This window comes from Spirosoma gilvum, from assembly GCF_054776815.1.
In genome coordinates this window covers 230,087-287,757 of sequence record NZ_BAAHBH010000002.1, presented here as the reverse complement: position 1 = coordinate 287,757, position 57,671 = coordinate 230,087, and the positions used below count along the sequence as shown (strand labels likewise).

At 48.1% G+C, this 57,671-nt stretch carries 45 protein-coding genes; 33 read left to right on the top strand and 12 right to left on the bottom strand.

What is annotated here, in order from left to right; translation table 11 throughout:
• Positions 1-655 precede the first annotated feature (655 nt).
• Positions 656-1,939: a Gfo/Idh/MocA family protein gene (locus tag ACYVFD_RS06010; protein ID WP_461088870.1), complete on the top strand. Its 1,284-nt coding sequence runs from the start codon at positions 656-658 to the stop codon at positions 1,937-1,939.
• Positions 1,940-2,002: 63 nt separating this feature from the next.
• Here the strand turns inward: ACYVFD_RS06010 and ACYVFD_RS06005 are convergent, their stop codons facing one another.
• On the bottom strand, positions 2,003-4,864 hold the full coding sequence (locus ACYVFD_RS06005; RefSeq protein WP_461088869.1) for a ligand-binding sensor domain-containing protein: 2,862 nt from the start codon (positions 4,862-4,864) through the stop codon (positions 2,003-2,005).
• Between the two features lie 234 nt (positions 4,865-5,098).
• Here ACYVFD_RS06005 and ACYVFD_RS06000 point away from each other — a divergent pair, with 234 nt between their 5' ends.
• The 5 genes from ACYVFD_RS06000 to ACYVFD_RS05980 all read left to right on the top strand — a co-directional run bounded on the left by ACYVFD_RS06000 (position 5,099) and on the right by ACYVFD_RS05980 (position 14,018).
• Positions 5,099-8,128 carry a SusC/RagA family TonB-linked outer membrane protein gene (locus ACYVFD_RS06000; protein WP_461088868.1) on the top strand — a complete coding sequence of 1,010 codons (3,030 nt, stop codon included), beginning with the start codon at positions 5,099-5,101 and terminating at the stop codon, positions 8,126-8,128.
• Positions 8,129-8,143: 15 nt separating this feature from the next.
• Positions 8,144-9,679: a RagB/SusD family nutrient uptake outer membrane protein gene (locus tag ACYVFD_RS05995; protein ID WP_461088867.1), complete on the top strand. Its 1,536-nt coding sequence runs from the start codon at positions 8,144-8,146 to the stop codon at positions 9,677-9,679.
• 171 nt (positions 9,680-9,850) lie between these two features.
• Positions 9,851-10,771 carry a LamG-like jellyroll fold domain-containing protein gene (locus ACYVFD_RS05990; protein ID WP_461088866.1) on the top strand — a complete coding sequence of 307 codons (921 nt, stop codon included), beginning with the start codon at positions 9,851-9,853 and terminating at the stop codon, positions 10,769-10,771.
• A 101-nt stretch (positions 10,772-10,872) separates the two neighbouring features.
• Positions 10,873-12,543, top strand: a complete 1,671-nt coding sequence (locus ACYVFD_RS05985) for a glucoamylase family protein (protein ID WP_461088865.1) — start codon at positions 10,873-10,875, stop codon at positions 12,541-12,543.
• A gap of 104 nt (positions 12,544-12,647) precedes the next feature.
• Entirely contained in the window at positions 12,648-14,018 is a 1,371-nt protein-coding gene (locus ACYVFD_RS05980; protein WP_461088864.1) for a glucoamylase family protein, read from the top strand.
• Between the two features lie 126 nt (positions 14,019-14,144).
• Here the strand turns inward: ACYVFD_RS05980 and ACYVFD_RS05975 are convergent, their stop codons facing one another.
• The 4 genes from ACYVFD_RS05975 to ACYVFD_RS05960 form a co-directional block, all read right to left on the bottom strand.
• A complete protein-coding gene (locus ACYVFD_RS05975) occupies positions 14,145-15,686 on the bottom strand; it encodes an FG-GAP repeat domain-containing protein (RefSeq protein ID WP_461088863.1) in 1,542 nt (513 codons plus the stop codon).
• 102 nt (positions 15,687-15,788) lie between these two features.
• Positions 15,789-16,925, bottom strand: a complete 1,137-nt coding sequence (locus ACYVFD_RS05970; RefSeq protein ID WP_461088862.1) for a hypothetical protein — start codon at positions 16,923-16,925, stop codon at positions 15,789-15,791.
• A 276-nt stretch (positions 16,926-17,201) separates the two neighbouring features.
• Positions 17,202-18,302, bottom strand: coding sequence for a Fic family protein (locus ACYVFD_RS05965; protein ID WP_461088861.1), 1,101 nt, complete (start codon positions 18,300-18,302; stop codon positions 17,202-17,204).
• Positions 18,303-18,421: 119 nt separating this feature from the next.
• Complete coding sequence (locus tag ACYVFD_RS05960; protein ID WP_461089455.1) at positions 18,422-20,491, bottom strand: S9 family peptidase; 2,070 nt, start codon at positions 20,489-20,491, stop codon at positions 18,422-18,424.
• 152 nt (positions 20,492-20,643) lie between these two features.
• Here ACYVFD_RS05960 and ACYVFD_RS05955 point away from each other — a divergent pair, with 152 nt between their 5' ends.
• The 26 genes from ACYVFD_RS05955 to ACYVFD_RS05830 all read left to right on the top strand — a co-directional run bounded on the left by ACYVFD_RS05955 (position 20,644) and on the right by ACYVFD_RS05830 (position 50,374).
• Positions 20,644-21,336: a DUF3431 domain-containing protein gene (locus tag ACYVFD_RS05955; protein WP_461088860.1), complete on the top strand. Its 693-nt coding sequence runs from the start codon at positions 20,644-20,646 to the stop codon at positions 21,334-21,336.
• A 184-nt stretch (positions 21,337-21,520) separates the two neighbouring features.
• Positions 21,521-23,014: a M20/M25/M40 family metallo-hydrolase gene (locus ACYVFD_RS05950; RefSeq protein ID WP_461088859.1), complete on the top strand. Its 1,494-nt coding sequence runs from the start codon at positions 21,521-21,523 to the stop codon at positions 23,012-23,014.
• Between the two features lie 86 nt (positions 23,015-23,100).
• Positions 23,101-23,502, top strand: coding sequence for an FtsL-like putative cell division protein (locus ACYVFD_RS05945; RefSeq protein WP_461088858.1), 402 nt, complete (start codon positions 23,101-23,103; stop codon positions 23,500-23,502).
• Entirely contained in the window at positions 23,492-25,603 is a 2,112-nt protein-coding gene (locus tag ACYVFD_RS05940; protein ID WP_461088856.1) for a penicillin-binding protein, read from the top strand. Before ACYVFD_RS05945 ends, ACYVFD_RS05940 begins: the two co-directional genes overlap by 11 nt.
• Before the next feature lie 114 nt (positions 25,604-25,717).
• A complete protein-coding gene (locus tag ACYVFD_RS05935; RefSeq protein WP_461088855.1) occupies positions 25,718-27,196 on the top strand; it encodes a UDP-N-acetylmuramoyl-L-alanyl-D-glutamate--2,6-diaminopimelate ligase in 1,479 nt (492 codons plus the stop codon).
• Between the two features lie 121 nt (positions 27,197-27,317).
• Positions 27,318-28,526, top strand: coding sequence for a phospho-N-acetylmuramoyl-pentapeptide-transferase (gene mraY, locus ACYVFD_RS05930; RefSeq protein WP_461088854.1), 1,209 nt, complete (start codon positions 27,318-27,320; stop codon positions 28,524-28,526).
• Between the two features lie 124 nt (positions 28,527-28,650).
• Positions 28,651-29,094 carry a 50S ribosomal protein L13 gene (gene rplM, locus ACYVFD_RS05925; protein WP_461088853.1) on the top strand — a complete coding sequence of 148 codons (444 nt, stop codon included), beginning with the start codon at positions 28,651-28,653 and terminating at the stop codon, positions 29,092-29,094.
• Between the two features lie 6 nt (positions 29,095-29,100).
• Positions 29,101-29,487: a 30S ribosomal protein S9 gene (gene rpsI / locus ACYVFD_RS05920; RefSeq protein ID WP_293682523.1), complete on the top strand. Its 387-nt coding sequence runs from the start codon at positions 29,101-29,103 to the stop codon at positions 29,485-29,487.
• Between the two features lie 154 nt (positions 29,488-29,641).
• Positions 29,642-30,475, top strand: a complete 834-nt coding sequence (rpsB, locus tag ACYVFD_RS05915; RefSeq protein WP_461088852.1) for a 30S ribosomal protein S2 — start codon at positions 29,642-29,644, stop codon at positions 30,473-30,475.
• Positions 30,476-30,669: 194 nt separating this feature from the next.
• Entirely contained in the window at positions 30,670-31,503 is an 834-nt protein-coding gene (gene tsf, locus ACYVFD_RS05910; protein ID WP_461088851.1) for a translation elongation factor Ts, read from the top strand.
• A gap of 300 nt (positions 31,504-31,803) precedes the next feature.
• Positions 31,804-32,361 (top strand): RNA polymerase sigma factor, encoded by a 558-nt coding sequence (locus ACYVFD_RS05905; protein WP_461088850.1) that lies wholly within the window; start codon positions 31,804-31,806, stop codon positions 32,359-32,361.
• Between the two features lie 185 nt (positions 32,362-32,546).
• Entirely contained in the window at positions 32,547-33,152 is a 606-nt protein-coding gene (locus ACYVFD_RS05900) for an RNA polymerase sigma factor (RefSeq protein ID WP_461088849.1), read from the top strand.
• A gap of 209 nt (positions 33,153-33,361) precedes the next feature.
• Positions 33,362-34,216, top strand: coding sequence for a mechanosensitive ion channel family protein (locus ACYVFD_RS05895; RefSeq protein ID WP_461088848.1), 855 nt, complete (start codon positions 33,362-33,364; stop codon positions 34,214-34,216).
• A gap of 26 nt (positions 34,217-34,242) precedes the next feature.
• The gene (locus ACYVFD_RS05890) at positions 34,243-35,265 is read left to right on the top strand and encodes a DUF3078 domain-containing protein (protein ID WP_461088846.1); all 1,023 of its coding nucleotides are present in this window, start codon (positions 34,243-34,245) and stop codon (positions 35,263-35,265) included.
• Positions 35,266-35,337: 72 nt separating this feature from the next.
• Entirely contained in the window at positions 35,338-35,667 is a 330-nt protein-coding gene (gene mscL, locus ACYVFD_RS05885; protein ID WP_461088845.1) for a large-conductance mechanosensitive channel protein MscL, read from the top strand.
• A 92-nt stretch (positions 35,668-35,759) separates the two neighbouring features.
• A complete protein-coding gene (gene murD, locus ACYVFD_RS05880; RefSeq protein WP_461088844.1) occupies positions 35,760-37,115 on the top strand; it encodes a UDP-N-acetylmuramoyl-L-alanine--D-glutamate ligase in 1,356 nt (451 codons plus the stop codon).
• 59 nt (positions 37,116-37,174) lie between these two features.
• The gene (locus ACYVFD_RS05875; protein WP_461088843.1) at positions 37,175-38,296 is read left to right on the top strand and encodes an FtsW/RodA/SpoVE family cell cycle protein; all 1,122 of its coding nucleotides are present in this window, start codon (positions 37,175-37,177) and stop codon (positions 38,294-38,296) included.
• A 104-nt stretch (positions 38,297-38,400) separates the two neighbouring features.
• Complete coding sequence (gene murG / locus ACYVFD_RS05870) at positions 38,401-39,492, top strand: undecaprenyldiphospho-muramoylpentapeptide beta-N-acetylglucosaminyltransferase (protein WP_461088841.1); 1,092 nt, start codon at positions 38,401-38,403, stop codon at positions 39,490-39,492.
• A 56-nt stretch (positions 39,493-39,548) separates the two neighbouring features.
• The gene (murC, locus tag ACYVFD_RS05865; RefSeq protein WP_461088840.1) at positions 39,549-40,934 is read left to right on the top strand and encodes a UDP-N-acetylmuramate--L-alanine ligase; all 1,386 of its coding nucleotides are present in this window, start codon (positions 39,549-39,551) and stop codon (positions 40,932-40,934) included.
• A 37-nt stretch (positions 40,935-40,971) separates the two neighbouring features.
• The gene (locus tag ACYVFD_RS05860) at positions 40,972-41,745 is read left to right on the top strand and encodes a cell division protein FtsQ/DivIB (RefSeq protein ID WP_461088839.1); all 774 of its coding nucleotides are present in this window, start codon (positions 40,972-40,974) and stop codon (positions 41,743-41,745) included.
• On the top strand, positions 41,742-43,205 hold the full coding sequence (ftsA, locus tag ACYVFD_RS05855; protein ID WP_461088838.1) for a cell division protein FtsA: 1,464 nt from the start codon (positions 41,742-41,744) through the stop codon (positions 43,203-43,205). Before ACYVFD_RS05860 ends, ftsA begins: the two co-directional genes overlap by 4 nt.
• Before the next feature lie 78 nt (positions 43,206-43,283).
• The gene (gene ftsZ, locus ACYVFD_RS05850) at positions 43,284-44,777 is read left to right on the top strand and encodes a cell division protein FtsZ (RefSeq protein WP_461088837.1); all 1,494 of its coding nucleotides are present in this window, start codon (positions 43,284-43,286) and stop codon (positions 44,775-44,777) included.
• A gap of 61 nt (positions 44,778-44,838) precedes the next feature.
• Positions 44,839-45,543, top strand: coding sequence for a DNA alkylation repair protein (locus tag ACYVFD_RS05845; protein ID WP_461088836.1), 705 nt, complete (start codon positions 44,839-44,841; stop codon positions 45,541-45,543).
• Between the two features lie 133 nt (positions 45,544-45,676).
• The gene (locus ACYVFD_RS05840) at positions 45,677-47,056 is read left to right on the top strand and encodes a DUF418 domain-containing protein (protein WP_461088835.1); all 1,380 of its coding nucleotides are present in this window, start codon (positions 45,677-45,679) and stop codon (positions 47,054-47,056) included.
• A 27-nt stretch (positions 47,057-47,083) separates the two neighbouring features.
• The gene (locus ACYVFD_RS05835) at positions 47,084-48,487 is read left to right on the top strand and encodes a DUF418 domain-containing protein (protein ID WP_461088834.1); all 1,404 of its coding nucleotides are present in this window, start codon (positions 47,084-47,086) and stop codon (positions 48,485-48,487) included.
• 216 nt (positions 48,488-48,703) lie between these two features.
• Positions 48,704-50,374: an AMP-binding protein gene (locus ACYVFD_RS05830; protein ID WP_461088833.1), complete on the top strand. Its 1,671-nt coding sequence runs from the start codon at positions 48,704-48,706 to the stop codon at positions 50,372-50,374.
• A 13-nt stretch (positions 50,375-50,387) separates the two neighbouring features.
• Here ACYVFD_RS05830 and ffh read toward each other — a convergent pair whose 3' ends face one another.
• Genes ffh through ACYVFD_RS05815 form a run of 3 tightly spaced genes read right to left on the bottom strand, consistent with a single transcriptional unit; the run spans position 50,388 to position 52,173 of the window.
• Complete coding sequence (gene ffh / locus ACYVFD_RS05825; RefSeq protein ID WP_461088832.1) at positions 50,388-51,707, bottom strand: signal recognition particle protein; 1,320 nt, start codon at positions 51,705-51,707, stop codon at positions 50,388-50,390.
• A gap of 4 nt (positions 51,708-51,711) precedes the next feature.
• On the bottom strand, positions 51,712-51,915 hold the full coding sequence (locus ACYVFD_RS05820; protein ID WP_461088831.1) for a type II toxin-antitoxin system HicA family toxin: 204 nt from the start codon (positions 51,913-51,915) through the stop codon (positions 51,712-51,714).
• A gap of 6 nt (positions 51,916-51,921) precedes the next feature.
• Positions 51,922-52,173, bottom strand: a complete 252-nt coding sequence (locus ACYVFD_RS05815) for a type II toxin-antitoxin system HicB family antitoxin (RefSeq protein WP_461088830.1) — start codon at positions 52,171-52,173, stop codon at positions 51,922-51,924.
• A 239-nt stretch (positions 52,174-52,412) separates the two neighbouring features.
• On the opposite strand from ACYVFD_RS05815, the gene ACYVFD_RS05810 reads away from it, so the two are divergent.
• On the top strand, positions 52,413-52,721 hold the full coding sequence (locus tag ACYVFD_RS05810) for a hypothetical protein (protein ID WP_461088829.1): 309 nt from the start codon (positions 52,413-52,415) through the stop codon (positions 52,719-52,721).
• Here ACYVFD_RS05810 and ACYVFD_RS05805 read toward each other — a convergent pair whose 3' ends face one another.
• The 4 genes from ACYVFD_RS05805 to treF form a co-directional block, all read right to left on the bottom strand.
• Positions 52,722-54,377, bottom strand: a complete 1,656-nt coding sequence (locus ACYVFD_RS05805) for a glycerol-3-phosphate dehydrogenase/oxidase (protein WP_461088828.1) — start codon at positions 54,375-54,377, stop codon at positions 52,722-52,724.
• A 122-nt stretch (positions 54,378-54,499) separates the two neighbouring features.
• The gene (locus tag ACYVFD_RS05800; RefSeq protein WP_461088827.1) at positions 54,500-55,108 is read right to left on the bottom strand and encodes a hypothetical protein; all 609 of its coding nucleotides are present in this window, start codon (positions 55,106-55,108) and stop codon (positions 54,500-54,502) included.
• A 98-nt stretch (positions 55,109-55,206) separates the two neighbouring features.
• Positions 55,207-55,962: a hypothetical protein gene (locus tag ACYVFD_RS05795; RefSeq protein WP_461088826.1), complete on the bottom strand. Its 756-nt coding sequence runs from the start codon at positions 55,960-55,962 to the stop codon at positions 55,207-55,209.
• Between the two features lie 159 nt (positions 55,963-56,121).
• Positions 56,122-57,654, bottom strand: coding sequence for an alpha,alpha-trehalase TreF (treF, locus tag ACYVFD_RS05790; RefSeq protein ID WP_461088824.1), 1,533 nt, complete (start codon positions 57,652-57,654; stop codon positions 56,122-56,124).
• Positions 57,655-57,671: the final 17 nt, after the last annotated feature.

The following is a 57,671-nucleotide window of genomic DNA, read 5'->3' as shown; positions in this document are numbered from 1 at the left end:
GGATTATTGTCACCAACTGTAAAAGAGCCTGCACCAGAAATAGCAATTCCTAACTCATCATAATCAGTAAGTGTAGAATTAGTAACATTAGCAGGGTCCCCACCTGCAAGGCATAAGGCATCTCCTCCCCAACAGGATAAACCTGGGCTCGCATGAGCTGTAGTTAGTGAGAAAGTCGGACTAACCCAAGGGGTTGATGTAAGTGAATTAGGCGTACCTAAACTGCTTTGCTGGGCATTTACTTGAGTACAAACAGAGGCCAACAGCAGAAAGGTGGCCCAAACGACAACACTTGCCCATCTAGGGAAGGGTGTAAAAAAGTGCTTCATATACGTGAGGTATTTGGATTGTGTTAAAAGAAAAAGGATCCAATAACGCATTGATGACTAATGATGTATTCTGTTAATTATGAAACTTTCATGTTAACTTCATCATCTATAATCGAGGTAAAGCTATGTTTGTGTTTACGAGCATAAAAAAAAATATATTATTCGGTATTGTTATATTAATAAATTTAACATTAAGTAAACATTGTACTTATAGGATAAAAACACGCATAACAAGCCTATACTATAGTACTATCATTAGTAGATTTTGTACATAATCAGTATTGTATCTTTTTAGTAATCGGTCTCACCAGTTATTGTCCGTTCTTATGAGTCATCCTCTCAATCGCCGTGATTTCTTAAAACAAGGCAGTGCAGCTGCCCTTAGTCTGGCCTACTTTCCTTCCCAGAAACGTAAAGTTGCTCCCAGCGACCGGGTTCGTGTTGCCCACATTGGCCTGAATGGCATGGGTACGAATCACCTGAACTGGTTCGCTAAACTACCCGAGGTCGAAGTGGTAGGCTTATGCGATGTCGATGAAACGCATCTGGCAAAAGCGCTGTCTACTTTACAGACCTTACAACCCGGTACATCTGCCAAAACCTACCCCGACTTCCGCTACCTGCTCGACCGTAAGGATATTGACGCGATCACCTGCGCTACTCCCGACCATTGGCATGCCCAAATTGCGATCATGGCATTTCAGGCGGGTAAAGATGTCTATGGCGAGAAACCATTATCGTACAGTGTACGCGAAGGGCAGAAGATGCTCAAAGCACTTAACCGATACGATCGAATTTTCCAGCTTGGCACGCAAATTCATGCGGGCGATAATTACCACCGGGTCGTTGAACTCATTAAAGCGGGTGCAATCGGCAAAGTACATACCGTCCGACTCTGGAAGACCGGGTTTCCACCCGTGCTTGGTCCAGCCAATTACCAAACGCCACCTTCTACGCTGAACTGGGATATGTGGCAAGGCCCCGCTCCCGTCTCACTTTATACGCCCGAACGGTGTCATTTTACGTACCGATATTTTCTGGATTATTCGGGGGGCGTGTTTCAGGATTTCTGGTGCCACATTGCCGATGTGGTCTGGTGGTCGATCAACCCCACGGGTCTAAAACGTATCCAGGCAAAAGGGGAAGCTCCCGAAGGCATTGGTGATGCGCCTAAGTGGATCGATATCGATTATGAGTTCGACGGATTGAATCTGCACTGGACGAGTACACCACCGAATGTACCAGGAGCAGAAAAGAAAGGGATTGGCGCTTACTTTGAGGGCGATAAGGGAACGCTTCTTTGTGACTATAATACTCGTGAAATCACCATCAATGGTGTAACGATGTCGGATGTTGCCGAAATTCCCATCACGATTGAGCGGTCGCCGGGACATCAGCAAAATTTTATAGATTCCGTCAAATCCCGAAAGCAGCCTGAATCCAATTTGGCTTACGCACGTCAGATGACGCTTCCAATGCACCTGGGGTTAATCTCCTACCGACTCGGCCAGCCGCTGGAATGGAATGCCCGAAAGGAGAAATTCAGGCATAATGCAGCTGCCAACGCTTTGCTGTCAAGAGACTATCGAAAAGGATGGGATTTGATTTAAGGTTTACGGTGGGCTGATGCAAACGGTTATTCCTGCGTCAGCCCACTATGAACCGTATAAACCTTAATATTTCATCATAAACTCACTCAGATTCGTATCCCCTTCCAAACCAAGCTTTTTGCGAAGCCGGTAACGTTTTAGCTCCACACTCCGATGGGTGATGTTCAGCAGTTGAGCGATCTCTTTTGTCGATAGATTCATCCGCAGATAAGCCGCGAGTTTCAGATCGCCCTGACCCAAATCAGGGTATTTTTCCAGCAATTGCTTCAGAAATTGTTCGTGGACTTTATTGAAGTTTGTTTCAAACAATTGCCAGTCCTGTTCGCTCGAAATGTTGTTATCAATTAGAGTGGTTATCCGCTGAAACTCATCGCCTGGCAATCGTGTTCCTGCCCGAACTTTCGCCCGATTCAGTTCCTCCTTTAAATGAATGAGCAGTTCGTTTTTCTGGATCAGCGCCATGGTCGAATTGGCCAGTTCTTCCGATTTCTGAATCAGGCCCTGTTCAAGCTGTTCCTTCTGAAGCAGGATAATCTCACGTTGATTTTGTTCTTCCTGCTGACGAAGCTTCGTTTCCATCCGTTTTCGCATTCGATTCTGTTGAATGGCTATCCGCCGGAGGTGCAGGAGATAAGCCATCCAACATAGTCCAATTAACAAAGCCAGATAAATTAGTTTGGCCCAAATATTCCAATACCAGGGTGGGCGAATTTCGAATTTCAGGACACTTTCGGTTGGATTCAGGCTCGATTTTAAATGGAAAACATACTGTCCGGGGGGTAGATTGTTAAATTCTTTCTGGTGAATAGCCGCATAGGCCGACCAGCCCTGCTTACTATTTTCAAGCCAATAACTATACTTTATCGGTTGTGCGTAGTAAGGTGTCGAAAACGTAAAGAGCAGGTTGGATTGACTATGAGAAAATGTCAGGCTTACGGTTGGTTGATTTTCATTCAGTATATACCGCCTGGAGGGATCTTCAACCGGCATTATCGTCCGGATAACAGGAGGAGGTATTGCATTAACCAGGCGGTTTATTACGAAACGAGGCAAAATAGCAAACCCATTTTCCCGACAGAAAGCAATGTTTGCTGAATCAAGCGGGACAATTTTTTCGAAATCCTCCACCCATTGGTTAGTTTGTATGGGCATGTCGGCCGACACTCGGCCGTGCGGCTGAGTCCAGCCAACCGTACCATCCTGCCGAAGGAGAAACAAACTCGAATCGGGCATCGGGAAAATTTTTCGGATGGTATTATCGGCCCATGGATACGCAGTTGAAGCGGGCACAAAACGGTCGTTGGTAGCATCATATACCCGAAGACCTTCTGTTGATGTCACGACAACCCGATTTTGCACCCGACACAGATTCAGAACAGGGCTGTGAAACTCATCATCCGCATACTCTTTGCTAAACGCTATTCGTCGTAAATCAGTTGAAAGTCGCAACCGTTGTAGGCCCAGATTTGACGCTTTGTTAACCCATATGTTTCCTTCTCCATCTTCATCAAGCTGGCGAACAGGTGCCGAAAAGCCATCGACGGTATGCGAAAAGACCCACTTGCCCTGATTATCTTTCTGATAAATACACAGGTTTGTGTACGTTCCCTGAATTAACTTGTCCGGGTATTTTTTTAATCGTCCTAAAACCCATCCTCCCGTAATTGTGGAAATCAGTTGGGCCTGTGCCCCTTCAATCCGGAATGTACCTTTATTATGACCACATAATAACTGGTTATCGACGACGGCTAAATCCCATACCTGCCCTTGCGTGCCGGGAATCAACCTGAATGGTGCATTGAGCTGATTCAACGGCCGATGATATACCCCCCGATTGGTTCCCAGATACAGATTTGACCCATAGCGGGCCATATCGTAGGGCGTTCCTAAATCCCCTTCATTATCGGCAAAATACCGGACTGGCGAGCTTAAATTTATCCGGTCGATGCCCTTATCCAGCCCGAGCCATAAGTCACCATCTTTATCCCGACACATCGACAGAACCGTATTGTTCTGGAGTCCATTACGTTGACTAAAGTGGTCGCGTATCTGCCCTTCTGCTGTGGTAATCACCACGCCATCCAACAAGGTCCCAAACGCGTAGAGATCTGGCGTTAACTGTACACCCCGATTAAGCCGATTTTGCTGAAAAAAGGCATTAAGTGGATTATTGAACGGAGTAAACTGACGTCCATCGTAACGATAAATACTTCGCTCGGTACCTACTAAAATATCCTGATTACCAATGGGCAGAATCGTGTTAACGGTTTCACGGCCCAAAAATTCGCTACCCTGCACGAAATGATACTGATCGCCCTGTATTTCATAAAGCCCCCTGCCCAGTACTTCCAGCAAGAACCGGTTATGAACCTGATGAATAAAAAGGATCGTTGCTGGGGGTGGCAAAAATTTGACATGACCATGCCTATATATATATACGTAAGCAAATGACTGAAACAAGACGCCATCATCTGTAACCTGAATATTCCAGATTTCCTCCCGTAAAAAACCTTTTTCCTGAATCAATGGCACTAATGAATGATACGTCAACTCGCCATTTTTTCCAGGAAACCAGTATCCGAACTCCCCTAAAGCACCCGTATAAATCCGCCCTTCCTGATCGATAGCAACCGAACGTACCTGCTGCTTTCGGGGCAATTCATAAACGCGCCAGTTACTTCCGTCAAATTCAAGCAGTCCCTTTGAATTAGCAAAGTACATAAGTCGGGTTCGCTCATTCTGGGCTACGCCCCAGTTCTGGTTATAAGCTCCATACTGTTGCCGGGTGTATTGCATAAGTTCAGGCTGACAAAAGCCATACGGAGACTGAGCCAATCCTGGCAATGCATAACCTATAAACAGCCAAAAAATGTATAAAATCTGACGAAAATGGTCAGATAGGTAAACACCCATATCTTTTTGCATAGAAACAGCGCATTACGCACCGTGATGTATTAAAAACCATTGATTACAGGCTAAAGAAGCCTGAATGATGTGGTAATGATGTACCACGATTTTATAGGCCAATTTAACGATTACCTACTTTTGTGCAAATAAATATTAGAAAGTTATTGCGCTTTTTCGTTATGTACTGTAGCAGGTCCTCAGTACAACTAACTCACTTGAAAAGCTTCAGTAGCCATCTTAACCGGATAAACTATGGATTATACGTCTCTTCGTTGGAAAACGAAATGGATAGTCAGCCTGCTACTGAGCCTGGTTTTCTATTCATTTATCAATCTGGCCTGGGCTCATACGGCTCCAATACGCATTACAGGTAAAGTCACCGATGGCCCCACGGGTACCGGATTACCCGGAGTAACCGTACAGGTAAAAGGCACAACAACTGGTACAGTGACCGACCCCAACGGTACTTTTAGCATCCAGGCCGACGACAATGCCACGCTGATTTTTTCGAGCATTGGCTACCAGAAACAGGAAATTGCCATTGAGGGCCGTACGACGATCAACATTGCCTTGCAGGAAGACACTAAATCGCTTAACGAAGTAGTTGTGGTCGGTTATGGAACACAGCGGAGAGCTGATGTAACAGGAGCCACTGTGACGATTAAAGGGGAAGAACTGGTCAAGCAACCCGTTCTGACAGCCACACAAGCCCTACAAGGTAAAGCGGCCGGGGTACAAATTATTAGTAGCGGTCAGCCAGGAACGTCCCCAATTATACGTATTCGGGGAACCAGCACGGCGTTGGCTGGTACAGCAGCCTTGTTCGTTGTTGATGGGGTATTGACCGATGATATTTCCAACATCAACACGGCCGACATTACCAACATCGACGTACTAAAAGACGCTTCTGCTACAGCAATCTACGGCGCTCGGGGAGCCAATGGGGTTGTCATTATCACGACAAAACGGGGCACTACTGGCAAAATGACCGTCAATTATTCGGGTAATGCCGGTTTCCGAATGCCAGCCAATTTGGTTAAAATGGCCAATGCAGCTGAATATGCCAACTATGTCAGTGCCGCAACGGGTAATATTGTTAATCCAGGCACAACGTCAACCGACTGGTACAGCCAGATTCTACGTACTGGTTTTCAACAGAATCACGGTCTGTCAGTCAATGGCGGTACTGATAAAAGCACCTATTTTCTGAGTGCTGGGTATTATACCGACCAGGGGATTGTGATCGACAACATCTACAAGCGGTTTACGCTTCGCGCTAATAACGATTTCACCTTTAATAAATACGTCAAAGCTGGGATTTCCGCGTCATATTCCAATGGCGACAACCAGATTGCGAACCTGAATACGGCTTATAATGATGCCTATCGGGCTGCTCCTATTATCCAGTCGAAAGTAGGCAGTAAGTACGGGAATACGTCTGTCTATCAGAACGTTGGTAATCCGATCATGGATATTGAGAAGAATAACAACAAGGCGACCGACAACCGACTTTTGGGTTCTGCCTATCTGGACATTAAGCCGATCGAATGGCTGACCTTACGCAGCGAAATGGGGGGCGACTGGCTGAATCAGAACAGCCGGGTGTATAACTATCAGTTCAATAACGACACTACGTCGTTTATCAACGCGGGTGGTAATCAGCGGAACCCTAACAGCAATCTCTCCTTTGGGAATACGCGCATATTCCACTGGACCTGGAACAACCTGGCCACCTTCAGCAAGAAGTTCGATAAGCATAACCTGACGGTTCTGGTCGGTACTACCGCCGAACAATATACGCTGGCCAGCTTTACGGCTTTTCGAAAAGATGTACCGGCAGCCCAAAACCTGTGGTATATCGGTACGGGTAACGCCAACACCTCTACCAACGATGGAACCGGCGACAAATACACCCGGAATTCGTACATCGGGCGTGTCAATTACAACTTCAACGACAAATATTTATTCACAGCCACCATCCGGGCCGATGGTTCCTCTCGCTTCCCAACGCAAAATCGGTGGGGCTACTTTCCATCGGTGGGCGCAGGCTGGTTGATTACCAGCGAACCGTTCATGCAAAGTCAGCAGATTTTCGACATTCTGAAACTGCGGGCCAGCTGGGGACGCGTAGGTAACGACCGCATTCCCTCGGATTCCTACACGGTTACGGTACAGCCCAATCTGGCCTATCCCTTTGGCGGGGGAATTGCCACACCAGGCAGTGCGATTACCCAAATCAAAGACCCTAACCTGAAATGGGAAACCACCGAAGAAGCCGATTTGGGCGTCGAGTTTTCGGCCCTCAATGGTCGGCTGTCGGGCGAGGTTAACTATTACAACAAGAAAGCCCGTGATCTGCTGATTAACGTAAAAGTACCATCGGTAACGGGCGATGCCGATGGAGTTGTACTGACCAATGCCGCTTCGATTCAGAATCAGGGACTAGAAGTTACCCTCAACTGGCGTGGTAAGATTACCAACGATATCTCCTATCGGATCGGCGGTAACGCTACGCTCAATCAAAACAAGGTCATTGGTTTGAATGGCGGTCAACCTATTCTGGATGGTGGCGTTGGCGCGAATCAGCAGTACACCACCCGCACGGATAACGGTCAGCCAGTAGGAAGTTTTTACATACTACAGGTGCTGGGCATATTCCAGACGGCCGACGAAGTATCAAATTACAAAAGTGCTACCGGTCAGGTTATTCAGCCTTCGGCCAACGCTGGGGATTTTAAATACCAGGACACCAATGGCGACGGGAAAATCGATGATAACGACCGTGTGTTTGCCGGTTCGTACCAACCCAAAGCCTACTTCGGTCTGAACGCCGGGCTAACCTGGAAAGGACTGGACTTCAGCGTTGATTTCTACGGTAACGTGGGTAATCAGGTCTATAACGGCAAACGCGGATTCCGCCAGAACCAACTGGACAATATAGAACGGTCGATGGCCTATGGACGCTGGTCGCCGGGCAGTGGCATTCAGACCGAACCGGCTGCCAACAGTGGTAACCTGCCCGCTTCTACCTACTTCGTCGAATCGGGTTCGTTTGTACGGATCAATAATGCAACGCTGGGCTACAAACTACCCAATACTCTGCTCGACAAAATCAAAGTGAGCAGTATCCGGGTATTCGTAACCGCACAGAATATTCTGACAATGAAAAAATATAGCGGTTTTACAGCCGAACTACCTGGCAATCCAACCAGTCAGGGTATCGAATTGAATGCGTATCCGACAACGCAAACGTACGCACTGGGTCTGAACGTTGGCTTTTAACCTGACTCAACATCAATGAAACGCAATACATATATTTCGCTCAGTATCGGCTTTGTAGCCGTTTTACTGACTGCTTCCTGCCAGAAAAGCTTTCTGGATGTTCCTGTACAAGGCCAGGCTACTACGGCCACTGATCCGAATCTGGCGGTTAATCTGGTGACGGGTGTCTATAACAGTCTCTATAATAGCGAAGCCTTTGGTGGAGCTGGGGGCGACATTCACGGCATCAGCTTTATTGCCGGTACCAATATCATCTCCGACGATGCCGACAAGGGCAGTTTTGATGGTGATCAGCCTAACCTGAAAGACATCGACAACTTTGCCACAACACCCACAAACAATTTCGTAGCAGCGCTTTGGAATGGGTATTACAGCGGTATCTCTCGTACCAATCAGGCCTTAGCCGCCCTGGAAACGGCGTCTATTGATGCCAGTACGAAAAGTCGGTTGACGGGTGAAGTCCGCTTCATCCGGGGGTATTACTACTTCAATCTGGTACGTTTTTTTGGGAAAGTCCCCAAAGTAGTTCGCGTGCCCAAAGATGCACAGGATGCCAATACCGACCCTGCTTTCCAGACGAGAGCTCCAGTCGATACCATCTACAATGTGATTACCCAAGACCTTCAATACGCTATCAGCAACCTGCCTTTACGGGCACAAGCGGGTGCAGGTCATGTCAATAAGGGAGCCGCTCAGGCACTGTTGGCCAAAACCTACCTGTATCGTAAAAACTGGCAGCAGGTACAGGCGCTGACGCAGGAGGTAATCAACTCAGGGCAGTATTCGTTATTACCTGATTACACACTCCTTTGGCGGTATGTCAGCAACAATAGTGTAGAATCCATCTTCGAAACACAGAGCGGTACGTTCAATAACGGTGATATAGCCGTCGGCGGGTATTGCACCTGGCAGGGGCCACGTGTGGGCGGTAAAGGTGGTTGGACCGATCTTGGTTTTGGTTTCGACACTCCTTCTGCAGACTTAGCAAACGCTTACGAACCCGGCGACAAGCGCAAGGCCGCTACGATTATCTTCATCGACACCAGTCCGCAACATAAAGGGACGGTATTGTACGACGGATTCCGTATTCCCAGTGCCGATTCGGTCCAGAACCTCTATTACAATTACAAAGCCTACGCCAGCGAAAACCCGAATATCGAACCCTACCTGGGCAATCGCGACAGAAAGCAGAAAAACGTACGGCTGTTGCGCTATGCCGATGTGTTGCTGATGGCTGCTGAAGCCGCAAATGAGTTAGGACAGTCGGCACAGGCCATTACGTATCTGAATATGATCCGTACCCGTGCCGGGCTAGCCGCTACGAAGGCTACTTCACAGACGGATGTACGACAAGCCATCTGGAAAGAGCGCCGGGTCGAACTGGCCATGGAGCACGACCGCTTCTTCGATCTGGTACGAACAGGTCGGGCAGCCCAGGTGATGCAGGCAGCGGGTAAGAATTTCGTAGCGGGCAAAAACGAGTTGCTTCCCGTGCCGAGCCTACAAATCCAGCTCAGTGGGGGGCAATTGGACCAAAATCCTGGGTATTAAAACGCCCCTTATTTGTCATGCTGACGAAGGAAGCATCTTAACGTTTCCTAGCCAGAAGGTTCAGACGCATTAAGATGCTTCGTTCCTCAGCATGACAAAAAACACGAAAATTCAGGCAAGCATTTTTCGATTACAAGTCAAATAAATCCAATTCAATTAAAACAACTAAACATGAAAACGACGAAAATCACAGCGTGGGTAATGGCTGGTGTAGTAATGAGCACTGTGTTTACCTCCTGCAAAAAAGATGATGGCGGAACTACGTTACCACCAATTGGTGGATATAATACATCAAACGATGTGGCGTCTACTAACTTGCTGGCACACTGGACATTTGACGGAACGAATAATGAAGACAAATCGGGAACCGCTCCATCAAACAGTAGCAATGCATCGTTCACAACTGGCCCTAAAGGACAGGCGCTTCAATTGAACGCAGGCTATGTGCTTTATCCAACTATTTCCTCTTTAAGCAGTACCAGTGCTATCCCTAGCGTAACAGTTAGTGCCTGGATAAACACGGCTAATAATGGAAAAACGGCCTCTTCTGTATTTGCGCTTACGCAGGCATTGGCAACTCAGGGTGACTGGAACCAAGGACCGATAAATATGTACCTGGAGACTGGTCGCCCGACAACCAAAGGCGACACATTAGCATTGCACAGCGCATTCCATACGTATTCTGGCGGGAACTATAGTCTGGGTGGCGACAACATCAATGACTACGGAACCGCTGGTACAGACTTCCAGATCCTGAAAACGAAAAACACTTGGGTTCATTATGTAATGGTCTATGATGGAGCAGGCTCAAATATCGATCTGTATGCCAATGGCGTGTTAGTATCGAACAAAAACTTCCGTAACAGAACAACGGGCACTCCTGCGGTAGGCATTGGCCCTATCACCTTGTCAACTCCTACCCAAGTACTTATTGGTGGCTGGCCCAATGCTGCTACAGGCTATACCAAATCGACAACCCAGACTTGGCAGGGGCTATATACAGGTGGAATTGACGAAGTTCGGGTCTACAACAAAGCATTGTCAGGAACAGACATTGGGTACCTGTACCAGCTTGAATCAGCAGGTCGCTAGTAATCGAATATTAGGTATAGGGGCTGTTGACCATTTGGGATACAGCCCCTCTTTACTGGCTCCTCAAAAAGCTGTCAGCTTATCCAACTAGTACAATACTAATGAACTCAACGTCTTATTTTCTGAGCCTATTCTCTTTACTTCTGTGCCTGAGTTGCAAGAAGGAACAGGATACCCAACCAGCCGAACAATTCTATTACAAGACGGTGCAGGTGGCCGGGCAAGCGTCGCCCAGTATGAGCTTTCAAAATGTGGGAGCAAACCCAGTGATAACGGTATCGTTCTCGGCTCCAGTCAACAAAGAGTCGGCTTCAACCGCCATCCAGCTTATCCAGAAATCTAGTTCAGCGTCTGTACCGCTCAACTTCACCGTTTCAAGTGGGGATACACTCATAACCCTAACCCCTAAAAGTGCGCTGAGTTCACTAACGGCTTATCAGTTGGTCATCCAGCCAACCCTAACGTCGCAACGGAATACACCCCTCAATTCGACGGTAAGCGTCAACCTGACTACCTCACTCGATAATACGGATAAATTCCCGCAAATCAGTGATTCACTCCTGCTCGATCTGGTTCAGAAACAGACGTTTGCCTACTTCTGGGATTTTGGGCATCCGGTGTCGGGTATGGCTCGTGAGCGCAATTCTTCCGGCGATGTAGTCACCACCGGCGGAACTGGTTTCGGTATTATGGCAATTCTGGTAGCGGCCAACCGCAATTTTATCACTCGCCAGCAAGCCTTAACCCGACTGACCACTATAACGAGCTTTCTGACCAACAACGCTAAACGCTATCATGGCGCTTTTCCCCATTGGCTCAACGGCGCTACCGGAGCCACTATCCCATTTAGCCAGAAAGACGACGGAGCCGATCTGGTCGAAACGTCGTATCTGATGCAAGGCTTATTGACGGCCCGACAGTATTTCAACAGCACAACCAATGCCGATGAAGTCGCGCTACGAAAGTCAATTAATGCGCTCTGGGATGGTGTTGAATGGAACTGGTTCACTAAAAATGGAGCCGAAACGAACCTGTACTGGCACTGGTCGCCTAACTATAATTGGGATATGAACCTGCCGATTCGTGGCTGGAACGAAGCCCTCATTACCTACGTCCTGGCGGCTTCGTCGAACACCGTCCCTATCTCAAAAACGGTTTACGACAATAGCTGGGCGCAGAACGGCAAGATGGTCAATGGCAACAGCTATTACGGCATTAAACTTCCACTCGGACCAGCTTATGGAGGACCGCTATTCTTCTCGCAATACTCGTTTCTGGGCATCAATCCGCATGACCTGAAAGATGCTTATGCCGATTATTGGCAACAGAATACCGCCCATACGCTCATCAACTATACGTACTGCAAAACCAACTCGAAACAATATGTTGGCTATAGTCAGGATTGCTGGGGATTAACCGCCAGCGACCAGCAGGATGGCTACTCCGCCCGCGACCCAACCAACGACAACGGCACCATTGCACCAACGGCCGCTTTATCGGCCATGCCTTATACACCAACCGAATCAATGCAGGCGCTGCGATTCTTCTACTACAAACTGGGTGATCGCATCTGGAAAAACTACGGGTTTGTCGATGCGTTCAACCTAACCAATATCTGGTTTGCCGATTCCTTCCTGGCCATCGATCAGGGACCAATCATCGTCATGATCGAAAACCAGCGCTCGGGCCTGCTCTGGAAGCTATTTATGAGTTGCCCCGAAGTTAAAAAAGGAATGAAAAATCTCGGTTTTCAAAGTCCCAACCTGAATTAGTAACGCGGGCATCTTGTCCGCATAGTTTAAAAATTGATACTGTTCTTCGGTCATACAGCAAGCCTTAAACTATGCGGGCAAGATGTCCACGTTACTCCTCTATCATGAAAACGTTTACCCTCATCCTCCTGACCCTATCCATTGGTTTTGCCCAGCCAAAACCATACACATTTACAAAAGCGGACAATGCCTTTTTGGATAGTCTTGAACACGATACATTCCGGTATTTCTGGAATACGACCAATCCCGAAAATGGCTTAGTTCCCGACCGGGCCCCTACCCGTTCGTTTGCCAGTATTGCGGCAGTCGGCTTTGGTCTTACGTCGTATCTGGTTGGGGTCGAACGGGGGTACATTACCCGCGCTCAGGCGGCTGAACGGACACTAAACACGCTTCGTTTTTTTGCCACCGCTCCACAATCCGACAAGACAACGGGGGTAACGGGGTACAAAGGGTTTTTCTACCACTTTCTGGATATGAAAACCGGCGAACGGTTCAAGCAGGTCGAACTGTCGACCATCGATACGGCCTTGCTACTGGGCGGCATTCTTAGCTGCCAGACGTATTTTGACAAAAACACACCCGTCGAAACCGAAATTCGCCAACTGGCCGAGCAAATCTACGGGCGCGTTGACTGGACCTGGCTTCAGAATCATAAGCCGTATGTATCGATGGGCTGGCATCCCGAAAAGGGCTTTATTTCGGCCGACTGGAAGGGTTATAACGAAGCCATGTTATTATATGTACTGGCATTAGGCTCGCCTACCTATCCCGTTGGCGAAGAGGTCTGGACGGCCTGGACAAAGACCTATCCCTGGGCTAATTTTCAGGGGCAACAGCACGTCAATTTCGATCCACTTTTTGGGCATCAATACTCGCATATCTGGATCGATTTTCGGGGTATTCGGGATAGTTACATGAAAAGTAAGGGAATCGATTATGCCGAAAATTCACGTCGGGCCACGTATGCGAATCGGGCTTACTGCATCGAAAATCCCGGAAAGTGGAAAGATTACAGCGCGACTATCTGGGGGCTTACCGCCTGCGATGGTCCTAAGGATACAACGGTAGCGGGTCGAAATTTCTTTTCGTATCGGGCGCGGGGTGCGGCTTCTACCCAGATTGTTGACGATGGTACGTTAGCTCCAACCGCTGTTGGTGGTTCTATCGCTTTTGCGCCCGAAATCTGCCTGCCTGCTCTACGCACCATGAAAGCCAAATACAGTGGCAAGCTCTACGGTGAATACGGTTTCCGCGATGCGTTTAATCCGACATACCACTACCCATCTGCTTATGCGTATGGCTCCACAAATAGCGGATGGTTCGACGTAGATTACCTCGGCATCGACCAGGGGCCCATTTTACTCATGGCCGAAAATGCTCGGACAGGTTTCGTCTGGAATCTGATGAAACACAACCCACACATTCGCAAAGGGTTAGAACGGGCTGGATTTACAGGGGGGTGGTTGAAGTAAGTTTTAGGCAAATCGTTAAAACGATTCATTTTAAGCCCCATTATTCTATCAGCCCACGGATTAATTCGTGGGCTAAACATACCCAGCAACGTCCTCAACGGTTTCAACCGTTTTCGACTCCGCCTTTTATCGCGTATTATTCTTCAGCACAATCAGGGGCAAATGTGTATCCCATGTAGTTTTTAGCTCCTTCTGAATGATAAACGTCTGCGAAAAATTACCCAATACCACATCGGCATCGCCGTCCTGATCCACATCGTTCACGTCCATACATATCCAGCGTCCATACGCTTGAATCGGTAGCGTATGAGGCTGAAATACTAATGGTTTCTGCTGCTCGAAGTACTGAAAATTTTCACTTGGCTTATTCAGAAAATCGGCGAAGAAAGCAATGGTAGCAATGTCCAGATCACCGTCCTGATCGAAGTCGCCGGCCATAGCTTTCGTACATCCATTGATAGGGTAGAAATAGGCTTGCTTTAGCTTAAAATCCCCTTCGTTCAGGTAAATGTACAGACCATGATACGGCTTCAGAATTTTAGAATAATCGCTGTTGTCGCCACAGGTGTAAAGGATATCGAGTCGGCCATCTTTATTGAAATCGACCAACTGAAAGCTCGTGGAGCCATAGACCGATGGAAATCGTAGCAGATTACGCTCCGTAAATCCTCCTTTTTGATCGTTTAGAAACAGCCAGATTCCCTCGTCGGCATGGGCAAACAGGACCATCAAATCGGGCCAGCCGTCTGCGTTAAAATCGCCCACCGTCGTCTGAATAGCCCCCGCTACTTCCCGAATCGGAATTTTGGTAAACCGATGATTGGGTTGCTGTTTCAGCCAATAGAGCCCTCCCTGCAAATGACCAAAGCCACAAACGACCCAATCCGTTAGCCCATCCTTATTTAAATCCGCAGCGACTGACTCTAAAGGCCGTGGAAGGTTCGCATATATAATCGATGTATCGGCTGGCTGCTTTGCCGAAAGATTCATTGTCACCAGCTCTCCCCTTGAAATGTCGGCCGCCCGCATGGTGCCCATGCATGTAAATAACCCTTGCTCGACACCCGAGTTATCGCGAAAAAACGTAGCCTGTGCAGCCGCCGATTGCAATTGTTTAGTGCCGGTTATCTGCAACTGTTGATTCCACTGGGTAAGATCCGACCGTAGGCCATCACTCGAATAAATCCGATGCCCGATGGTATCAATAGCCACCATCGTTGTCATTGCCGTTTTTGCAGGATCGACCGGAGGTTTTTCAAGCGAAAAAACGGCCCAGTCAGCTACTGGAGCGGTTGGGGCTTTGGTCTGCTCTAGCTTTGCAGGAGCCAGCGTTTCATAATAGGCAATCAGTTTCTGCCAGTTTTCGAACGAGATGGCCGATTTCGGTCCGGCATAGTAATTTCCACCCGGATAGGCTTCAAGGCCCAGATTGGGTGCCATAGCTGGCAACACCGATTTTACCCACGTTTCTTTATCCAGCAACTCGGGTGATGGCAACATGTGGCATGTACCACAGTGTTTTTCGGCCATAACCTTCCCCTCAGTAACAGTCGGATTATCAAGCGCGCCATCACCACCCGATTGGCAACTCCCAACAGCAATAGCCAGTCCCGCAAGGCTGATCAACCAAGAACAGACAGAAAAAGAAAAACACTGAAACGTACGCATGTTTACTCAAAAAACTTTCGCAAAGAGCCGTGCCACGGTTCTCTATTGCACCGAATTAAACCGTGGCACGGCTCTTTGTCTTTGTAAAATCTGATTATGTCATTAACCGAAGAAGCCGTCTAGCACATCAAAATCGGCAGCTTTACGAATTTTGTAGGTTTTCAGAAACGCCTTCATAACGGCAGGGTTTGCCAATTCTTGGATGTCTTTCTTGGTCTCCTTTATACTCTTTTTCAACTCGCGAATGTCGTTGTTGAAACTGAATTCTAGGCTCAGCGCTGAGCTGACCAACATAAATGGTTTGTTAAGTGCTGCCGAAAGCTGGCTTTGCAAGCCATATAGTTCATCACTTAGTTCGTCGGCCTGCTGTTTCAGAATTTTGTTGTAGTACCGAAGTTGCTCGTCGGCCAGGGTTTCGAGGTGTTGCTGGTCGATTCGGTTAAACTCAAGTTGCAGCCTTAGCAACGCAAGCAGATCGCTTTTTTCGTAGGCTTCGGTCACCCGCTTCATGATTTCGGTTTTCCGGGTTTTCTCAGCCTCATCCGGTTCGCGGTCGGGATGAAAGGTTTTCACCAGATCCATATAGAGCGTTCGGACCGCCTTGGTAATATTTCGTTCCTCAACCAGTTTTTTGGCCTCTCGCTCCTGCTGCTTCACCGATTTAGGCTTTTGCGCCCGCTTTTCGTCGGCCTCCTGCTGGCGCTGCTGCGCTTCGGTCTGCCGGGCCTGCATTTGCTCCTGCAGGTAGGCCATAATTTTATCCTTTGTACTCACGTCGACCTCATCATCGAATTTGATACCGTACATCGACCCGACCATCTCCTTCATGATTTCGGAAACCTGCTGATCAGCTTCCGCATCAGTGGCATCGTACCCTTCCTTGTCGTATTTATCGAAGATCGGCTTTAGCTCATCCAGACCATGCTCGCTAATAAGTTCATAGGCTATATTCTGAATAATATCGGACAGTTTCTTCCGCTCCGTTTTCGTGATTTCCTTCCAATCATAAGCCCGGTCGAACAGCCGCACCAGATCGGCCCGAAGGGTATTGAACGAGCGAAGTAAAGGCTCATATTCCGAATAAACCCGTTGCTGTATCTGACTGGCGGTTGTCCGAAACTGCTCTAGTTCGGCTTCCAGCTCCCCAATTTTTTTGGTCAACCGATTGAACTCCTTCTGCGCCTTCGAGAGCGGAGCTTTATCCTTACCAGGTGTCGGAATACGAACAAGTTGGGACATAACGACTAATCATGAAAAGCATTAAACTAATTGGCCCAGACAGAATCGTCCAGGCCAACAGGATACTTACAAATATAGTACTTAAACCCATTTCAAATTGTCAGTGTGTATGTACCCCACCCTAAATCCCTCCCCTGTTTTCAGGGAGGGACTTTACTTACTCCGGTTTCAAACTCCTCCCTTGTTTTCAGGGGGGGTGGGGGTTAGATACGCAAAAGGCACAACTCGTTTACTGTAATCCTGCTACTCAGGTTAAGACAAAAATGAATACCATTTTCAAATCGTTCTCAGCGTATAACTAGTACTCCGTCCGCCCGACTCTTCTTTGATGAGTACTTGCTGATCAAGTAAACTCTGAATGTCTCGTAGCGCTGTATCCTGCGAAGCTTTGGTAATTTTCGCCCACTTCGACGAGGTCAACTTTCCCTCAAATCCATCCAGTAATTTATTGAGCATCAGCTTCTGACGGGCATTAAGCACTTTTCCAGATAACCACTCCCAATAACGTGCTTTTGTCAATACACCTGCCAGTATGTTTTCTGTTGCATTCAGTGCCCGATCCAAACAGGCCAGAAACCAGCTTAACCAATCAGTAATGTCTAATGACCCTTTTTGAGTATTTTCTAACATAGTATAGTACGCATTCAGCTCTTTGCGAATTTGAGCTGACATACTATAAAACCGCTGCTTTAATCCATCTGCTCTTGCCAATTGCATATCGGCAATCGTGCGTCCAAGTCGTCCATTTCCATCATCAAACGGGTGAATGGTTACAAACCAAAGATGTGCAATAGCTGCTTTAAGAACTGGGTCTAACGTAAATCCTTCGTTAAACCAGTCAAGAAATAGCTGCATTTCACGGTCCAATACCAATGCATCCGGGGCCTGGAAGTGTACCTGCTCTCGTCCTATTGCTCCCGAAACAACCTGCATAGGCCCTGCATCGCCACTACGCCAATCAGCAACAGTTATTTTATGCATTCCACTAAATCCCGTCGGAAATAAAGCCGCGTGCCAACTGCATAAGCGCGCTTTGGTTAAAGGCTGACTGAAATACTGGGTAGCATCCACCAACACATCAACAACGCCTTCTACCTGGCGATCTGGAGGCAAAAGCCCAAATGTCTCAATACCTAAACGACGGGCAATAGATGAACGTACCAGATGCTGATCCAGCATTTCGCCCTCTATTTCATTTGACTTTAAGACTTCTAAAGTCATTGTTTGGAGCATCGCTTCGGACTGAAGCGAAAATCCCAACCCAGTCATCTGCCCAATTAGTTTTCCTTGCTTATGCCGAAGAGCCGCGAGAGGGATAGTGAGTTCAGCCTGATCCCATCTAAACTGGGGCCATTCCCGTCGTTGATAAATGTACATCCTTATTCACCGCATATTTTGCGGTGAATATACCACCTAATCACCGCATCCTCCACACTATCGGCCAGACAAGTTGCGGAGAAAGAAGATATTAGGACTTAAGAATGTGTGAACTCTACTTACTGCTGTATCCCAACCAGATTGAGCATAAACGCATATTCCAGCGCAATTTCCTTTAATACCTGAAACCGGCCTGATGCGCCCCCGTGACCCGCGTCCATATTGGTATGCAGCAGCAACTGATTACTATCCGTTTTCAGAACTCTCAGCTTCGCCACCCACTTGGCGGGTTCCCAGTACTGCACCTGCGAATCGTGCAAGCCCGTCGTTACCAGTAGATTAGGATAGGCTTTTTTCTCTACGTTGTCGTAAGGCGAATACGACAGCATATACTCATAATAGGGTTTGTTTTTGGGATTACCCCACTCCTCAAACTCACCCGTTGTGAGCGGAATACTTTCGTCGAGCATGGTCGTTACCACATCTACAAACGGTACCGATGCTACTACCCCCCGATAAAGCTGCGGTGCCTGATTGATCACAGCACCCATTAGCAAACCGCCCGCACTACCGCCCATGGCAAACAGTTTTTCGGCACTGGTGTACTTATTCTTAATCAGATACTCCGACACATCCACGAAGTCGTTGAAAGTATTTTTCTTTTTCAGCATTTTGCCGTCTTCGTACCAACGACGACCCATCTCCTGCCCTCCCCGGATGTGGGCAATGGCAAACATAAAGCCCCGATCCAGCAAACTCAGCCGGGTTGAACTAAAACTAGGGTCGATGGAGTAGCCGTATGAACCGTAAGCGTACTGCAGCAAGGGCGCAGAACCATCTTTGGGCGTTCCTTTGCGATACACCAGCGACACGGGCACCTGTACGCCATCGCGGGCGGTTGCGTATACCCGTTCTGATACGTAATTGGCCTTGTCGAAGCCACCCAGCACCTCCTGTTGTTTCATCAGCGTCTTTTCCTTCGTATCCATATTATAATCGAAGGTCGAGTTTGAGGTCGTCAGGGAGGAGTAACCAAACCGGAGAACGTTGGTATTGAAATCTGGATTATAGCCGATACCGGCCACGTAAGCCGGCTCGCCAAAATCGAGATATTCGTCAGCATTGGTTTGCTGGTTTATGACCCGGATGTTCGTCAGACCAGCTTTGCGTTCACCCAGAACCAAGTGATTGGCAAACACGTCTATATTGGCCAGATACACGTCGGGCCGGTGTGGGATTACTTCCTTCCAGGCAGTACGATCAGCGGTTTTACCCTCCGGCACTTCCATCAATCGGAAGTTCTCGGCATGCCAGTTGGTACGGACATAGAATTTATGCTGGTAATGCACAATGTCGTACTCATGGCCTTTTTCGCGCGGCAGAAACACCCTGAACTGCCCCATAGGCTGACTGGCTTCCAACAATCGATACTCGGTCGCAACGCCGTTATGGTCGGAGCCAATGGCAATGTATTTTTTTGATTTCGACCGGCCCAGGCCCATATAAAACTGATTGTCAGCTTCTTCGTACACCAATACATCCGTCTGAGGACTTGTGCCCAACACGTGCCGATACACCTGATAACCCAGCAGGGTCTGCGGATCTTTTTTGATGTAGAACAGCGTCTTATTGTCAGCAGCCCAGGCAAAATTATCGGCTTCCACATCCGGGATCATATCGGAATACGTTTTACCCGTTTTCAGATTCTTGATCCGTAGTGTATACAGCCGACGACTTACCACATCTTCGGCATAGATGGCCAATTCCTCATTGTCCGACACTTCATAGCCACCTAAATGATAATAATTATGTCCTTTGGCCAGGGCATTCCCATCAAAAAGAATTTCTTCGGGGCCATCCAGCGAGCCTTTTTTGCGGCAATAAATCGGATACTCACCGCCCTTGATGAATCGGCTATAATAGAAATAATTTCCTTCTTTATAGGGTACTGACTCGTCCTGTTCCTTAATCCGACTCTTCATTTCATCGAACAACTTCTCCCGTAGGCTTTTCACCGGAGCAAGCACCTGTTCGAGGTACGTATTTTCGGCGTTGAGGTACTTGATAACTTCCGGGTTTTCGCGTTCGTTGAGGTAATAATAATTATCAATTCGCTTATGGCCGTTGGTAATCAGTTCTTTGGGCTTGATAGTGGCCTTGGGAGGGGTAATGGGTTGTGCCTGCGTCATACTAAGGGAGGTCAATAAACAGAAAAGCGCAAAATACGGCTGTTTCATAACAAGAGAATTTTGGCGCAAAAGGATCACACAAAGAACGTAAAGAAATTAACAGCTGCTTTGCGTTCTTTGTATGATCCTTTTGCGCTTATCCCCATAACTAGATGCATGAACTTGTGGTTGCTCACTATACCGAAGATCTGAGCTGGCTCCGAAAGTTACCGCCGGGCGTACAGGTTACGGTTTACGATAAAAGTCCAGCTCATCAAGCCGGTCCCACCGCCATTTCGTTACCCAATATCGGGCGGGAAGCGCATACCTATCTGCATCACATCATCAGCCGATACGATTCGCTGGCCGAATGGACTATTTTTTGCCAGGGAAAACCGTTCGATCATGCCTATGATTTCAAGAAAACGCTGCGGGCCTTTGCCGACGGGTCCTGGTTTACCAGCACCACCGAACAGTATCCGAATCTAGATTTTTATTGGCTAGGCCACCTGATTGACACCGACGACGCCCAGGGCCATCGACTGTTCCGTCCCTGGAGCAAAAACGACGACGGGCGTGGCCTGGATTTACGAGGTTTTCACCGTGCTCTTTTTGGCACCGAAGGTCCTGAGCACTACACGTTTGTACTTGGCGCACAATTTGCCGTTCACCGCAACCTTTTGCACCAAAAATCCGTATCGTTTTATGAGCAGGCATTAACGATATCCACTACGTTTCCCGATGCCGCCCACTGTTTTGAACGAAGTTGGGATCGTGTGTTTGGGATAGTTGGTATCGACCCACACTGGCTTTCCGACCGGCTCACGGTTCAGCTTAAACCAATGAAGCATCAACCGGCTAGTTAATTTTCTGATTTTTTGATAATTACAGCCAAACTAGTCCAATCCAAATGGGTTATGACTACGTTAATCTGATGTTTTTTTTCAGTTCACCCGAACGCTTTGCCTATTTATTGCGTCTAATCATTCGGCATCGAAAGCAATAAACCTTTTCGTATATTTAGCAAGGAATTCTGCCACCCATCCTCTCATGACCCGGACGTTTTACGTGCCTCGTTTTCGGCTCGTTTTGTTATGTATCGGCACCGCTGGTACACTGACCGCTTTTTACCCTGAAAAACTATCTCTTCAGAAGGCATTTGCCCGAATTACCAAAGAAGTTACGGCCCATAGCCGTGCTTATGAAACACTCTCCCAGGCCTCAGAGCAGGTAGGGCATCGGCTAACAGGCAGCCCCAACGGTAGCCGTGCCGAAGCATATGCCTTTGATTTACTTTCTTCGTACGGTTTCAAAGAGATTCGTTACGAACCTTTCGAAGTCGAAGCCTGGGCCCGCGATACCGTTACCTTATCGGTTGTTCCTGCCAAAAGCGATAACTTCCGCGATGTGCCGGTTGTAGCCCTGGCGCATTCGCCCGTCGAAGCGCATGTGAAAGGCGAAATCATTGATGTCGGCAATGGACTTGAAGGTGATTTTGCGGCTGTGAAAGGGAAGCTGAAAGGGAAGATTGCGCTGGTCAATATTGGCCTGGCTGCTCCCACCAAAGGAGCCCGAAATCTGCATCGCTCCGAAAAAACAGCACTGGCCATTCAACATGGGGCATCGGGAGTGATTATGGTCAATCTGGTACCCGGCAATGTGTTGCTGACCGGTACCGCTTCCGTTACAGGCAAACTGATTCCCATTCCGTCGGTATGTATCTCGCTGGAAAGTGGCGAAGCGCTGCGTTCGTGGATGCAGGAGGAGCATAGCCCGTTGCAGGCTGTAATCGATATGACCAACACGAGCCGGAAGATTCGCGCCCGAAATGTGGTGGCAACCTTGAAAGGCTCGAAATTCCCCGACGAGAAAATTATCGTGGGTGGCCATCTGGATTCGTGGGATCTGGCAACCGGCGCTATTGATAACGGCATTGGTTCGTTCGCTGTTCTCGACATCGCCCGGACGTTTAAAGCACTCAAACTAAAACCGAAGCGCACCATCGAGTTTGTCCTATTCATGGGTGAAGAACAGGGCTTGCTGGGATCGAAAGCGATGGTCGAGAACCTGAAAAAAACGGGACAGTTAGACAACGTTCGGTATATGATGAACCTCGACATGACCAACGATCCGACGGGCCTGAATGCCTTCGGACGGGCCGATATGGTGCCGTTCTTCAACAACGTCGGCGAAAACATAAAGTCTGTAGAGGCTACGTTTCCTAACGACATGCAGAATCAGGCGGGCCTCCACTCCGATCACCAGCCCTTTATGCTCGAAGGTGTTCCAGTAGTTGGTATGAACGGGCATCTATCCAAATCGGTACTCGACTGCTACCATGCCAACTGCGACCGGATGAATCTGGTCAATGCTGATCAGTTGAAAAATACGGTTCGTTATTCGACCATGCTCCTTTACGCCCTGGCCGATGCCGATGATATTCCGACCCGTCGGCAAACCGATACGCAAACCCGCGATTACCTCGTGACACAGGGTCTGCGAACGCCGTTACAAATCGCCAACGAGTGGCGCTGGAAAGAATAAAATCTTATCAAAGAATTCGCCCCCAGCCCGGATTAGGATACTAGGTTTTTGTTTCTTTGTATTTCTATGGCATCCTAACCCAAGCTATGGCAAAAAATACATTCCGAGAGGCTCCGCGCGTTACGCAGCAGCAAAAAAAGCAACGGCGCAAACTCAAACTGGCAACCTGGCTGAACGACTTCATCGGTCTGGATCGACTGTTTGGCGAAGACAATGCCTGGCCCATTCATCATATCGATCGGATTTTGTGGGTCACCTTCCTGCTTATCCTTTACATTGGTCTTAATCACAACGCCGAGCGGCTCGTCCGACGGATTCAGCGCACGCAGATTCAGGTCGATGAACTCCGTTCACAATACACGGTCCTACAGGCCGATCTGGACAAAAGCGGTAAACAGTCAGAAATCAGCAAGCGCGTAGCTGAACTCAACCTTTCGGATAGTCAAACACCACCCCATAAAATCGTCGTTAAGTCAGATGAACATTAAGCAGGACATCATTCAACGGGCAAACAACGTGTACTATGTTGTGATTGTCCTGGCCGTTGGCGTTGTCTTTCGGCTGGTTTACGTACAATATTTCCAAACCTTCAAAGGGAAATTCTGGCGCGAGCGTGTCGATGCCACCCTCATTCAGCGCGACACCATCCGGGCCATGCGGGGCAATATTTTCGCCAACGATGGTCGACTGCTGGCAACTTCTCTGCCTACCTACGTAGTGGGCCTTGACCCAACGATGGCCAAGCCTGACTATTTCAAAAAGAAAATTGATTCGCTGGGTCTTTTGCTTTCCCAGATTTACCGCGACCGCTCTCCGCAGGAATACGCCGACCTGGTACGGGATGCGCGGGCCCATAAACGGCGGTATGTGCTGCTCAATCGTCGTCGGGTAACTTTCCAGGAACGGCAAAAAATGCTGAAATGGCCTTTTTTCCGGTCTACGCCCAAAGTTGCCGCTCGTGGAGGTGTGCTACGCCCTTACTATGAACGCTACCACCCGTTTGGGCAGATGGCTGAGCGAACTATAGGCAATCTGGATGCTAAAACAGGCCGGGGTCTGATTGGCCTGGAAGCGTCGTTTCAACCCGCGCTGGCTGGTAAAAACGCAGTCGGCCTGGTTGAGGTACTGGCGGGTGGCATTCGTAAACCCGTTAACGACGGACCCGATATGCAGCCGGAGTCTGGGATGGACCTTTACACCACCATCGATGTCAACTTCCAGGATATGGCCGAATCGGCCCTGCGCGATGCGCTGGTAAAATACAATGCGGCTAAAGGCTGCGTGATTGTGATGGAAGTGGCTACCGGCGAAATCCGGGCGATGGCTAATCTGACCAAACAGGGGGATCATTACGTCGAAAATTTCAACCATGCTTTAGCAGGTCGTACCGATCCCGGTTCAACGTTTAAGCTGGCAACCATGATGGCACTGATGGAAGAGAAAGCCATTTCGCTGAACCAACTGGTAGCAACTGGCAGTGGCTCGACCCGCTACAACGGTCTGGGAATTCACGATGCCAGTCGGGTAGGTCATGGAACCATTACGGCCCGACAGGTTTTCGAAAAGTCGTCGAATGTCGGTACCCACATGCTTATGCGCAGCTATTTTTATAGCCGTCCTGACCTGTATTGCCAGTACCTGCGCCGGTTCCATCTGACCCAGCCGACGGGTATCCACATGAAAGGCGAAGCCATCCCGGTGGTTCGTAACCCGGATATGAAAGGCTGGAGCAAAGTATCGCTAACCTCGATGTCGTATGGCTATGAGATGCAGATTACTCCGCTCCAGATGCTGGCTTTTTATAATGCTGTTGCCAATAATGGGTATTGGGTACGTCCGGTCATTGTAAAACAGATCAAGCTGGCGGGCGAAATCATTGAAGACAACAAACCCTCTGTGCTGGCTGAGCCAATCTGCTCGAAAGAAACCGTTCGAAAAGCCCAGGATTTGCTTCGGGGCGTAGTGACGAATGGCACGGCCAAGCACATCAATAACCCCTATTATGCCATTGCGGGTAAGACCGGAACTGCCCAAAAAATTATAAATGGCCAGTATCAGGTGGGTAAATATTACACCTCATTCATTGGCTACTTCCCCGCTGACAAGCCTAAATACAGCATGATTACGATGGTCGATACGCCCCAGGGCGATAACATTGACCTGTTGTATGCCGGTGCCGTATCGGCCCCTGTATTTAAAGCTGTTGCCGACCGAATTGTCGCCTATGATATTCGTATGCATGCACCCATCCGGACTGGAAGTTCAAAACCGATGTCGACAACGGGCTTACTGGCTGGCTATGCCGACGATCTGCACACCATCGGTTCGTCCCTGGACATTGCCAACGAACCATCAACCGAAGGCTGGGTAGAAGCTACTTCCGGCGGTCGGTGGAAATCTCGTCCAACGCGTCCCGGACAAGTGCCCGACGTGCGTGGCCTGACCCTACGTGACGCCCTTTTCTTACTTGAAAACCGAGGGTTACGTGTATCGGTCGAAGGGCGTGGTAAGGTTCGGGAGCAGTCGATTTCACCCGGTATGGCAATTGAACAAGCTGGCAGTAAAAGTATTACGCTCCGGCTAGGTTAGCGGCTAATAGAGCCATAGAATACCTTTTATCCCATTTGAGGTAAAAATTAGGTAGTCAGCCCCTCAATCCGTTTTTTTGCAGCCATAAAACGAGATTAGGCATCGTTTAAAGGTATGCAACTCAAAAACCTTCTCTATAAAATTCCGCTGCTGGCTACATCGGGCAGCATGGAAGCGGATGTCACAGCCCTCACCATGGATTCCCGCAAAGTGGGGTCGGGTAGTCTGTTCATTGCTGTTCGGGGAACCGTAACGGATGGGCATAAATATATCGAAACGGCTGTAAAACAGGGTGCTGCGGCTATTTTATGCAAAGAACTTCCCAGTGATTTATCGGCAGATGTTACCTATGTTCAGGTGCAGGACTCTGCCCGCTCAATGGGTTTGATAGCGGCTAATTTCTATGAGCATCCTTCACAGAAATTAAAGCTAGTGGGTGTAACGGGTACGAATGGCAAAACGTCCGTCGCGACCCTGCTTTTCCGTCTGTTTCGTGCCTTAGGCTATCGCTGCGGCTTGTTATCGACGGTACAAAACCAGATCGATGATGAGGTAATTCCAACTACCCATACGACTCCCGATGCGATTACGATCAACCAGTTACTGACGAATATGCTGGCGCATGGGTGTACCCATGTCTTTATGGAAGTTAGTTCCCATGCGGTCGTGCAGGAGCGAATCGCTGGCCTTACGTTCTCAGGGGCTATTTTTACCAATATCACCCACGACCATCTCGATTTTCACGGCACCTTCGACAATTACATACGAGCCAAAAAGGGCTTCTTCGATCAGCTTCCGGCTTCGGCCTTTGCCCTGACCAATGTGGATGATAAACGCGGTCTGGTAATGCTCCAGAATACGGCCGCCCGCAAAGAAACCTACTCACTGAAAACCCTGGCTACATTTAAAGGAAAAGTCATTGCTGATAGCCTATTTGGCTTACATATGCAGCTTGATGGCCACGAAGTTTGGTTCAAGCTGATCGGTCGATTCAATGCCTACAATTTACTGAGTGTTTATGGAGCGGCTGTATTATTAGGCGAAGATCCAGCCGAAGTACTGACCTTACTTTCGGGTATTACCCCTCCTCCCGGACGCTTTGAGCAAGTTGTATCGGACGATAAAATTGTTGGCATTGTCGATTACGCCCATACACCCGATGCGCTTCAGAATGTGCTGGAAACCATCAACGGGCTACGGCAGACGAATGAACAGGGACGCCTGCCGCAAATTATCACGATAGTTGGCTGTGGGGGCAATCGGGATGCCGCCAAGCGACCCATCATGGCCGAAATTGCCTGTCGGTTCAGTAACCGGGTGATTCTGACGTCGGACAATCCACGCAACGAAGACCCGATGGTTATTCTGGAACAGATGCAGGCTGGCGTTCCACCTGTTGACTACAAAAAAACGACAACCATTGAAGATCGGCATGAAGCCATTCGGCAAGCTGTATCTATCGCTCACCCACACGATATTATTCTGGTAGCGGGCAAAGGTCACGAAACCTACCAGGAAATTAAAGGTATCAAATACGATTTCGACGATCGGGCCGTCTTACGGGACGCTTTCGCAGAACGCGGAAATCTGTAACTTTGGCACATGTATAATTTTGAATGAGTGAATGAGCGAATGAGTGAATACCATCCGGCTGAATATATCTGCGCCAGCTATTCACTCATTCGCTCATTCACTCATTCACTCATTCAGTTTTATGCTCTATTATCTTTTTCAGTTTCTGGACGAACGCTATAACTTTCCGGGTGCCGGGGTTTTTCAATATATTTCGTTTCGGGCGTTAGGGGCTGTAGTAACCTCGCTGCTGATCGCTGCCATTTTCGGACGCCGGATTATCGATACCCTTCGCAATCTGCAGATTGGCGAATCGATTCGCGATCTGGGTCTGGAAGGGCAGATGCAGAAACGAGGCACTCCCACCATGGGCGGTTTTATCATTTTGGCCTCCCTGCTGATTCCGGCGCTGCTGTTCTCAAAACTTTCCAACGTCTATGTTGTACTAGCTCTTGTATCGACGGTTTGGACGGGCATGATTGGCTTTTTAGACGACTATATCAAAGTCTTTAAAAAGAACAAGGAAGGGTTACAGGGCAAGTTTAAGGTCGTTGGGCAAATTGGTTTAGGGTTGATTGTCGGCCTGACACTCTATTTTAACCAGTATGTCAAAATCCGGAAGTATGCTCCCCGTCTGCTGAGTACATCGAACGTTCCCGATGTATATACCGACATTAAATCAACCCTGACAACAGTTCCATTTGTCAAGAATAACGAGTTCGACTACAGTTCGCTGCTGTTTGGTTTATTGCCTGATGATTATACCTGGATCATTTATGTGATTGTCTGTATTTTCATCATTACTGCCGTTTCCAATGGCGCTAACATCACCGACGGAATCGACGGATTAGCGGCAGGTACATCTGTCATTATTGGACTTACAATTGGTGTACTAGCCTATTTATCAGGCAATAAAGTTTTCTCCCAATACCTTAACATTATGTACATTCCCAACGCTGGCGAGCTGGTAATCTTCTGTGCGGCTTTTGTGGGAGCGTGTGTCGGATTTCTGTGGTACAACTCCTATCCGGCTCAGGTATTTATGGGCGATACAGGCAGTTTGATGCTTGGAGGAGTTATTGCCGTGTTGTTTCTGGCCATACGAAAAGAACTGATGATTCCAGTCATCTGTGGTATCTTCCTGGTTGAGCTTGTGTCCGTCATCACACAAGTCAGCTATTTTAAATACACAAAACGCAAATACGGCGAAGGCAGGCGAATATTCCTGATGTCGCCACTTCACCACCATTTTCAGAAAAAAGGCTATCATGAAGCCAAGCTGGTAACCCGTTTCTGGATCGTCGGAATTATTCTAGCAGTAATGGCTCTGGCAACGTTGAAGTTACGTTAATACGAATTCTTTGCAGAGCCTTGTTTTTCAGCCTTATATCTCCTATATTTGCACTCCCGTTTTGAAGCGGGAGTGCTTTATTTTTAGGCAAATCGTTAGAAATCAACCAATTAGTCTCCATAAAGTGAATACGCTCAGTTACAAAACCATCTCTGCCAACAAAGAAACGGTGCAGAAGGAATGGATTGTGGTTGACGCTCAGGGCGAAGTGCTCGGTCGGTTGGCCAGCCAAATCGCACGCCTGATCCGCGGCAAACACAAAACTAACTTCACCCCGCATGTTGACTGCGGAGATAATGTGATCGTCATCAATGCCGAAAAGGTGCGCCTGACGGGCTCTAAGATGACCGACAAAGTTTACGTTCGCCACACAGGATACCCCGGTGGTCAACGGTTCGCATCGCCCCGGTTGTTGCTCGAAAAACAACCCCAGCGCATCATCGAACATGCTGTGAAGGGCATGTTGCCGAAAAACCGGCTTGGTCGGCGGTTGTACACCAACCTGTATGTTTACGCTGGTGACCAACACCCGCACGAGGCTCAGCAACCCAAAGCAGTTAAATTCTAAGTCATAATGGATCGTATTAATACCATTGGCCGCCGTAAAACTGCCATCTCACGGATCTACCTGTCGGCGGGCAGCGGAGCCATCTCGGTAAACGGAAAAGATTACAAGCAATATTTTCCGACCGAAGTCCTGCAAATCATTCTGAACCAACCCTTCGCTACAGTTAATGGCGTAGGTGGCTACGATGTTAAAGTAAACGTTCGTGGTGGAGGTGTAGCTGGTCAGGCAGAAGCAACCCGCATGGCCATTGCCCGCGCCCTTGTCGAATTGAACGCTGAATTCCGTCCAGCCCTCAAAAAAGAAGGATTCCTTACCCGGGATTCGCGTATGGTTGAGCGGAAGAAGTACGGTCGTCGGAAGGCACGTCGTCGGTTCCAGTTCTCGAAACGTTAATTTGCAGAGGGCATCGGGCTATTGGCAAAGGGGATTTACCCATCGCCCCACGCCCTTACCCCTATGCAACATAGTCCAGACTGCGCTTAGATGATGCCGATGCGCGGTGCTGCGTATTTTCAACTTATTCATTTTTTATTGTTCATTTTAAGAAATGGCACAAATCGAATATAAAGATCTCCTCGACGCTGGTGTGCACTTTGGTCACCTGACGCGTAAGTGGGACCCCCGGATGGCTCCGTATATCTTCATGGAGAAGAACGGCATCCACATTATTGATCTCAATAAAACATTAGCCTCGCTCGATGAAGCTTGCAACGCCATCCGTGGCATTGTTCGTTCGGGCCGGAAAGTGTTGTTCGTAGCGACCAAAAAACAGGCTCAGGAAATTGTTTCGGAAGAAGCTCGTCGCCTGAAAATGCCATACGTAACTGATCGCTGGCAGGGTGGTATGCTGACCAACTTTGCTACGATTCGGAAGTCGCTGAAAAAAATGCAAACGCTGGACAAAATGCTGAAAGACGAGGAGACCGTCAAAGGCATTGCGAAGCGGGAGCGTTTGACCCGGATGCGTGACAAAGAGAAACTGGAGCGTGTATTGGGCGGTATTGCCGATCTGACCCGTTTGCCAGCCGCTCTGTTCATTGTCGACGTAAAACGCGAACACATTGCCGTAGCTGAAGCTCACCGCCTGGGTATTCCGGTATTTGCTATGTGCGATACCAACTCGAACCCTGAATCGGTTGACTTCGCTATCCCAGCTAATGATGATGCTTATAAAGCAATTGCTCTGATCACGCTGGCCATAGGTAAAGCGATCGAAGAAGGGCTGATGGAACGGAAGCAGGACAAGGACGATCAGCGCAGTCAGGAAGAGGAAGAAGCCAAACGGGCTGAAGACCTTGCTCAGGCTCGTGCCGAAGGAGAAACCCAGCCTGAAGCTGAAACGAACGCAGCTCCCGTTGCTGAAGACGGGCAGGAAGCATAAAATGAGTTATAAAGTTTTATGGTTGTAGAGTTATAAAGTTTTAAACCAACTTCAACTTTATAACTCTACAACCATAAAACTTTATAACTCAAAAATATAGCCCGTAGCCACGCTATGGGCTATTCCATTTCAATAGCCAATTCATTGACCACCAAATAACGTTTGGTAATTTAACTTACTAACAACTTTTTATTATGGCAATTACCGCTGCTGACGTAAACAAACTTCGGCAAGAGACCGGAGCCGGTATGATGGACTGTAAAAAAGCCCTTACTGAAGCCGATGGCGATTTTGAAAAAGCAAAAGAGATTCTGCGGAAGCAGGGTCAGAAAATAGCCGACAAGCGGGCCGATAACACTACTGCCGAAGGTATAGTACTAGCCCATGTTAGCACCGATGGCAAGTCAGGTAAAGTAATCGCGCTGGCCTGCGAAACAGAACCTGTATCGAAGGTAGCTGATTTCCAGAACCTGGCGATGGCAGTTATGAGTACTGCCGTAACAACGGATGCTGCTGATAAAGCTACGTTGTTGGCAACTCCACAGGCAGATGGTCGTTCGTTACAAGATCATATCACTGACCTGATGGGCAAAATCGGTGAAAAAATCGATGTAGCCTCCTTTGAGACCGTTTCGGCCGATAAAGTTGTTTCTTACATCCACTCGAACGGCAAACTGGGCGTTCTGGTTGGCCTGACCAATACGAACGGTACGGATGTTAGCGAAGTTGGCCGTGACGTAGCTATGCAAATTGCAGCTATGAAACCGGTTGCTCTGGACAAAGATGGCGTTGACGCTACAATCGTTCAGCGTGAAATCGAAATCGGTAAAGAGCAGGCTCGTGCTGAAGGAAAACCCGAAGCTATGCTTGAAAAAATTGCCATGGGTAAGCTGAACAAGTTCTATAAAGACAATACGCTGCTTAACCAGGAGTTCGTAAAAGATCCTTCGATTACCATTTCTCAGCTTCTGGATAAAACCAGCAAAGGCCTAACCGTATCTGCTTTCAAACGAGTAGCTATTGGTTAATATAGTTGAGGAGTAAATCCTGCTTTACGCTAAATACGCTAAAAATACCCGGTCATTAGGCCGGGTATTTTTATTTACTACCTACATAACCTACTGATATACAGTAGTTAATAGCGGTAACGCTAGTTGATAAATGTAACATTTTTGGTTCTTATGCATTTCTTCCGTGCTTTACTATACCCAAAAACTACATCAAAAGCACATCATAGACTACATTGACTGCAACCCACCTTTGAGACAGTGTCAAAAACCAGGTACTTTGTCCGCAGCCTATTGTCTACCACCATCCTTAACCTGGTCATGAACAAGCAAAGTACAGACGAAGAATTAGTTAGAAATTTTCTTTCCACTGGACAACAAAACTATTTTGAACAGTTGTACAAACGGTATTGCGGTAAAGTGTATCGTAAATGCCTTTACTTCACCAATGATAAACTACAGGCTGACGATCTGACGCAGGATATATTTTTACGTTTATTGCACAAACTCGAAGGGTATAAACACGAAGCCAAATTTTCGACTTGGCTCTATTCCATTACCTATAATTACTGCGCCGATCAACTCCGCCAACTCAAATCTCGTCAGCCGACATTACCTCTCGATGATTGCGATACCCTATCTAATGCTGAGCAAGATGAAACAGCTTATTATGATGAATCAGTCATTGACCAAATCCAACAGGCAATTCTTCGGTTAGCTCCCCTCGAACAGCATTTAATCCAAAAGAAATATCAGGAAGATATGAGCATTCGGGAATTGGCTTTTCACTATTCCTTGACTGAGAATGCTGTAAAGATGCGGTTGAAGCGGTCACGTGATCGACTGCGTCAATATTATCAGGAAGAAACGAATTCATAGCAATGCCATGGCCCAGTAATATATAAAGAAACAATCGTTTTATATACACATATATTCATAAAGAAATCTTATTTGGTTAATCTTTTGAACTAATCAGTTCCTAGCAGTTATTTTTACTAATATTGATAGTTGGGGTGAGTTACTTTTACAACACTTTCTGGTCATAACAGCCACTACCACATAAAATGGAGCAGTATTCGGACGAAGAGCTGGTTCGGCTATATGTCGACACGCAGCGAAACGCCTATTTTGAACGATTATATGAACGTTACTGTGATAAGGTATACCGTAAGTGTTTATCATTCACGAAAGATCCTGTGCGGGCTGAGGATTTAACGCACGACATCTTCCTAAAATTGGTCATTAAACTGGGCAGCTTTCGGGAACAGGCTAAATTCTCGACCTGGCTATATTCCATTACGTATAACTATTGCACCGATCAGATTCGGTCGCAGAATATGCGTAAAGAAGTGTATATGGAGGATGGTTGGGAACGACTTGATGTAGGAACAGACGACGATTTGGGCGAATTAGCCGAAATGGAGGCCAAACAACTTGAGCGCGCTTTGCACCAACTTGCTCCCGAAGAACAGTCGATGCTTCTGATGAAGTATCAGGACGATATCAGCATTCGGGATATTGCCAACATCAATGGGCTGACCGAAAGCGCCGTAAAAATGCGACTAAAACGCTCGCGAGATAAGCTTCGTAAACACTACCTCGAAGGCGTTGTATTCTGGCTGCTGCTAGCCATCAAAATGATACTCTCTATTCGTTGGCCTTTTCGTTAATCCGCCATTATGGAAAATACAAATCCATTCAAACAACTTGAGCCAGATGACGTCTGCCCGCCGAATCTAAAAACAGAGCTAGTCTCTGAGATCGATCTAATTCGCAATGCGATTACCCTTGTAGAGCTCTACGTTGGTGACTTATTTGCGTTGGCCTCGGCTCTGGCGAATCCACCTCACTTAACCCCAGACGACACAACTCGTACCGTATGAACCAACTACCTAACCTTGCAGAAGTAGTACGTAATACTTTTCAAAACCTGATCAATCAATTCGTCGAGTTTGTGCCGCGTCTATTTGGCACAATGATAATACTGCTAATTGGCCTTGGTGTGGCTCGTCTAGTGGCCTTTATCATTCAGCGCGTGTTGGATAGAGTAGGGTTTGATAAAATTGGTAATCGGCTTAATGAAATTAGTATTATAAAGCAGCTCAAAACTGAAATTAAACTAAGCGAAATCATCGCCAAAGTTCTTTACTACTACATTCTGCTGATGTTTATAACGGCCGCTACCGAAACATTAGGCGTAGCGGCTATTACCGAGATGGTATCATCGTTGGTAAACTTTATTCCCAAGCTAATTGTAGCAGCCATCATGTTACAGGTAGGTGTATTGATTGCCGATACCTTACGCGGGGCTGTTATCAACGTATGTCAATCGTTCAACATCGCTTCAGGTCGCCTGTTGAGCATGATTGTATTCGTATTCTTCCTCATTATCACAGTCATTAGTGCGTTGGGGCAGGCAGGTATCAATACTGAACTGCTCGAATCCAGCTTCAATCTCATCATTGGCGGGGTCATTTTCGCCTTTGCCATCGGGTATGGCATCGCTTCCCGCGATCTGATGGCTAATATTATCTCATCATTTTACACCAAGAATAAATACAAGGAAGGGCAGATTATTCGGATCGATGATGCCAAAGGCGAAATCATTAAGGTCGATAACCTATCCTTAACCCTTCGCACGGGCGAAACAACGACAGTAGTCCCGCTGCAAACCTTACAAATGAAAAAGGTAGAAGTGTTTAATAGCCAGGCCACGTCCCAAAGTGCCGAGTGATAATCGCTGAATTTTAATAGCAGGTTATGAAAAGAAGTCTATTCTACGTGCTGATTGGTCTGATCTGTATTAATCAGGCCATGGCACAGGAGACCCCAAAAATTGTACCGACTGATTCCGTACGAGTTACAACGAACTTCAAAGATACCGTTGCCATCAAGCCTGATACATCTTATTGGCAAAAATCGTTTAGTGGCGGTGTCAACTTCAACCAGGCATCGTTTAGTAACTGGTCGGGAGGAGGTGTTAATTCGGTTGCAATCGGGGGTGTGGTCGCGGCTCGTGCTCTTTACGAAAAAGGCAAAACCTCCTGGGACAATACCGCCGATTTACAGTTAGGTTACGTTACGCAATTAGGGAATACGCGTAAAGCTGCCGATCAGATCATCGTGATTTCGGTACTGGGTCATCAAATTGCCCCTAAATGGGATCTGTTTGTTTCTGGCACGTTCAATACGTTTTTTGCGCCTGGCTATCGCTACGACAAACTACCCGCTGATCAGACTCGGCTGAAAGTTTCCAACTTTTTTGCCCCTGCTCAACTTACCACTGCTTTCGGGATCGCGTATCGGCCCAACGACTGGTTTGCCCTTCGCATGAGCCCAATTGCTCCCCGATTTACTTTTCTGGCCGACCAAAGCGTACGGGTACGTGAACAGGCCGACGGAACCTTTGTCTACGACCCGACGCAAACAGTTTATGGAGTTGGGCCTGGCAAAAGTAGCCGAACCGAATGGCTAGCCTTCCAGTTGCAGGCTGTATTGAATAAAAACCTGACTGAAAACATATCGATCAATACACGCTATCAACTCTTCACTGAGTATTCACGTCTGGACAATATCAACCATCGGTTTGATCTGATTCTTACAGCAAAAGCCAGTAAATACATCAGCACCACTTTCGGACTGATTGCGCTTTACAACAAAGACTTTAGCTCAAGCTTACAAATTCAACAAACACTGGCCATCGGACTCGTATACAATATCAGTTCGTTCAAAAAGAAAAAAGACTCCTTAAAAGCAGGAGATGCGTTACCGGGACGGTTTTGACTTAAGCTAACAATTGTCTACTTTACTTACCAATTAACAAGTGGTATATGTCTAACCCTAAACTGAATCATTATGCTAAATGAATTTAAAACTTTCATTGCACAGGGTAACGTACTTGACCTGGCTGTTGGCGTCATTATCGGCGCGGCTTTTGGTAAAATTACTACCTCACTGGTCGAAGACATCATCAACCCAATTCTTGGCCTGGTGCTGGGTGGCGTTGATTTTAGTCAGTTAAAAATTGTCCTGAAAGAAGCCGTCGGCACTACCCCTGAAGTAGCTATACGGTATGGTAATTTTCTGAATACAGTTATACAATTCTTAATCATCGCCTGGGTCGTATTTCTGATTGTCAAACTGGCGAATCGTGCACGGGTATCAAAATCGATGGATGCTAAATAATAAGTTTTGCTAAGAAATTTATCTGAAAAGCCCTGGACCATAGCCGGGGCTTTTTCATTTATGTGTTACTTTGCTAAGTGTAAGTATATAGTATGTCAGTGCAAAAGATCGTCATTTTAGGGGGGGGCGAAAGCGGTGTAGGCGCTGCTTTGCTAGCACAAGCCAAAGGCTTTCAGGTCTTTCTGTCGGATAGAGGAGCCCTTAAGGAAAGTTACCGAACCACACTTCAAACGGCGAAAATTCCATTTGAAGAAGGCCAACATTCAGGAGATCAAATTCTGGATGCGACCGAGGTCATAAAAAGCCCGGGAATACCCGAGACAGCGCCATTAGTGCAACAGTTGCGGGCCCAGGGAACGCCCATCATTTCAGAAATTGAATTTGCGGCACGTTACACTCGCGCCAAATTGATTGGAATTACCGGGAGCAACGGCAAAACGACCACGACGCTATTGACCTATCATCTACTCAAAACCGCTGGTTTTAATGTGGGGCTGGCCGGTAACATAGGCGATAGTTTTGCCGAACAGGTTATTACCGACCGCTTCGACTATTTTGTGCTTGAATTAAGCAGCTTCCAGCTCGACGACATGTACACTACCCGTCTCGACGTTATGGTACTGCTCAACATCACCCCCGATCACCTTGACCGGTACGGGTATAACTTTCAGAATTACGTCGACTCAAAATTCCGTATTCTCCGTAATGCCCGACCCGGCGATGATTTTATCTTCTTTGCTGAAAGTCAGCCGATTCTGAACGAGCTGGAGAAGCGAAATCCGCTAGTTAATCGATTACCGGTTTCAATAGAAACGGTTGTTGCTCCCGGTGGTTATCTGGAAAATGGCCAATTGATTGCGGTTAATAAAGATGCTTCGTTTGCCATTGCTCAGGCAGAAACGCCTTTGCGCGGTCCTCATAACGCCATCAATATGCTATCGGCCATACTGGCTGCACAATCGGTTGGGGTCTCGAATGAAGCGCTCGAGCAGGGGCTAAAAACGTTTCAGAATGCGGCCCATCGGCTTGAACCGGCCGGGTTAATCAATGGCGTGCAGTTTATCAATGACTCGAAAGCAACCAATGTCGATTCGGTTTTCTACGCGCTATCGAGCATGAATACCCCGACTGTCTGGATAGCTGGCGGGTTAGACAAAGGAAACGACTATAGCCAAGTAGATGAATTAGTGCATCAAAAAGTAAAAGCACTGATTTGTCTGGGCGTTGATAATCATAAGCTGGTTGATTATTTCGGCCAGAAAATTCCTGTACTATATGAAACTCAATCCGTTACGGACGCGGTAGCAAAAGGACTGGAGTTGGCACAGCCCGGCGAAGTAGTCCTTCTATCGCCTGCCTGTGCCAGTTTTGATCTGTTTAAGAATTATGAGGATCGCGGCAATCAGTTCAAAGCCGCCGTTAAAACCCTAATGATGAATGATGAATGATGAATGCCCTGCTGGCAACTATTCATCATTTATCATTCATCATTCATCATTAAAAACCTATGGCCCTGCGTGAATGGATTCGTACACATCTGAAAGGTGACCGCCAAATCTGGTGGATTGTCCTGTATTTATCAATCATGAGCGTTCTGGTTGTTTATAGTGCAACTGGCACGAAAGCCTTCCGGGAACTCGACGGCAATACGGAGATCTTTCTGCTCAAACACGGCTCGCTGCTGCTGATTGGGCTAGCCTGCACGTATTTTGCACACAAGATCAACTACGTGTATTACGCGCGTCTGTCGAAATACGGGCTGTGGCTGTCCGTCCCACTCCTGATATGGGCTTTCTTCAAAGGTTCAACCCTGAATGATGCATCGCGCTGGGTTACCATCCCGATCATCAATCAGACTTTCCAGCCGTCCGATTTGGCCAAACTGGCGCTTATCTCTAATCTGGCGGCTATGCTGGCCAAGCGGCAGCGGTTCATGAACGACCCGACAGTATTGTTTAATCTTATTCTCTGGATTGGCCTTATCTGTTCATTGATCATTCTGTCGAATACATCGACGGCGCTTTTGCTGGGAGCCACCTGTTTTCTGCTGATGTACATCGGGCGGGTGCCGGTTCGCTATCTGGGGTATATGATCGCCGTCTGCGTCTTGTTTGGTGGTATAGGTTTAGCGGCCGGGCAACGACTAGGAACTGCTGTCAACCGAATCAAAAGCTTTTCCAATTCCGACACCATCGTTTATCAGGTTGAGCAGTCTTACATTGCCCTGGCCAACGGTGGATTAACCGGTCAGGGACCAGGGAATAGCCATCAGCGAAACACCTTACCGAATCCATTCTCCGATTTCATTTACGCTATTATCGTTGAAGAGTACGGTCTCATACTAGGCGGCATCCCTGTTGTATTAGCGTATCTATGGTTTTTATGGCGAGGTATGAAAACGCTGCAAAAGGCCACCCGGCCGTTTGGAGGGTTGTTGTCGGCCGGGCTGACGTTTAGTATTGTTTTTCAGGCCTTTGCAAGTATTTGTGTGGCTATCGGCATGGCCCCTGTGACGGGTCAGCCCCTACCCTTATTGAGTATGGGTGGCACATCACTCATATTTACAGGCTTAGCGATTGGTATTGTCCTCAGCGTCAGCCGTGACGAAGCTGACGAAAGTAAAATTTAATTACGGATTGCGACGTACGAATTACGATTTGGCGGACGCAAACAGTACTAGTAGTCACTAAATTGTAATTCGTACGTCGTACTTCGCATATCGTAAATCAGTGCATGAAAGTAATCATCAGTGGGGGTGGAACTGGCGGGCATATTTACCCGGCCATTGCCATTGCCAACGAACTAAAGGCCATCGACCCCGCTACTGAAATTCTGTTTGTGGGTGCCGAAGGTAAAATGGAAATGGAAAAAGTGCCCCGCGCTGGCTATCAAATAGTTGGGCTGCCCGTTGTTGGCATTAAGCGCGAGCTTACTTTAGCAAACCTTAGCTTTCCGATTAAACTAGGCAGAAGCTTCTTACGTGCCCAACAGATTGTTCGTGACTTCCAGCCCGATGCAGCCGTGGGTGTAGGTGGATATGCCAGTGGGCCATTGCTTTTAGCGGCTTCCCTCAAAGGAGTGCCCACTCTCATTCAGGAACAAAACTCATATGCTGGTCTGACCAACAAAGCACTGGCCCGCTGGGCTAAACGGATCTGTGTTGCTTATCCGGGCATGGAAGCGTTCTTTCCGGCCGAAAAGCTGAAGTTGACCGGCAACCCGGTGCGGAGTGATATTCAGTTTGCCGATCAGCAAATTGAAGCCGGACGAAAGCTGTTCGATCTGGAATCGACTCGCCCAACCTTGCTAATTATTGGCGGTAGTCAGGGCGCACGAACCATTAATGAGAGTATAGAGGCTGGCTTACAGCGTTTTGTAGATGCCGGTGTGCAGGTGGTCTGGCAAACAGGGCCGGGATTTATTGAGCGAGCCAAAGCAGCCGTTGCCGCAATCGGTTCGCCTTTGATCAACGCCTACGATTTCATTTACGAGATGGATAAAGCCTACGCCGTTGCCGATGTTGTCGTGTCGCGGGCGGGAGCTTTGTCCGTATCGGAATTATGTTTGGTAGGTCGTCCGGCAATTCTGGTGCCTTTTCCGGCAGCTGCCGAAGACCATCAAACCAAAAACGCGATGAGTCTGGTCGAGAATAAGGCTGCCTTACTGGTTACCGATAAAGCGGCTCGCGAAGAACTCGTTTCGGCCGCCTTGAGTCTATTGAACGACCCGATTCAACAAACTCAGTTGCGGACACAAATAAAAACATTAGCCAAACCCAATGCCGCCCGCGACATTGCAAATGAAGTAATTCAATTAACGAAATAAGGAAAAGGGAGAAAGGAGAAAAGATTGACAAGCCCCTTCCTCCCTTCTGAAAAAAAATGACTTTAGATCAATTCAAATACATTTATTTCCTCGGTATCGGTGGGATTGGTATGAGCGCCCTGGCGCGTTGGTTTCGTATCAACGGGTACACAGTAGCTGGATATGACCGGACACCAACGGCATTGACCGATGCTTTACAGGCTGAAGGCATCGCAATTCATTTTACCGAAGATGTCGAGCAGATACCGGTTACTTTCCGAGAGAATCCGAGTCAAACACTGATTATTTATACCCCTGCTGTTCCTAAAACGCATCTGGAGTATATCTATCTGACTGACAAAGGGTTTACTTTACAAAAACGCTCGCAGGTATTAGGCTTGCTAGCTGGGCAAATGACCACGATTGGCGTAGCGGGTACGCATGGAAAAACAACTACTTCGTCGATGGTTACGCATATCCTGCGTAGCTCGGGCGTGAACTGTGCGGCTTTTCTGGGGGGTATTACGGCTAATTATGGCACGAATTTCTTACTCAATGAGCCTGCCGACGACCTTCGCTCGGTAATCTGTGTGGTTGAAGCCGATGAGTTTGACCGGTCGTTTTTAACCCTGTTTCCAACGTATGCCATCGTTACCTCAACCGATGCCGACCACCTGGATATTTACGGTGCGCATGAGGCTGTGCTTGAATCGTTTGGCATGTACGTTAGTCAGATCAAAACGGATGGCGTCCTGTTTATGAAACAAGGATTGTCGCTGGCCGACAAAACAAAAGCATCCGTTCGACAGTATTCTCTGGAAACCGGCAACTATCATAGCCAAAATCTCCGTATCGATCAGGGCGCTTTCATCTTCGATCTTGTTCATCCCACTGGGACTATTACTGATATTCAGATGATGGTTCCTGGATTTCACAATGTGGAAAATGCAGTGGCAGCAGGTGCAGTGGCGTTGGAGGTAGGTGTATCGCCGGAAGCCATCCGTTCTGCCCTATCAACGTACAAAGGCGTCCGTCGGCGGTTCGAATACATCCTTAAAACAGATAAAGCGATATTGATCGATGATTACGCGCATCACCCAGCCGAGGTAAAAGCCTTTCTATCGTCGGTAAAGGCGCTGTATCCCGATCGGGAAGTGACTGTTGCGTTTCAGCCGCACCTGTTCAGCCGCACCCGTGACTTTGCGGATGGGTTTGCAGAAAGTTTGTCGTTAGCCGATCATGTTATTCTGCTAGACATTTATCCGGCTCGTGAATTACCGATAGAAGGTGTAAGCGCTGACTTGATTTTTCGGAACGTACACTCGAAAACCAAACAACAATGCACCAAAGATGAATTGCTCGACGTTGTGCGAAAAATGAAGCCTTCCTTACTTGTAACCGTAGGGGCCGGTGACATTGATCAACTGCTTCCGGCATTAAAATCTACTCTAAGCAACCAATAGATAAAATTATTGGAGAAACAATTGAGCTTATTTACAGATGTTTTCTACCTTTAAATCATCCAAAAAGTGGTTGTTGGCCGTCGGAGGGCTTCTCAGTCTGTTTGGGCTCATTGCATTTACGGAAATTAAACACGGGCAGAAAAGCGTTCGGAACGTTATTATTCAAATTGATCCGATTGATGATCATCGTTTTCTGACCCGACGCGATGTAATGGGATACCTGACAAACGGGGGTGCTGATCCAATCACTGGCAGAAATTATGCCGAAGTAGATTTGCAGCAACTGGAAAAACGGTTGAAACAACATGGATTGGTAAAAAATTGTCAGATTTCGCGTGACCTGCATGGGGACCTGCTCGTCGTGATTGAACAGCCCAGACCTCTAGCTCGATTAATGATCAGTGGCGACGGCATTCGACCCGTTTCAGGACAGTACATCAGTGAAGAAGGACGTTTTTTCCCGATTTCCATGAACTACTCAGCTCGGGTTCCGGTTCTAACCGGCAATTACTTTGCCCAGAACCGTTCGCTGGCGAGTGAGCGTAACCGACCACTGCTGGACTTATTAAAACGAATCCAGAATGACCCACTTTGGCGGGCACAGATTGCTGAGTTATCTGTTGATGAGCAGGGCGAGGTAACAATGTGGCCACAAATGGGTAACCATAAAATAGAATTTGGGCCGCCCACCGAATTAGATGCTAAATTTAGAAAATTAAAAATAGTCTATACCGACGTTTTACCCGCAAAAGGCTGGGATCGTTACAGCCGGATAAACGTTGAGTACCGAAATCAAATAGTTTGCGAATGACAAAGACGGGCATGGACGAGAAAATTGTAGTAGGTCTGGACATCGGCAGCACCAAAGTCTGCGCCGTGGCCGGGCGATTGATCCGAAATAATAAAGAACAGGAAACGCTCGAAGTGCTAGGCGTAGGCGAAACCAATCTGACCGATGGCGTTGCCAAAGGTTCGGTCGTCAACGTTAATAATACGGTCAATGCCATTCGACGGGCTATTCATGAGGCTTCCAATCAATCGAATCTGGATATTCATTTAGTCAACGTTAGCTTCAGTGGATCACATGTCACCTCCGTCAAATCGAGCGGGAGCATTACGCGCTCTTCTTCGGGCGACGAAGTGCAGGTTGAAGACATCGACCATTTGCTGAATGACATGTATCGCACGTCCATTCCGGCCGACAAGGAAATTATTCACGTGCTGCCGATGGATTTTGTGGTCGATACGGAAACGAACATCAATCAGCCTGTTGGCCGAAACGGTGTCAAACTCGGTGCTGATTTTCAGCTTATTACCGCCCAGGCCAACGCTGCTCGGAACATTCGCAAATGCATTACCCGCAACAATCTGGCCCAGGATACCATGATGCTTTCGGCATTGGCGTCGGGGCTGGCGGTGTTGACTGATGAAGAAAAATACGCAGGGGTAGCTTTAGTCGATATTGGCGGTGGCACTACCGAAATGGCCATCTACTACCGGAACGTGCTACGCCATGTGGCTGTCTTTCCGTGGGCCGGTAACAGCCTCACCTCAGATATTCAGGCGGGTTGCAAAATTCTGCCAAATCAGGCTGAACTGTTGAAAAAGAAATTCGGGAATGCAAATCCTGGCGAGTACAACCTGAACGAAGTGGTAGCTGTACCGGGGCTGAGCAATCGCAAGCCTAAAGATGTGCTGCTGAAAAATGTGGCCGTCATTATTGAAGATCGGCTACGGGAAATAGCCGCTTTGGTACAGGCCGAAATTATGCGATCGGGTTACGACGGTAAACTACTGGGCGGTATTGTGCTTACCGGTGGTTCCGCACTAATTCCGGGTGTAGAGCAGATTTTTGGACGAGTCACCGGCATTGAAGAAGTGCGTGTTGGGTATCCTGAACATCTGGAGCCCAATGGACGAGCCGATCTGGTAGGTGACCCCGCTCATGCTACCGCCGTAGGGCTGGTCTGGGCAGGGTACAAAACAATCGACAACCGTATCTCCTTCATTACAGACCCTAATCGGGCCATTAAAGAAGAAGACAGCCAGCCTATTCACACCCATAACCATACGGGAACAACGGGTGGACATGCCAGCACGAATGGGCACAATACAACAGGCAGCTATGGTACGTCACATGGTGGACGAGGTGGTCCCAAAGTACCCGATAAAACACCCGAACCCGAACAACCAAAAGACGAAGGAGGACTTATTGGTTGGCTACGCAAGTTAACACGCCCTATTCGTGGCAACGAAACAGACCCTTATTAGGGCTGGCAGCGCAGATATGACCTGCGGTAATTGGCTATATGAAGTGTAAAGAAATGAATAGATATCCCAACCCACACGATGAATACGCAAGGCTATAGATTCGAAATGCCAGACGATAACCCGATCATTATCAAGGTTGTCGGCGTGGGCGGCATGGGCGGTAATGCCGTCAAACACATGGACAAAATGAAGATGCAGGATGTCAGTTTTGCTGTTTGCAATACGGACCGTCAGGCGCTCATGAGTAATCCGGTGAAAACGAAGCTGCAATTGGGCGACGGATTGGGGGCGGGTACGGAAGCAAAAGCGGGTGAAGATGCCGCTCGTGCCAGTATCGAAGAAGTTGAGAATCTGCTGGCTCCACCTACCAAGATGGTATTCATCACGGCTGGTATGGGCGGTGGTACAGGTACAGGAGCAGCTCCAGTGGTTGCGGAAGTAGCCCGGAAGATGGGCTTGCTGACCGTGGCTGTCGTAACAGCTCCTTACTGGTACGAAGGTACCGATAAAAAAGAGCAGGCACGTATAGGTATCGAACGATTGAAAGATAGTTGCGATACTGTACTGGTCGTACTGAACGATAAATTGGCTGAGCTATACAGCGAACTTACCTGGACGGAAGCCTACGCGCATGCCGACGATGTATTGGCCAATGCGGTAAAAAGTATCGCTGAAATCATCACGACCCAGGGCGATATCAACGCTGACTTTGCCGATGTAAAGAAAGTGCTGGAAGGCGCTGGTCAATCCGTCATGGGGTCGGCTGAAGCGGCTGGCGAAGACCGGGCAATCCGGGCTATCGAAGCGGCTCTGAACTCTCCACTTTTGAACGACCACGACATCCGTGGAGCCAAACGGATTCTGCTGACCATTTCGTCGAGTAAGGAACACGCCATGAAGTTGAAAGAGCAAATGGCGATTTCAGAACACGTTGCCCGGAAGATTCAGAGTGAAGCCAAGATGTTTAAGTTTGGTGCCATTACTGATGAAAACCTTGGTGAAAAACTGCGGGTGACGATCATCGCGGCTGGCTTCGACGGAACGGGTGATCTACTAGATAAACTCGGCAATCCGGCAGGTGTGGTTTCTGCGGATGCCGCTGAACAGGAGAAAAAAGCGGAGATAAATGTCGCTGACGATAGCAACAATCCTGAAGCACTTGTAAGTGATCAGCCAGACGCAACGGCCCTTCAGGAATCTGCTGAAAAAGAAGAACTGGTCCTGGCTGGTAGCGATGATGAGGACACTGATCCAGTTTCTACGGCTAATCCAAAGCCCGATGAAATGCATACGCCTACGGGTGGTTATAATGGTGGGACAACCATCGTTCGCCCAGAGCCGCCTGTTTTTGTCGATCCTTTCAAAGACGATTCGGATGTCGATATTCTGGAGTTAGATGAGGAACGCCCGGATGATACCGATTTGATCAAGCGAATGGTCGATGCGTTTGTCAAAAATCAGTACCTGGCTGCCGACCTCGACCGACCAGCTTTCGAGCGTAATAAAACGGTTCTTTACTCGATCCCTTTATTGGCCGAGCAGGATTTTGTCCGCTCAAAATTAAACGACTAACCGGAGCCCAATAAGCTCCTTACTAGCAGAGGCCCCCTGGGTCTCTGCTTTTTTATTGACTATGGACAATACCTATACCACCGTAAAGAATGCAATAGTAGTTCAGGCACAACCCGAACGAGCTGTTCTGGTAGCACGATTCTTTAAAACTGCACCAGGACAGTATGGCGAAGGCGATCAGTTTCTTGGTCTGTCGATGCCGCAACAGCATACCATAGCGAAACAATTCAAAGCCCTTTCTGCTGACGAAACCGAGCTTTTAATCCGTGACCCTTACCATGAATGCCGCATGATAGGCCTGCTCATTTGGGTCTATCAACTTAAAAAAGCAGGGCCTATACAGCGCGCGGATATTCTGGAGCGGTACCTGACCAACCGGAAATATATCAATAACTGGGATTTAGTGGATGTGACATGCCCCCATATTGTTGGCCAGCAGCTTCTGCAAGGTGATCGGTCAATTCTGTTTGATCTGACGCAGGAGGATCATCTCTGGAGTCAGCGTATTGCTATTGTGTCAACGTTTGCTTTCATCCGCAAGGGACAATTTGGCGACACCTTTGCTATTGCCGAAATTCTTTTGCCGCATAAACATGATTTGATCCACAAAGCCGTCGGCTGGATGCTTCGGGAAGTAGGAAAGCGAAACGTTGATGCCCTCGAAGAGTTTTTGCACGACCATATTCGCCAAATACCCCGGACAGCCCTCCGCTACGCTATCGAACGGTTTGAACCCGCTCGAAGACGTTATTATCTGGATTTGTAGCCGCTGGGAGAAGGCAATCGAAACGAAAGGGAAATGACCGTAAAATAAAGTGCCTTACTATGTGGCAGCCAGCTTACTTGCTAATTAACTGGCTATCAAGTACCTTACCTTTACTATTTCCTTTCCCTTTTGTATGGACTCGCTGGCACAACCGCTCACCTTTTCGGATTCGTCCTTATTACAACCTGTCGCACAGGTTAGCCGCATTCAGACGCTTGACCTCTTGCGGGGCGTGGCACTACTGGGTATTCTATTGATGAATATTCCATTTTTCGGGGTTACGGATGCCAGTGTTCATCAACTACTTCGAGGACCACATGGCGGTAATTACTGGCTGCAAATTCTGATTCACGTCTTGTTCCAGAATAAAATGCGGGCCTTATTCTCCATGCTCTTTGGTGCGGGCATTATCCTGTTTCTGTCGAAGAGTCGGCAACAATCAGAGAAGTCTGCCCCCGAACTGTTTATCCGACGGCAACTATGGCTCATAATTTTCGGGTTAATCAACGCATTAGTCCTGTTATGGCCTTATGACATTCTGTTCCATTACGGCATTGTGGGCATTTTACTCTTTCCGTTCAACAGATTGTCACCGCGTGCTTTATTGGTATGTGCAATTCTCACAGGACTGATCTATAGCGGGAAACATTATTGGCGGTTTACCGAACAGAAGGAGAAATACGAGAAATACCAAAAAGTGGTTGCTCTTGAAAAGAAAACCAAAAAGATTAAACTGACCGACGAACAGAAAGACGATAAAGCAGCCTGGGAAGGAGCCGTAAAAGGAAGCAAGTACGATCCGAAAGCCGACAAGGAAAAAATCATCGCCATGCGTTCCGATTACGCAACCGTCTGGAACCACCTGCTTCCCGAAATACAGCGAATGGAAGCGCCCTTTTTCTACCAGTTCGCCCTGTGGGATATCGTTTCCATGATGTTGCTAGGCATGGCGTTGTTCAAGTGGGGTTTCTTTTCAAATCAGCTCAGTACGAAGCAGTATGTACTGTTGGCCATTGGTGGGCTGTTGATCGGCCAGGCAATGGCCTGGCTCACGATTCACTCGTACGAATTGAAAAACAACGATTTAACCAAATACGTCAGCACCAGTTTAGTCCCCCTTGCGGATGTGGTGATGCCGTTTGAACGGATCTTTTCGGCTATTGGCTGGGCCAGTCTGATTTTGCTGCTCTATCGATCAGGCATCGGGTCCTGGCTATGGAAGGCGTTGAGCGCTGTAGGTCAGATGGCGTTTACAAATTACCTAATGCAGTCTCTGCTGTGTACCCTGTTCTTTTATGGCTACGGCCTGGGGTATTATGGCGACCTGAAGTATTATCAGCTCTATTTAGTTGTCGCTGAAATCTGGTTGATTCAACTGGTGTTTAGCGTTGCCTGGCTACACTATTTCCGATTTGGCCCGCTGGAATGGCTTTGGCGTTCGCTTACCTATGGCAAGCGCCAGCCAATGGCTTTAGCTGCCCCAACGGCCCAGTCGCTACCCGCACTCTCCTAAGCACTTCTTTCTTAACTAAACCACCTGATGGAAACCAATCCTAAACTATACCTCTCTACCGACGTCGCGGCTCCTGATCTTATCAACGCTCCGGCAATCGATTACCAAGAAGAAGTAAGCCAGCATTCACCACAACCCGTTGCCAATGCCGATCGTATCCAGACGATCGATCTTATCCGGGGACTGGCTTTGTTGGGTATTCTGATGATGAACATTCCCGGCTTTGGGTTTCTCTGGTCCTGGTCTACACTTTCATCCATCTTCACCAGACCAGGAAGTGGCGATTACTATGCATATACCATAGTCGGGACAGCCTTTGAGGGAACCATGCGGGCTCTGTTTTCCATGCTCTTCGGGGCCGGAATGGTCCTGTTTACACAAAATAAGCAAGAACTCGAAGGCGGGCCAACCGTGGCCGAATACTATTACCGACGCTTGTTATGGCTGGTATTATTCGGGGTGTTCAATGCCTATATTCTACTCTGGCAGGGCGATATTCTCTTCTTTTATGGGCTACTCGGCATGGTACTCTATCCATTCCGCCGGACGAAAGCCATTTGGCTGATCGGGCTGGCCGTTGTCTGTATGGGGATTAATCTATTCCGGACGGAACTATGGTACGGCGAATTACGCGAAAATCGGGCGGGTTATCTGGAAGCCGTAAAGTTGGAAAAAGCGCATAAAAAGCCGACCGACAAGCAGAAAGAGGCTAAAGCTGCCTGGGAAAAATTTGAAAAGAACTTCAAAAAAGACCCTAAAAAGGATGCGAAGGAGTTGAAAGAAATGCGCTCTGGCTATGGTACCGTCTTTGCCCATTTACTGCCCCAAAACGGCAATAGCGAAACGTATGGGACATATTTTGGCGGATGGGATATGCTCCTGATGATGTTTATCGGGATGGCTTTGCTCCAATGGGGGTTCTTTTCCAATAAACTACCCACGTCGACTTACGTTCTTACCTTACTGATCGGTTATGGCGTAGGTTTACCAATCAGTTGGTTTTACGTACAGAATCAAATGGACTGGATAGTACACGTTGGTCAGACCGTCGATTCGTACCGAACTATACCCTTTCAGCTTTATGATATACGGCGAGTCTTACTCGCACTTGGGCACGCCAGCCTGTTGCTGCTGATTTATCGATCACAGTTGGTGCCCTGGCTGATGCGGTCGTTAACCGCTGTTGGGCAAATGGCTTTCACCAATTACCTCTCCCAGTCAATCATCTGTACGTTATTCTTTTATGGCTATGGACTAGGGAATTATGGTAAGCTATCGTATTACCAACTCTATTACGTAGTAGCGGGGGTATGGCTCTTCCAATTGATCATTTCCCCAATCTGGCTAAGTTATTTCCGCTTCGGGCCGTTTGAATGGCTGTGGCGAAGTCTGACCTACTGGAAAGCCCAACCGATGCGCCGAACGACTTGAGCTTCTTCAACCGGACTGTTATCAGCCATTTCTCTAGCAATTTCAGCCAGTTACAAAGCCAAACCAACCTAGCATCTAGTCTCATCATCAGGCACTTTCAGCAGTAGTAGCTTTGAATGGTTACTAGCTCAGCTAACAGACCAACAGTCATTAGCCGGTCTAGTTATTGACATCCTCAGTCGGTAATTATCATTCATCTCGATACCTGTCTGGATTATGACTGCTCCTACTACTCTTCCGAAATCAAGCTCTATTACGGTACAAACCACTACGCTGACGCAATTTCTGAGTCAGTCGAACATGCGCTTCGGCGACCGGCCCGCTCTATCCTTCATGGGCTTTATAATCACCTACACGGCACTCTCCGATCTGGTGAATCGGCTGGCTCAATCTTTCACAGATGTAGGCATTCAGGCCGGGGATCGGATCGCCATCATGTTACCCAATTTACCCCAAACGGTCGTTGCCAATTATGCAGCTCTTCGAATGGGTGCAGTGGTTGTCATGGTTAACCCCTTGTATACAGAGCCTGAACTGATCTATCAACTGACGGATGCCGGAGCCGAAACACTGATTGTACTGGATTCGCAACTCGATAAAGCCAAAGCGGTATTTGCTCATGCGCCCCTGAAACGAATTATTGTATGTCATATCAACGATCTGATTCCCGTTCCAGCGACTGCATTACCACCTGGCACGTATCACCCAATTGAAACCAGTACTTCTGTACTCAGCTTTCGCGAACTACAGGAGAAACATCCATTAGGGCATCCATTTGCCGATCAAAGTCAGTGGGATGGGTTGGCAACCCTAATGTATACAGGTGGAACAACGGGCCAGAGCAAGGGCGTAATGCTGACCCATGCCACCATGTCGAGCAATATCCAACTCGTTCGGGACGATTGGGAAAGAGTCTGGCAGGATGGCCAGGAACGGTTGGCGGCTATCTTTCCGATGTTTCACGTAGGCGGCTACATTGGGATGCAGCTACTCAGCCTAAGCTATGGTGCGATGCTCAGTTTAGCCCCACGTCCGGAACCCGAGAGCATCATGCGACTGCTGGAAACCGACAAGCCTACTATCCTGGCGGCCGTTCCGACTATGTTTGTTGGTTTATTAAATCACCCGCGCTGGAGCGAGATCGATCTTTCCTATATCAAAATTATGGCTACGGCAGCAGCTCCGATGGCTCCTTCGACCTACCCTCAACTGGTTAGCAAATGCCCACAGGCAAGGCTGGTGGAAGTTTGGGGAATGACCGAACTATCTGGATTTGCGACCTGCACACCCGTGTCGACAGATACCGTTAAAATTGGCTCCGTTGGTCTGCCACTACCTGGCTGTTCGGTTAAAATTGTGGATGTAGAAACCGGCTCAACAACGTTACCCAGCTTCCGGGAAGGCGAAATTTGTTTTCAGGGGCCGCAGGTTATGGCTGGTTACTGGAACAAACCAGAAGCCACGTCTGACGTCTTACGGGATGGCTGGATGTATTCGGGCGACATTGGCTATGTCGATGAAGACGGCTGGGTATATATTGTCGACCGGAAGAAAGATATGGTCATTGCAGGTGGCTACAACATCTATCCCCGCGAAATTGACGATGTGCTACTAAGCCACCCGGCCATTCTGGAAGCCTGCTGCATTGGCGTACCCGACACCTACCGGGGCGAAACCATAAAAGCCTTTATCGTTTGCAAACCGGGCCAAAGCCTAACCAGCGAGGAGGTAATCTATTACTGTCAGGAACGGCTGGCGGCCTACAAACTACCGAAGCAGATTGAGTTTACGACAGCCATTCCTAAAAGTACGGTTGGTAAAATGCTACGCCGGGAGCTGCAACGGTTAGAAATGCAGAAACGGTCGCAGGTAACGGTAATGAACTGAAACTTTCAGTTCATTACCGCATCATCTTGTTCAGTTTGCCTGACGCCTGCATGGTATTCATTTTCTTCATCATCTTCCGCATCTCGTCAAACTGCTTCAGCAGGTTATTGACTTGCTGAATGTTTGTGCCGCTACCGGCGGCAATGCGTTTTTTCCGGCTACCGTCGATAATGTCGGGACGCTGACGCTCTTTTGGAGTCATGGAGCTGATGATCGCTTCGATAGGCTTGAACGAGTCGTTATCAATATCGAGGTCTTTAATCATCTTACCCATACCCGGAATCATACCGAGCAGGTCTTTCACGTTACCCATTTTCTTGATCTGCTGCAACTGCGACAGGAAATCGTCAAAGTCGAACTGATTCTTCCGCATCTTGGCATTGATGCGCTTGGCTTCTTCTTCATCGAAAGCCTGCTGAGCACGTTCTACCAGCGAAATAACGTCGCCCATACCCAGAATCCGGCTAGCCATCCGGTCGGGGTAGAACACGTCGAGGGCTTCCATTTTCTCGCCCGTGCTGATAAACTTGATGGGTTTATTAACGACTGTTTTGATCGAAAGAGCCGCTCCCCCACGGGCATCCCCGTCGAGTTTGGTTAACACAACACCATCGAAATCGAGCCGCTCGTTGAAGGTCTTGGCGGTATTGACCGCGTCCTGGCCCGTCATTGAGTCAACTACAAACAGCGTTTCGGTTGGCGAAATGGCTTTCTTGACGGCCTCAATCTCCTGCATCATGGCTTCATCCACAGCCAGACGCCCAGCCGTATCGACAATCACAATGCGTTTGTTCGTCTTTTTCGCCTGATCAATAGCGTTCCTGGCAATGGCAACGGCGTTCTTATTCTCAGGCTCTGCATACACATCCACACCCACCTGTTCGCCCAGCACCTTCAACTGATCGATAGCAGCAGGTCGATAAATATCAGCAGCCACCAGCAGAACATTACGGCCCTGTTTTTTCAGATATGACGCCAGTTTCCCCGAGAAGGTAGTCTTACCCGATCCCTGCAACCCAGCAATCAGAATGACGGCCGGATCACCTTTGATGTTGATGCCCTGCGCTTCGCCCCCCATCAGTTCGGTCAGCTCTTCCTGAACGATTTTGACAAAGAGTTGCCCTGGCTCAACCGAAATCAAGACTTTTCGATCCAGTGCTTTATCGCGAATACGATCGGTAATTTCTTTCGCAACTTTATAGTTTACGTCGGCATCTGTCAGTGCCCGACGAACTTCTTTTATCGTAGCCGCAACGTTGATTTCGGTGATGCGGCCCTGGCCCTTAAGGGTCTTAATGGCCTTATTTAACTTATCCTGAAGATTCTCGAACATGCTTTTAAATCTCGCTCCGGTCGATACCGGCTTGTTTTAAAATGGTGTAAAATGTGCCTTTCGCCATATCCCGATTTCCATGTACAGGTACAGGAATGGTTCGATTTAGCTCATTGTTAAAGTAAATATGATGGTTTCCTTTTATTCGTTGCAATTGCCAGCCTCGCTCCTCCAACAAACTAATGAGACGTTTTGGTGAGTAATCCATTGTCTATTAGGCTGCCTGATCGCTTACTGGTGGCGTAGACAGGTTAATTGAGTACTCAAATGTTTCACTATCATCATCAATCGTAATTCCCTGCTCTGCGTATACATCCAAACACCCATCAGCCGCTTCACGCGCCATAGCAATCGCTTCTTCAATAGTTTCTCCCCAAGTCACGCAACCCGGAATTGAAGGTACTATAGCCGTATAAACGCCTTCTGGTTCTTTGCGTAACAATACTCGGTATGTAGCTTGTTTCATGACGATGCTGACTATCTGCTACAAAGATAACAGTTTCCAACGGCCAATGATTGCCAAAACGCTGTTGATCACGCGGATCTCTAAGCTGAAAGGTTGGTAATCCCGCTTCTAAGTCGCTTTATAGCACAATATTTTTTTGGCATTATAGTTGATAAGGCAGTACCAGATACTATTCCCTATTCATATAATCCAATTCTATGAGGTAACTCTACTCGTTAAACCTAATTAACCATTACCTCATGAGAACGTCGTTGATGAATAACGAAGCCCGCTGCCTGGCTGTTGTGTGCCTGATGACCTGCCCATTTGTATCACCAGTGACCGTTGCGATGCCCCAGAATAGCGCATCCGTAAATCGGTTAATGGATAAGCCCGGCGACAATAGCACTTCCATCGCTGGTTCCCCAACATCAAAACCAGAGCTTGCAATGGCGAGTTCGCCCGCAAAAGAGCAGAAAGGCCATGACAAACAAAATCTTAGCCGGTGCTGGAAACGACTCATGGGCATGGCACGTGAAGTCAGTCACGCTCATCGAAACAGCAAATAATTACGCGGATACCATTTCCGATGGCTCAATTGACAATCCGGCTTCCTGGATAAAGGTTTTCAGCAAGTGCTGGTAAGCCTGAATTTGCTCCGTACGATAGGACTGGCTCCAGCCTAGTTCATCGGCCATTAGTTGCGCTACCACAGGGGCGAGTTGGGTGGTTAATTGCCAGTCATAAAGCTCAACCCGCCACCGACGAGCCAGTACATCGCGAAGGGTCATAGCCATTTCTTCCCGTATCTGATAAACCACTTCGGCTTGCAGATAGGGCTGACTTTCTGTTAATTTTTGAGCCAGCGAAGGCTGCTCCTCAATGAGTCGGCCTATCTGAGCTACTCGATTTCCGTAGGTTCGCATCAGGTGCTGACACACATCGGCCGGAAGCTGGTATTTCGTTTGCAGTTGTTGCCAGTCATCGAAACGGTAGGACTCACCTCCTACCAAATAAGCTGTTTCGGTACGACTCGGCAAGGACTTGTTCAACAATTCGCCAACCCGGTCGATCGCATCCTGTGCCATGACCCGATAGGTAGTCCATTTACCGCCAAGCAAACTGAGCAAACCCGATGCAGAATCAAGTTCGACCTCATGGTCGCGCAGCAAGGTCTTGGTATCGGCCCGACTGCTGACGATCAGTGGACGAATGCCGCCAAATCCAGCCTGTATTTGTGAGCGTTCGGGCATTTTTGCCAGATAGGGCCGTACCGTTTCAAGAAGATAGTCAACTTCGTCAGGTTCCAGAACGGGTTCCCGCGTCAGGCTATCGTAATCGTTATCAGTTGTTCCAACAAACACTTTATCGCCGAATGGAATCGCAAAAATGACGCGCCCGTCGGCTGTTTTAGGAATCAATACGGCAAAATTGCTGTCCAGGGTTTCGCGCGGCAGGACTATATGCACCCCTTTGCTAGGACGGATTCGTTGCTCTAGTTCAGGATTGGCCAGTAGTCGAATGGCATCGGAGTAAGGGCCAGTACAATTCAAAAAAACAGCCGCTTTTACTTCGATCGTTTCGCCGGTAGTATGGTCTTTGACAAATGCCGTTTTGATGCGTCCATTCTCTCGTCCAAAATCCGTTACGGCAGCATAGTTCACAACCGCAGCCCCTGCTTCATCGGCAGAATGGGCTAACGCCAGCGCGTACCGGGAGTCATTGAACTGACCATCGTAATACAGCACCGCACTGTGCATCTTTTGGGTAAGCTTTGGGCTTTTTTCCAGAGCCTCTGTCCGACTCAGCCACTTTCCTTTCGGAAACGCATCGTGACCGGAAATGAGATCGTAAAGCGTTAGGCCGATGGTCATGTACATACCTTCGAACCAGCTAAAAACGGGGGTAAGAATAGCCAGCGGATGGGCCAGATGGGGCGCATTACGAATCACTGTCCGGCGTTCAGCCAATCCATGCCGGACCTGCTTCAACTGAGCTAAATCCAGCTTTTTAATGGCCTGTTCCAGATAACGGACACCTCCATGAATCAACTTCGTTGATCGAGAAGAGGTTTCGCTGGCAAAGTCACCCCGATCAACCAGCGCAACGCGGTAGCCTCTCAGCGCAGCATCGAATGCAGCCCCAGCACCGCTGGCCCCTGCCCCGATAATACAAATGTCGAATGTTTCCTGCCTCAGCCGCTCCCAGTTTTTTCCGCGTTTCATGCTGTAAAGATAAGCTAATTAGCGGAGTGGCGGAGTAGTTAATTGGTTAATTGGCCGATTAGTTGATTAGTGAGTAAGCTATCCCAATTAACCAGTTAACCAACAAACTAATCAACCATCAACTACCCAGAGAAGCTACGGCCCATGCGGCTAAAGAAACCGCTACGGCCACCGGAAGGACGAGTGGTGCGTGTAATCCGTGAACTCCGAACGCTTTCGCTGACATGTCTTGAGCGATTATATAAGCTGGAGTTGGCATAAACTCCCGAACTGTAGCGACGTTCATACTCATTGTAACGCGGAGCAGTCGAGCGGCCAAGCATATATCCAAGGCTACCCCACAGCAATGCATTCGCTAACCCATTATGGTGATGCGTATGATAAGCACTTGGATTGTGCAGGTACGTACGAGTCGACTCGTCATTTTCAACCAGTCGTTTGGCAGCTTCTACACTTAACGTATCGCGGTGGCCATCGAAATAACTCACAATGGCCCCCGCCTGACCAGGATTGGCCTGCTCTTCGTCGGTAATTTTGAAATTTCCGGGAGAAGTCTCTGTAATGTACGTCCGAACACCCTGCTGGAAGCGGGTTTCGGTTTGCTCTTCGGAACGGTTATTCCCGCAACTTTGGAGTATAACAGCGCCGTTAAGCAATGCCAGACTGAGCGTGGCACTAAGGGTTATATCTTTAACGCGCCGAAGAACGGCATGTCGGCGAAGGGGTGTCATAGCCTGATTTTGTGATAATTGACCACTAAGCTATAGCACCTGCACGAAGGTTACAACTGAATAGGGATGAACTGTTGGTAGGGGTTACTTAACGGTTGTTAGAACGGACGATATTTTGTTCCGAACAGAATAGCGATCCCAGCTGATGCACTAACGACATTTACCGTCCGGTCGCTGCTGAAGGTAGCACTTTCAGGACGACTGGTTCCACTTACCGTCGTTGACGTCAGGTTATCGAATGTAAATGCAGCCTGGCTGTAGTCGGCATTGAGGATCAGGGCGGTACTTAATCCTAACCGGTAGCGCAACGTCACCCCTCCTCCCAAAGCCATCGCTGTACTTTGCGAGCCCGTCGTTTTTACCGACATTTCTGAACGTCCTACCATTCCGGCGACGGATGTATTTGGTAATACCGCCAGCGCTCGGCCAGCTAACAAACGAGCATCAATCGAAAAGCGACCGCCCATTGGCAATGAGATATACGGCCCGGCCATAACAGTCATGACCGACCAATTATCGGCCTTTGCCGTCCAGTTACTTGAATTACTCTGCGAGATAGCGCTGAGCATGGCTCCCGTATTTACCGTATTGCGATGTTGTTCTCCCCGAATCATCAGTCCAACGGGACCTGCCATCCGGTAACCAGCCGACACGTTGAAAGCAAACCCTTCCCCCGCCATGCAGGCCTGATTGTCGGTTGGCGAGCAACTGGCAAACCGCCCTACGGGTACACTTGCACCCGCTGATGCAGCAAAAAAACCTTTTTTATCCTGGTGCGATAAAATAAACGTTTTCTGGCAAAACGAAGCAGTGGTCATGCCGGCCGCCACTACGGTTAGGAAGAGCTTTTTCATAGCCAATTTGTTACTGATAAATGCTGGTTAGTATCTTGTTAGACCACCAAACAAATACAGTGCCAAATTGGCGAAAGAGTGTATTATTGAGTGATTGGTGATTGAGCGATTGAGTGAAAAGCTTACGCATTCTTTTTCACTCAATCGCTCAATCACCAATCACTCAATCGTTTTATTTAGAGCCAGATACACCCCATTCGTCCAGCCGAAGCCGTCCTGGTTTGGGTATTCGCCACCACCGGTCGTTAAGGCAGCATCGACAACGTTATATTTTTCCATCATCTTGCCGGTGGCCAGAAACACTTTGTCGTTCAGCGCTAGCCACCGATCGCGACCTTCGTTGGCGGTTTCGGTAAAACCATAGTTCTTTAAGCCCTGATAAACAATCCATTGCAACGGTGCCCAACCATTTGGCCAGTCCCATTGCTGTCCGGTCTGATTCAACGTAGTGACCCAACCGCCTGCCTGTAGGAAATCGGCTTTAAGGCGGTCATGGACACGGCTGGCCTGTTCGGGCGTTGCCAGTTTGAAAAATAGGGGAAAGACACCAGCCAGCGTCAGTGCTTCTGTCTGGCGGCCTTTCACGAAGTCATAATCGTGAAAAAAGCCTGTTTCTTCATTCCAGAATGTTTGCTGAATGGCTTTCTCACGCGCTTTGATCAGCGGATCGTAATCGTCATAAGCCATTTTCCACTCACCCGTTCGTAGAGCAGTATTATGCAAGGTTACTTCGAGTTGCCAAAGCAGGCAGTTTAAATCGACGGATAGGATATTGGCCGTATCAATCAACGCCATCGTTCGTTGGTCGGTAAACCAGCGGCTGCTAAAATCCCAACCCGACTCGCAGGCTGCCCGAATGTGATTGTACAACGCTTCAGGGATAACACCTAATGGGGTAGCTTCTTGTGTCAACTCAATCTCCTGCCGATACGCTTCGGGGCGAGGAGTGGGTGTATCGTCCCAATACCGATTTAACACTCGATTATCCGATAACCGTACCACTCGCTTGTTGACGGGTTTAGCGTCGGTTAATTCATACTGCCCAGTCATCCAGAACTCATATTCAAGACGCAGTTGTGGAGCAAACTTTTTCAGGGTATCATCGCCATCAATTGTTGCCAACAGATTAACCATTAAAGCAAAATAAGGAGGCTGCGAGCGGCTCAAAAAATAGGTTCGGTTGCCATTGGGTATAAAACCGAAGGTATCGATCAGGTACGCAAAATTGTCGAGCATAGCCCGAATCAGAGTAATCTGCGCGTCAGCCGACTCTTTCAGCCCCAGCATGGTAAAGTAGCTGTCCCAATAAAAAATTTCCCGAAAACGCCCGCCCGGTACTACATACGAATGTGGGAGTGGTACTCGTGAACTTCCTTCAACGTGTATATCTTCAGGGCGGGTCAGTCGATCCCACAGGCGATTGATATGCTCGGTCGTACTAACGGTCGTATCGCTGACGTAGTCATCGGCCAATTTCTGCGGCACAACGAAATACGCATGGACAAACTCACTCAGACCAAAACCAGGCTTCTCTTTTTCAGATTGGTAGAGTGTAACTAAATCGGCTGGAGACAGCTTCGGTACACAGTCCACAAATGTTTTTGAATCGGCAAAAACATGTCCTAGCTGCACATCACGAAACAGGCTACCAAACAATATATCGGGGGATTGGGGAAACGATACAGGTACCAAAACAGATAATAAAAAGG

Excerpts from the sequence above, each read along its gene's own strand:
- ACYVFD_RS05950 (WP_461088859.1), top strand. The coding sequence starts at position 21,521 with ATGACCCGGACGTTTTACGTGCCTCGTTTTCGGCTCGTTTTGTTATGT.
- ACYVFD_RS05815 (WP_461088830.1), bottom strand. The coding sequence starts at position 52,173 with ATGAAACAAGCTACATACCGAGTATTGTTACGCAAAGAACCAGAAGGC.
- ACYVFD_RS05795 (WP_461088826.1), bottom strand. The coding sequence starts at position 55,962 with ATGAAAAAGCTCTTCCTAACCGTAGTGGCGGCCGGCATGACCACTGCT.
- ACYVFD_RS05805 (WP_461088828.1), bottom strand. The coding sequence starts at position 54,377 with ATGAAACGCGGAAAAAACTGGGAGCGGCTGAGGCAGGAAACATTCGAC.
- ACYVFD_RS05845 (WP_461088836.1), top strand. The coding sequence starts at position 44,839 with ATGGACAATACCTATACCACCGTAAAGAATGCAATAGTAGTTCAGGCA.
- ACYVFD_RS05970 (WP_461088862.1), bottom strand. The coding sequence starts at position 16,925 with ATGTCCCAACTTGTTCGTATTCCGACACCTGGTAAGGATAAAGCTCCG.
- ACYVFD_RS05945 (WP_461088858.1), top strand. The coding sequence starts at position 23,101 with ATGGCAAAAAATACATTCCGAGAGGCTCCGCGCGTTACGCAGCAGCAA.
- ACYVFD_RS05890 (WP_461088846.1), top strand. The coding sequence starts at position 34,243 with ATGAAAAGAAGTCTATTCTACGTGCTGATTGGTCTGATCTGTATTAAT.
- ACYVFD_RS06000 (WP_461088868.1), top strand. The coding sequence starts at position 5,099 with ATGGATTATACGTCTCTTCGTTGGAAAACGAAATGGATAGTCAGCCTG.
- murD (WP_461088844.1), top strand. The coding sequence starts at position 35,760 with ATGTCAGTGCAAAAGATCGTCATTTTAGGGGGGGGCGAAAGCGGTGTA.
- ACYVFD_RS05830 (WP_461088833.1), top strand. The coding sequence starts at position 48,704 with ATGACTGCTCCTACTACTCTTCCGAAATCAAGCTCTATTACGGTACAA.
- ACYVFD_RS05835 (WP_461088834.1), top strand. The coding sequence starts at position 47,084 with ATGGAAACCAATCCTAAACTATACCTCTCTACCGACGTCGCGGCTCCT.
- murG (WP_461088841.1), top strand. The coding sequence starts at position 38,401 with ATGAAAGTAATCATCAGTGGGGGTGGAACTGGCGGGCATATTTACCCG.
- murC (WP_461088840.1), top strand. The coding sequence starts at position 39,549 with ATGACTTTAGATCAATTCAAATACATTTATTTCCTCGGTATCGGTGGG.
- ACYVFD_RS05995 (WP_461088867.1), top strand. The coding sequence starts at position 8,144 with ATGAAACGCAATACATATATTTCGCTCAGTATCGGCTTTGTAGCCGTT.
- ACYVFD_RS05800 (WP_461088827.1), bottom strand. The coding sequence starts at position 55,108 with ATGACACCCCTTCGCCGACATGCCGTTCTTCGGCGCGTTAAAGATATA.
- ffh (WP_461088832.1), bottom strand. The coding sequence starts at position 51,707 with ATGTTCGAGAATCTTCAGGATAAGTTAAATAAGGCCATTAAGACCCTT.
- ACYVFD_RS05875 (WP_461088843.1), top strand. The coding sequence starts at position 37,175 with ATGGCCCTGCGTGAATGGATTCGTACACATCTGAAAGGTGACCGCCAA.
- ACYVFD_RS05940 (WP_461088856.1), top strand. The coding sequence starts at position 23,492 with ATGAACATTAAGCAGGACATCATTCAACGGGCAAACAACGTGTACTAT.
- ACYVFD_RS05960 (WP_461089455.1), bottom strand. The coding sequence starts at position 20,491 with ATGACGCAGGCACAACCCATTACCCCTCCCAAGGCCACTATCAAGCCC.
- mraY (WP_461088854.1), top strand. The coding sequence starts at position 27,318 with ATGCTCTATTATCTTTTTCAGTTTCTGGACGAACGCTATAACTTTCCG.
- ACYVFD_RS05935 (WP_461088855.1), top strand. The coding sequence starts at position 25,718 with ATGCAACTCAAAAACCTTCTCTATAAAATTCCGCTGCTGGCTACATCG.
- ACYVFD_RS06005 (WP_461088869.1), bottom strand. The coding sequence starts at position 4,864 with ATGCAAAAAGATATGGGTGTTTACCTATCTGACCATTTTCGTCAGATT.
- rpsB (WP_461088852.1), top strand. The coding sequence starts at position 29,642 with ATGGCACAAATCGAATATAAAGATCTCCTCGACGCTGGTGTGCACTTT.
- ACYVFD_RS05840 (WP_461088835.1), top strand. The coding sequence starts at position 45,677 with ATGGACTCGCTGGCACAACCGCTCACCTTTTCGGATTCGTCCTTATTA.
- ACYVFD_RS05905 (WP_461088850.1), top strand. The coding sequence starts at position 31,804 with ATGAACAAGCAAAGTACAGACGAAGAATTAGTTAGAAATTTTCTTTCC.
- mscL (WP_461088845.1), top strand. The coding sequence starts at position 35,338 with ATGCTAAATGAATTTAAAACTTTCATTGCACAGGGTAACGTACTTGAC.
- rpsI (WP_293682523.1), top strand. The coding sequence starts at position 29,101 with ATGGATCGTATTAATACCATTGGCCGCCGTAAAACTGCCATCTCACGG.
- ACYVFD_RS05820 (WP_461088831.1), bottom strand. The coding sequence starts at position 51,915 with ATGGATTACTCACCAAAACGTCTCATTAGTTTGTTGGAGGAGCGAGGC.
- ftsZ (WP_461088837.1), top strand. The coding sequence starts at position 43,284 with ATGAATACGCAAGGCTATAGATTCGAAATGCCAGACGATAACCCGATC.
- ACYVFD_RS05860 (WP_461088839.1), top strand. The coding sequence starts at position 40,972 with ATGTTTTCTACCTTTAAATCATCCAAAAAGTGGTTGTTGGCCGTCGGA.
- ACYVFD_RS06010 (WP_461088870.1), top strand. The coding sequence starts at position 656 with ATGAGTCATCCTCTCAATCGCCGTGATTTCTTAAAACAAGGCAGTGCA.
- ACYVFD_RS05980 (WP_461088864.1), top strand. The coding sequence starts at position 12,648 with ATGAAAACGTTTACCCTCATCCTCCTGACCCTATCCATTGGTTTTGCC.
- ACYVFD_RS05895 (WP_461088848.1), top strand. The coding sequence starts at position 33,362 with ATGAACCAACTACCTAACCTTGCAGAAGTAGTACGTAATACTTTTCAA.
- ACYVFD_RS05975 (WP_461088863.1), bottom strand. The coding sequence starts at position 15,686 with ATGCGTACGTTTCAGTGTTTTTCTTTTTCTGTCTGTTCTTGGTTGATC.
- tsf (WP_461088851.1), top strand. The coding sequence starts at position 30,670 with ATGGCAATTACCGCTGCTGACGTAAACAAACTTCGGCAAGAGACCGGA.
- ACYVFD_RS05965 (WP_461088861.1), bottom strand. The coding sequence starts at position 18,302 with ATGTACATTTATCAACGACGGGAATGGCCCCAGTTTAGATGGGATCAG.
- ACYVFD_RS05985 (WP_461088865.1), top strand. The coding sequence starts at position 10,873 with ATGAACTCAACGTCTTATTTTCTGAGCCTATTCTCTTTACTTCTGTGC.
- ftsA (WP_461088838.1), top strand. The coding sequence starts at position 41,742 with ATGACAAAGACGGGCATGGACGAGAAAATTGTAGTAGGTCTGGACATC.
- ACYVFD_RS05810 (WP_461088829.1), top strand. The coding sequence starts at position 52,413 with ATGAGAACGTCGTTGATGAATAACGAAGCCCGCTGCCTGGCTGTTGTG.
- ACYVFD_RS05900 (WP_461088849.1), top strand. The coding sequence starts at position 32,547 with ATGGAGCAGTATTCGGACGAAGAGCTGGTTCGGCTATATGTCGACACG.
- ACYVFD_RS05955 (WP_461088860.1), top strand. The coding sequence starts at position 20,644 with ATGCATGAACTTGTGGTTGCTCACTATACCGAAGATCTGAGCTGGCTC.
- ACYVFD_RS05990 (WP_461088866.1), top strand. The coding sequence starts at position 9,851 with ATGAAAACGACGAAAATCACAGCGTGGGTAATGGCTGGTGTAGTAATG.